Genomic DNA, 54838 nt, shown 5'->3' on the forward strand with positions numbered 1-54838 from the left:
GCCGATGATCTCCATGGGGGCGGTGTCGAGACCCGGGTGCACGGTCCGCCACTGGCGGACCACGGCGGCCACCGTGTCCTGTCGCGTCCCGGTCGGCCCGCCGTTCGTCGCCGTCATGGCCGTACGCCCTCCGTCGTGTCGCTGTGCGTGCGCTGGTCCTGGTGCGGGTCCTCGCGGTGTCCCGTCCCGGCGAGCGTACGGGGTGCCTCGCGCGCGCCCCGCACGACCCGCTCGCCGGCGCGGTCCGGGACGGCCAGGGCGGCGAGGAGTCCGACGAGCGCGCCGACGAGCGTGTCGAGCACCCGCTCGCCGATCAGGCGTCCCGGGTCCTGGAGTCCGGCGAACTCGGTGATGAGCAGGGCCATCGGCGTCACACAGACACTGCCGAGCCAGTAGTTGCGGCCGATCAGGGCCTCGGCGCCGAAGTTCAGGGCGACACAGCACAGGACGAGCGCGAGGCCGCCGGTGTGCGCGAGCGGGACGAGGGCGGCGAAGAGGAGGACGCCGAGGAGGTTGCCGACGACGCGCTGGACGCCCCGGCCCCAGGTGAGCGTGAGGCTGGCCTGGTAGAGCGAGGCCGCGGTGACCAGTGCCCAGTACGGGCGGCCGACCCCCAGGGCGAGGGAGGCGTACCCGGCGAACGCGCAGCCCAGGGCGGTGCGTACGCCGATCCGGCCGAGCGGGCGGACCCGGGCCCACAGCGGGTCCCGCACGACGGGTTCGCCCCGGAGGAGCGTGCGGTCGTCGACCAGCGGCACGGCCCGGGTGCCGCGCACCTGGCGGGCCCAGTCGCGCAGCAGGTCCGGGTCGGCGTCGGCGGGGGCCGCGAGGGCGATCTCGGCGCGGTCCACGAGGCGGCTCAGGGCACGCCGGGCGTCGGTGACACGACCCGTGCCGGCCAGGGCGTGCCGGGCGGCGGTCAGGGCGGTCCTGGCGTGGGCCCGGTCGTGGTCGTCACGGGACTCCGCGTACGTGGCGGCCGCCCGCAGCGCCGCCGCCGCGGCCCGGCGTTCCGGACCGTGCGGACGGAACAGGCCGGGGGCCATGCCGACCAGCCAGGACCAGGCGCCGGCCGCGGCCCCCAGGGCGAGGTGCCCGGGGATCTCGCCCAGGGTCTGCGGCACGAACAGGGCGGCGGAGCTGACGAAGGTGAGGATGACGTGGCCGGGCGGGCCGATCCTGGTCGCGTCGCACAGCACCTTCTGGACCGCGGCCAGCGCCGCACCGACGGCGACGAGCACGACGGCGCTGCCGGTCAGCGAGGACGCGACCAGGGCGGCGGCGAGGCCGGAGAGCATGCCGAGCAGCACCCATGCCAGGGCGCGGGCCCGGGCGGCGTAGGGGCGGTTGTGGGCGTAGAGCGCGCACAGGGATCCGGCCATCGTGTACACCGCCAGGTCGAGCCGGTCCAGCGCCACCAGGGTGAGGTTGGGCGGGGCGACGGCGGCGACCACGCTCAGGGCGGGCTTGAACCAGATCTCGGGGGGCCGGCCGAGACGCAGCGCTTCGGCGACCGAAAGCGGAATTCGACTACTCACTTCATCACTTTAGCGAGTGTTTTACTGGTAAATCAAGTAGGGGTGCTCCGCCGAACGCTCCCCGTGTACACCTCTGCGCCCGCGTGGCCGCCGTCCCGCCCGGGCATCGACGCACTGTCCGGACCGTCGAGCGGGGAGGTGCGCGTGCACGGACCGGCTTCGCCCGGCTGGCTGCTGGTCGCGCTGTGTGCGATCACCGGCGCCTACTGTCTGCTGCGGATGCGCAGCCACGTCGAGGAGCAGCGCCGGGCCGCGGGCGGCGAGGCGCTGATGGGGTTCGGGATGGCCGCGATGGCGGTGCCGGCCGCGGTCTTCACTCCGCCCGGCTGGGCCTGGCCCGTGTACGCGGCCGTGTTCGGCGCCGCGGCCCTGCACGCGCTGTGGTCGGCGCGGGCCGGCGGACACCATCTGCACCACCTGGTGGGGGCGGTGGCCATGGTCTACATGTCCCTGGTGATGGCCGCCGCACCGGGGGGTGGGCACGGCGGGCACGGCGACGCGGGCGTCCCGCCGCTGACGGGAGCGCTGCTCGCCTACTTCACCGGCTATGTGCTGCTGTCGGGTGTCCGGCTGGTGCCGGTCACGGCGGGCGGGCCGGGCGTCGGCTGGGGCGACCGCCCCGAACTGGCGCGCGCCTGCCGGCTCTCCATGGGCATCGCCATGGTCGCAATGCTGCTGACCCTCTGAACGCCCGCCCTGACGCCGGGGACGGCACGCACGGATACGCCGGGCCGCCCTGGGTATGCGGGGATCACGGTGTCCATCCCGGGGCGGCCGGGATCGCCCGCGGCGCGTGCCGTGGACGCCACCCCGGATGCTGGAATCCGCCCCACGAGTCGGCGAGGATCCCCGCATGCCCACCCCGTCCGTCGAGTCCCCGCCCCGCCCGAGTGCCGAGCGCGCGGTGTCCGGCTGGGCGGGCGCGCTCGCCCTCGCCTCGGCGCTGCTGCTGGCCATGGTCGCTTTCCGCTGGCACCCGCTGATGAGCCTGGACGGCACGGTCGCGGACACCACACACCGCTGGGCCGTCGGCGACCCCGGGCTGACGCATGTCTTCCGCATCCTGACGGACTGGGTGTGGGACCCGTGGACCATGCGGTTCGTGACCTTCGCGGCCGCGATCTGGCTGGTGTGGCGCCGCGCGGCCCGCTGGACGGCCGTGTGGCTGGTGGTCACATGTGCGGTGGCCACACTGGTCCAGCAGACACTGAAGGCCGCCGTCGACCGGTCCCGCCCCACCTGGCCCGACCCCGTGGACTCCGCCCGCTTCGCCGCCTACCCGTCCGGGCACGCGATGACGGCGACGGTGGTGTGCGGCCTCCTGCTGTGGCTCCTGCACCGGCACGGGACCACCGGCCCCGTGTGGCGCACGGCGGTCGCCGTGGCGGCCGTGTCCGTGATCGGCGTGGGACTGACCCGGGTCTGGCTGGGCGTCCACTGGGCCTCGGACGTGGTCGGGGGCTGGCTGCTGGGCGCCCTGGTGGTGGCGCTGGCGGTGGGAGTGGATCTACGCCGGTCCCGAGACCGTGCGGAGCGGCCCGGCGAGGCGCTCTCCTGACGCGGGGCGGCGTGGACGCCGCACCCGAAGCTGCCGAGCCCGCCCTGGACGATCCCCCGCGTCGCCCAGGGCGGACGACATGGCCCGGTCCGGCACGGCGGTGCCGGACGGGACGTGCTGAGTATAGTTGGCTGGCAGCCAGTCAACGCAGGAGTTACAGGATGTCCCCGCGCAGCGCCTCGGTCAATGAAGAGTTGCGGCGGCGTTCCCGGGAGCGGCTTCTGCAGGCGGCGGTGGAGCTGGTCGGTGAACGCGGCTTCGACGCGACCACCTTGGGCGACATCGCGGACCGGGCCGGATCGGCGCGCGGACTGGTGTCGTACTACTTCCCGGGCAAGCGCCAGCTGGTGCAGTCGGCCGTGCACCGGCTGATGCACCGGACGTTGGAGGAGGCGCTGGAACGCGAGCCCCGCACCGAGGACGGCCGGGAGCGGCTGGCCCGTGCCGTCGACGCCGTCCTGGGCCTGGCGCGCGACCGGCCGGTGCTGATGCGCCAGCACATGGCGGGCATCCTGCAGGCGGAGGGCTTCGTGCAGTGCCCGGAGCAGCGGCGGCTGGCCGAGCTGCTGCGGGAGACCTGTGAGCGGTACGGCTCGCGGGACGTCGACACGGACTATCCGATGCTCCGCGCCCTGCTGATGGGCGCGGTCTTCGCGGCCCTGGTGCCCGGCGTGCCGATGCCGGTGCCGGTGCTGCGCGCGGAGCTGTTCAAGCGCTACCGGCTGGACTGGGAGATGGGTGTCCCGCCGGACGCGGGAGCCGCTTCCGGCGGGACGTGCGAGCAGGATCTGTCGCGGTTCTTCGCGACCGGGGGCGAGCCCGGCCGCCCGGAGAGTCAGTCGAAGTAGTCGGGCTGGGTCTGGACGTTGAGTTCACGCAGGTGGACGCGGCGCGCCGGGTCGGTGCGGCGGTCGTCGAGCTTCAGGACGTCGAGTCCGCGCTCGATCTCGTTGGAGTAGATGTAGCCGTTGTAGTAGTACGCCGACCACGAGCCCGCGATCTGCAGGGTGTCCGTGGTCAGGGGGCCGCGGTCGAAGTAGGCGATCTCCTTCGGGCGCTCTGAGTCCGTGAAGTCCCAGACCGAGAGGCCGCCCTGGTACCAGGCCTGAACCATGAGGTCCTTGCCCTTCACGGGGATCAGGGAGCCGTTGTGCGCCACGCAGTTCTCGGTGCCGGCCTGATGCCGGGGGATCTTGAAGTAGCTGCGGAAGACCAGCTTGCGCTTGTCGCCCTTGCCGACGATGTCGTAGATGCCGTCGGCCCCGCGGTTCGGCCCGATCTCCGCGTTGCAGGTGGCCGCGCCGCCACCGCCGAGCTCGTCGGTGAAGACGACCTTGTTCGCCTTCTGGTTGAAGGTCGCCGAGTGCCAGAACGCGAAGTTCACGTCGTCCCGGACCTGGTCGATGACCTTCGGGCGCTCCGGGTTCTTGATCGACATCAGGATGCCGTCGCCCATGCAGGCGCCGGCCGCCAGGTCCTTGGACGGCAGGACCGTGAGGTCGTGGCAGCCCGTGGTCTTGCTGACGCGGCCGGGCGTGCCGGGGTTGCCGCCGCCGTCCGGGCCCTCACCGGGGAAGAGCACCGGGAAGTCGATGACGGCCGCCTTCTGCGGTGCGTGGCGCGGCACCTTGATCACGGAGATGCCGTCGTGCGGCGGCCGGCAGTCCGGGTAGGAGGCGTCGGGCGAGTACGAGGAGACGTAGATGTAGACGTTCTTGCGCTCGGGCACGAGCGTGTGGGTGTGCGAGCCGCACGCGGTCTCGACGGCGGCGACGTACTTCGGGTTGCGCTTGTCCCTGATGTCGAAGACCTTCATACCCTCCCACGAGGACTTCTCGGTGGCGGGCTGGGTGGTGCTGTTGCAACTGCTGTCGCTGCGCGAGGAGTCGGTGGACAGGAAGAGCAGGTCGCCGGAGACGGAGATGTCGTTCTGCGAGCCGGGGCACAGGACCTGCGCGACGGTCTTCGGCGCCTTCGGGTTGCTGATGTCGAAGATGCGGAAGCCGTCGTAGTTGCCCGCGAAGGCGTACTTGCCCTGGAAGGCGAGGTCGGAGTTGAGGCCCTTGAGGCTGTCCTTGGGGACGTTCGCCAGGTGCCGGATGTTGGCAGAGTGGACGATCTCGTTCTGTCCGGGTATTCCGCCGTCCTTCAGCGCCTTGCGCACCTCGGCCCGGGTGTTCTCCGAGACCTTCTGTCCCTGGGCGGGGCCGTCCCCGGGGTCGGGGGTCGCGGTCGCCGGCTGCGCGGTGAGCAGGGCGCCCAGGAGTCCGGCGGCGACGGCCACGACTCCCAGGTGTCTGCGGCGGGTTCGGGGATTTCTGAACAGGATCACTGTTTTCCTCCCTCGTGCCGTTCGCACTGGAACGGTTCACGCACGCCCGAGTATCGTCTCAGTCATGCCCATATCAAAAGGGGACCAGGCACATGTGACGCCGACTTCATCGCGCCGGGGCCGTGCCGTCCTGGCCGCGGCCGCCCTCGTGCTCGCGCTCGCGCTCGCCGGCTGCGACTCCGGCAGCGACGCCAAGTCGCCCGACCGGAGCGGGCCTTCGGTGATCGTGCCCGGCGAACCGGGCGAACCCAACAAGGTGCTGTCCGCCGAGGAGGCCGCTCGGCAGCGCTCCGAGGACGACTCCCCCAACTCGGCCGACGTCGACTACGCGCGCATGATGATCCAGCACCATGAGCAGGCACTGGTGATGACCGGACTCGTGCCCGAGCGCGCCGAGTCGGCGAAGGTGAAGAAGCTCGCCGCGCGGATCGCCGCCGCGCAGGGCCCCGAGATCGACGCGATGAAGGGCTGGCTGAAGACCCACGGCAAGGACACGCGGACCGAGGGCCACGAGCACGCGCACACGCCGATGCCCGGTATGGCGACGGACTCCCAGCTCGCGAAGTTGCGCGCCGCGCGCGGGAAGGCGTTCGACGAGCTGTTCCTCACGCTGATGATCACCCATCACGACGGGGCGATCACCATGGCCACGGACGTGAAGGCCCAGGGCAACAACATCCAGGTCGAGGAGATGGCGGACGACGTCGTCGCGCAGCAGACGACCGAGATCTCCCGGATGCGGGACCTGCTCTGACGCGGCCGGCCGCCGCGGGCCCGGCGGGCGTCAGCGGCGCGCGCGGCGCGGTGGCAGGAACCCCGCGTCGCGTGCCTGCCCGATGAGCCGCAGCGACCGGCGCCGGCTGTGCCCGGTCGCGCCCATCACCGCGAGAACGGGGTCGGCGCCCCGTTCCTGGGCGTGGCGGTACTCCCGCGCGACCAGCCACTGCCCCTCGACGCCGAGCGGCCACTCCGGGCGCGCCCGGCTCGCGGAGCCGTCGGCGCCCCGGCCCGTGACGCCGCACGCCTCGGAGAGCGGATCCTCGATCCAGTCGGCGAGCGCCGCGAGGTCGTCCAGCGAGAGCGCCGGTACGGCCCGGACGTCCTCCAGGTAGACGCCGCCGTCGCCGACCACGGCGACGGCGTCCACGTGTGCGCCGTCACCGAACTCCAACCGGACACCCAGCCACGAGGTGGCTCCGGCGCCGTCCCGCACTTCCCACGCGGGCCACACGGACACGGTGCCGTCTGTCGCACAACGATCGGAAAGATTAAGAAAGGATGCTTCCAGCACACACGCAACGTAACCGCATGATCACATTCCATAACGAACGAACACGCTCCCCGCGCGCGGGACAGCACCCTGTCAGCGGAGCGGCGGCGGTGCGATGCTGGAGTCCAGAGCGACTCCCGACCTTCCATGACCGAGGAGTTCCGCCGTGCTCAGGATCGCCGTCGTCGGTTCCGGCCCCAGCGGGTGCTACACCGCCCAGGGGCTCGTCCAGCAGCACCCCGGCGCGCTCGTCGACGTCCTGGACCGCCTGCCGTGCCCGTACGGTCTGGTGCGGTACGGGGTGGCCCCGGACCACGAGAAGATCAAGTCCCTGCAGAACACCCTGCGCTCGGTGCTGGAGCACGAGCGGGTGCGGTTCCTCGGCGGGGTCCCGGTCGGCCCGGAGGGCGTGCCGGCCGCGCGGCTGCGGGAGCTGTACCACGCGGTGGTGTACTGCGTGGGCGCCGCCACCGACCGGCACCTCGGGATCGCGGGCGAGGACCTGCCGGGCAGCTGGTCGGCGACCGAGTTCGTGTCCTGGTACAGCGCACATCCCGACGCCGCCGCCGAGGGGTTCCTGACCGGGGCGCGCTCGGCGGTGGTCATCGGCGTCGGCAATGTCGCGGTCGACGTGACCCGCATGCTGGCGCGCGGCGCCGCCGAACTGAGCCCCACCGACATCCCGCACGCCGCGCTCACCGCCCTCGCGGCGAGCAGGGTCTGCGAGATCAGCATGGTGGGCCGGCGGGGCCCGTCGCAGGCCCGTTTCACCACCAAGGAACTGCGCGAACTGGGCACGCTGCCGGACACCGAGGTCACCGTGGACCCGCGGGAGCTGGCGATGGACGCGGCCTGCGCCGAACCCGGCTCGCTGCCCGCGCCGCAGCGCCGCAACGTGGAGGCGCTGCGCGACTGGGCCGGGACCCCGGCGCGGACGGCCCGCCACCGCATCCGGCTGCGTTTCTTCCTGCGCCCCGTCGAACTCCTCGCCCGTGAGGGCCGGGTGGGCGCGGTGCGCTTCGAGCGGACGGCGCCCGACGGGGCGGGCGGCGTGCGGGGCACCGGCCGGTTCGAGGACGTGGAGGCGCAGTTGGTGCTGCGGTCGGTGGGCTATCGCGGAGTGCCGCTGGAGGGGCTGCCGTTCGACCCGGCGACCGGCACGGTCCCGCATCGTGCCGGCCGGGTGCTGCGCGACGGGGCGGTGGCGCCGGGCGAATATGTGGCCGGCTGGATCAAGCGCGGGCCGACGGGTGTCATCGGCACCAACCGGCCGTGCGCGAAGGAGACGGTCGCCTCGCTGCTGGCGGACGCCGCCGCGCTGGAGCGCCGACCGGTGCCGGACGAGCCGGTCACGGCCCTGCGGGCGGCCGGGATCGACCCGGTGCGGTGGGAGGGCTGGCGCGCGATCGAGCGGGCGGAGGCCGAGCTGGGCGCGTCGCTCGGCCGGGGCACGGTCAAGCTGCCCGACTGGCAGTCACTCATGGACGCGGCGCAGAGGTTCTAAAGACCGCTCTCGCCGAGCCGCGCGGCCTGGCGGCCGGCCGCGTCCAGGAGCGCGTCGAGCAGTCCGGGGAACAGGCCGTCAAGGTCGTCCGTACGCAGGCCGTTCATCTTGGCCGTGCCCCGGTAGATCTGCCGGATCACACCGCTCTCGCGCAGCACCCGGAAGTGGTGCGTGGTCGTGGACTTGGTGACGGGCAGGTCGAAGTGCGAACACGAGAGCTCCTGCCCGACGGTCGCGAGCTCGCGCACGATCCGCAGCCGCATCGGGTCGGACAGGGCGTGCAGCACGCCCTCGAGGCGGATCTCCTCGCGCGCCGGGTGCGGCAGGTCTCGGCTGCTGACGGCGGGGCTGGTCACGGCGGCTCCAGTTCGTCGGGTCCCCTGACGCGGTTTCCCTCACTCGGTTCCGGGCCATTGTACGAGAACCCTCGTAGTTTGACATCCACCGTACTACGATGCCTATCGTACGAGTCGACCACCGGCCCCGTGACGAATGGAGTCCCGCCGTGAGCGCGCTCTTCGAGCCCTACGCCCTGCGCGACCTGACGATCCCCAACCGCGTGTGGATGGCACCGATGTGCCAGTACTCGGCCGCGCCGGAGGGCCCCGACAAGGGCGCCGCCGGGGACTGGCACTTCGCGCACTACGCCGCCCGCGCGACCGGCGGCACGGGCCTGATCCTCGTCGAGGCCACCGCCGTCCACCCCGACGGCCGGATCACCCCGTACGACCTCGGCATCTGGAACGACCGCCAGGTCGCGGCGCTGCGCCGGATCACGGACTTCCTGCGCACGCAGGGCACCGTGCCGGGCATCCAGCTCGCCCACGCCGGGCGCAAGGCGTCGACGGGACGCCCCTGGGAGGGCGGCAGGGCGGTGGGACCGGACGCGCACGGCTGGCAGCCGGTGGCGCCCAGCGCGATCGCCTTCGCCGAGGAGTCCCCGGTGCCGAGCGAGCTGACCGTCGCCGAGATCCAGGACGTCGTACGGCACTTCGAGGAGGCCGCCCGCCGGGCCCTGGCGGCCGGCTTCGACGTCGCCGAGATCCACGGCGCGCACGGCTACCTGCTCAACGAGTTCCTCTCCCCGCACTCCAACCGCCGCACCGACGCGTACGGCGGCTCCTACGAGAACCGCACCCGGCTCGCCCTGCAGGTGGTGGACGCCGTACGCGCCGTGTGGCCGGACGACAGGCCGCTGTTCTTCCGCATCTCGGCGACCGACTGGCTGGGCGAGGACGGCTGGACCGACGACGACACCGTGCGCTTCGCCGCCGATCTGCACGCGCACGGCGTCGACCTGCTCGACGTCTCCACCGGCGGCAACGCACCGGACGTCCGCATCCCCCTCGGTCCTGGCTACCAGGTGCCGTTCGCCGCACGCGTCAAGGCCGAGACGCCCCTGCCGGTCGCGGCCGTGGGCCTGATCACCGACGCCGAGCAGGCCGAGAAGATCCTCGCGAACGGCGAGGCGGACGCCGTCCTCCTCGGCCGCGAGCTGCTGCGCAACCCGTCCTGGGCACGCCACGCGGCCCGCGAGCTGGGCGGCGCCGTGCACGTGCCCGACCAGTACCACCGGTCGGTCTGACCGGCCCCGGGCGGGGCGGCCCGTGGCCGCTGCACGGCGGCCCGCCTAGTCTGCGCCGCCGGCGTTCTCCTCGGTACGCGCGCGTGACGCCTCGCGGAGGCGCCCGTCGCCCCGCGCGCGTGCCTCGCCGGCCACTTCCCGCCGGTACCGCGCGTACGCCGCCCGCAGCTCCCCACCCGGCCAGCCCTCCGGGAGGAGCCCCGGCGGCAGCACCGGGTCCGCCAGCAGATGCCGTACGACCGCCGCGAAGGCGGTGAAGCGCGCGGAGGGATCGTCCGCGCGGGAGACGTGATCGAGCAGGGCGTGGCCCGTGGCCGCCCAGGCGTCCAGGTCCCACAGGCGGGCGGCCAGGTCGCGGGGGGCGGTCTCGGGCCGGGAACGGTAGCGCTGGGCGACGTCGTCGAGGGCGGTGGGCAGGGGGCGGCGCAGATTGGCCGGGCGCAGCCAGACGCCCTCCCGCAGTTCGCCGAGACGGAGCCGGGTCAGCTCGGCGCGCAGTTCCGCGCGGTCGGCCGGGTCGCGCCCGGTCGCCGTGATCACGACCATCTCCCAGTCGCCGTCCCAGGTCAGGGTCTCCGGGTGGACGGCGTCGTCCTGCCGGCGCTGCCGTTCGAGGAGCCGGTCACTGAGGGCGTGGACGGAGTCCGCCCGGCGCAGGTCGCCCGCGGCCACCATGCGGCTGAGCGCGGCCCGCAGCGTGGTGCCCGCGATCCCGAACGGCTCGACGGCGCGCACCAGTTCCCGGACGGGCAGCTCCGGTGGGTGCAGGCCCAGCAGGAGGCTCAGGACGACCGACCGGGCGGACAGCGGGCGCAGTGCCAGGCCCTCGTCCCGCCGTGCCGCGTTCTCACCCATGGCCAGGTACCTTACGTGCCGGCGCTTCTTATTGCAGTATTGCTGCGACCGTAGAAATGCTGCAACACTGGCGCCATGGTCTCGACACCCGCGCAGGAGCAGCCCGTGGACCCGCAGGACCGGTCCGGGCCGTACGCCACCCACGACGTGTCCAACCAGCCCCCTCCCCTGGCCCCGTACGACGCCTCGCTGGACACCGCGCTGCTGGAGGGCCTGCGGCGCGAGGGCGCCGGCTGGGCGGAGGCGGACATCCGGCGGCTCGGCCTGCGGGCCGGGAGCGCCGAGGGGCAGGAGTGGGGCGAGCTGGCCAACCGCCACGAGCCCGAGCTGCGCACCCATGACCGGTACGGCCACCGCGTCGACGAGGTGGAGTTCCACCCGAGCTGGCACCACCTGATGCGGGTCGCGGTCGGCGAGGGACTGGCGGGGGCGCCCTGGGCGGACGACCGGCCCGGCGCGCACGTCGCCCGGACCGCGGGCGGACTGGTGTGGGGGCAGACGGAGGCGGGCCACGGCTGTCCGACGTCGATGACGTACGCGGCCGTCCCCGTGCTCCGCCGCCAGCCGGAGCTGGCCAAGGTCTACGAGCCGCTGCTGACCAGCCGGGAGTACGACCCCGGCCTGCGCGTGCCGACGGAGAAGCGGGGACTGCTCGCCGGCATGGGGATGACGGAGAAGCAGGGCGGCTCCGACGTCCGCACGAACACGACGACGGCGTGGCCGTCCGCCGAGCCGGGCGTGTACACGCTGCGCGGCCACAAGTGGTTCACCTCAGCCCCGATGTGCGACGTCTTCCTGGTGCTCGCGCAGGCTCCCGGCGGCCTGTCCTGCTTCCTGGTGCCGCGGGTCCTGCCGGACGGCACCCGCAACACCTTCCGTATCCAGCGCCTGAAGGACAAGCTCGGCAACCGCTCGAACGCGTCCTCCGAGCCGGAGTTCGACGGAACGGTGGCGTGGCTCGTCGGACCCGAGGGGCGGGGCGTCAAGACCATCATCGAGATGGTCAACTGCACCCGGCTGGACTGCGTGATGTCCTCGGCGACGCTGATGCGCAAGACGCTCGTCGAGGCCGGCCACCACGTGCGCCACCGCAGCGCGTTCGGGGCGCGGCTGATCGACCAGCCGCTGATGCGCAACGTCCTGGCCGACCTGGCGCTGGAGTCGGAGGCCGCGACGACACTGACGCTGCGGCTCGCGGGTGCCGCCGACCGGTCGGTGCGCGGCGACGCCCTCGACGGCACGGCCGGCAGCGAGACGGCGTTCCGCCGGATCGCCACCGCCGTCGGCAAGTACTGGGTGACGAAGCGGGGACCGGCGTTCACCGCGGAGGCCCTGGAGTGCCTGGGCGGCAACGGCTACGTCGAGGAGTCGGGCATGCCCCGCCACTACCGCGAGGCGCCGCTGCTGTCGATCTGGGAGGGCTCCGGGAACGTCAACGCCCTCGACGTGCTGCGGGCGTTGAGCCGCGAGCCGGAGACCGCCGACGCGCTCTTCGGTGAACTCGCCCTGGCGCACGGCGCGGACGCCCGGCTGGACGCCTCCGTCAGCCGTCTCAAGGCCGAGCTGGCCGCGGGGTCCGAGGCCGGCGCCCGGCGTCTGGTCGAGCGGATGGCCCTGACCCTCCAGGCCGCGCTGCTGGTCCGGCACGCCCCGGCGGCGGTCGCCGACGCGTTCTGCGCGACCCGGCTCGGCGGCGACTGGGGGCACGCCTTCGGGACGCTCCCCGACGGCGCGGACGTCGACGCGATCCTGGCGCGGGCCCTGCCGGACGGCGCCTGAGGGCCCTGCCCCTCGTCGGTAGGGCCGTGCCCGTCGTCGGTCGGGCCCGTTCCTCGACGGCCCCACGGGCGGCCGTCACCAGGTGGCGCGCCCGCCCCAGTACGGGCCGAAGCGGGCCCACTCCCGACCCCACCACTCGATACGGCGGCTCTCCAGACGGGTGCGCAGGGCGCGGCCCGCGGCGAACGGGACGGCGGCCGCGCACAGCCCCGCGACGCCGCCCACGAGCGTGGCCCGCGTGTGGGCCTCGGCGGGGGTGGATGGGCGGCCGACCAGGTGGCCGTCCGGGTCCGTCCACACGGTGACCCGGGTGCCGGCCGGGCTGCCGGGGCGGACGCGGACCTGACCGGTCCGCGGGGAGCCGTCCCGCGCGCTCCAGCGGACCTCGGCCCAGACCCGCTCGCCTCCGGAGGCACCCGTCCGCGGCCGCGCCCGGCCCGGCGCGTCCTCGCCGAGCAGGGCCACGACCGGCCGCCACTCGGCCCGTTCGCGGGCCATGCCCCGTTCCACACCGTCCACGGTCGTCAGGGCCGTGCCGACGCCGGTCAGGACCATGCCCGCCCACACGGCGAGCAGGACCCAGGACTCGACGGCGTCGGCGCGGCGCTTGAGCGGATTGCGCCGCCACCGCCACAGCCACACCCTGCGACCACGGAACGCCATCGGCGGCTTCCTCCTCACGAGCGCACGGACGCGGCACGGCGTGCCGGGCCGCTCCCACCCATACGGTTCCGGGCGCCCCGATGCTCACGTCCCCGGGGCCGGACTCGGGCGTGGGACGCGTCGTGCCGAGCGCGTCATCGCCGCTCCGACCTGCGGTGTCGCCCTGCTCGGGGGTGACTGTCAGTGGTGGGGTGCAGACTGACGGGTGTCTGGGACAAAGGCGTCGCGGAGGTGATCGGCATGACCGAGGTACTGCTCGCAGTAGGCACACGCAAGGGCCTGTTCATCGGCCGGAGGCGAGGGGGGACCTGGGAGTTCGACGAGAGTCCGTATTTCAACGCGCAGGCCGTGTACTCGGTCGCCGTCGACACCCGGGGCGAGCGCACCCGGCTGCTCGTCGGCGGTGACAGCTCGCACTGGGGTCCGTCCGTGTTCCACTCGGACGACCTGGGCCGCACCTGGACCGAGCCGGCCCGGCCGGCGGTGAGGTTCCCCAAGGACACGGGGGCGTCGCTGGAGCGGGTGTGGCAGCTGCATCCGGCCGTCGCGGAGCCGGACGTCGTGTACGCGGGCACCGAGCCGGCCGCGCTGTACCGCTCGGAGGACCGGGGCGAGACCTTCGACCTCGTCCGGCCGCTGTGGGAGCACCCGACCCGCTCCAAGTGGGTGCCGGGCGGCGGGGGCGAGGGGCTGCACACGGTGGTCACGGACCGGCGCGACCCGAAGACCGTGACGGTCGCCGTCTCCACGGCGGGCGTCTTCCGCACCACCGACGGCGGCGCGAGCTGGACCCCGTCCAACTCCGGTGTCTCGGCGGTGTTCCTGCCCGACCCGAATCCGGAGTTCGGCCAGTGCGTCCACAAGGTCGCGCAGGACGCGGAGGACGCCGACTGCCTGTATCTCCAGAACCACTGGGGTGTGTACCGCAGCGACGACTCCGGCGGGCACTGGACGGACATCGGCGAGGGCCTGCCGTCCACGTTCGGCTTCGCGGTCGCGGCCCACCCCCGGCGCGGTGGGACGGCGTACGTGTACCCGATCCAGGCCGACTCCGACCGGGTCCCGGCGGACCGCCGCTGCCGAGTCTTCCGTACGGCGGACGCGGGCGGGACGTGGGAGGCGCTGACGGCGGGTCTGCCGCAGGAGGACCACTACGGCACGGTCCTGCGGGACGCGCTGTGCACCGACGACGCCGACCCGGCGGGCGTGTACTTCGGCAACCGCAACGGCGAGGTGTTCGCGTCGGCCGACGACGGCGACTCCTGGCGCCAGCTGGCGTCGCACCTGCCGGACGTCCTCTGTGTCAGGGCGGCGGTGATCGGATGAGCCCGCGAGGCTTACCGGTCACCTCGGGCCACCGCTTGATCGGCGCCGCCCGTACGGCAGTAGGGTGACGCCCGTGGCTCCACGACCCTTGCATGAAATCGTCGAACCGGGCTGGGCGAAGGCCCTCGAACCTGTCGCCGACCGGATCGCCTCGATGGGCGACTTCCTGCGCGCGGAGATCGCCGCGGGACGGACCTATCTGCCGGCCGGACCGAACGTCCTGCGGGCCTTCCAGCAGCCGTTCGACGAGGTGCGTGTCCTGATCGTCGGCCAGGACCCCTACCCGACCCCGGGGCACGCGGTCGGCCTGTCCTTCTCGGTGGCCCCCGAGGTGCGTCCGCTGCCGGGCAGTCTCATCAACATCTACCGGGAGCTGGGTTCCGACCTGGGGCTGCCGCAGCCGTCCGACGGCGATCTGACGCCGTGGACCCGGCAAGGCGTGCTGTTGCTCAACAGGGCGCTCACCACGGCTCCGCGCAAGCCGGGCGCGCATCGCGGCAAGGGCTGGGAGGAGGTCACCGAGCAGGCGATCCGCGCGCTCGCCGCGCGCGGCAAGCCTCTGGTGTCGATCCTGTGGGGCCGCGACGCCCGCAACTGCCGTCCGCTGCTGGGGACTCTGCCGTCGGTGGAGTCGGCCCACCCGTCGCCGATGTCGGCCGACCGCGGTTTCTTCGGCTCGCGCCCCTTCAGCCGGGCCAACGACCTGCTGATCCAGCAGGGCGGCCAGCCGGTGGACTGGCGCCTGCCGTGACCGGCGCCGGGGGCGGTCCGGCGGGCTTCCTCGCGGTCGACTCCGGCGGTTCCGGACTGCGGGTCGTCGTCGGCGAGGCCGGACGCGGTGTGCTCGCCCGGCGGGAGTCGCGCGAGCCCCTGCGGACCGGTGACCGCGGGCTCGACCCGGACCATCTCATGGGTCAACTGGTGCCCATGGTGCGGGCCTTGACCGTCGAGGCCGGGGTGGGCCGGCTCGGCGCGGCCGCCGTCGGGGCGGCGGGGCTCGCCTCCCTGGGGGACGCGCTGCGGGCGGAGCTGCCGGCCGCGCTGGAGCGGGAGTTCGGCATCGGGCGGGTCGCGCTGGCCGCCGACGCGGTCACCGCCTATGCGGGCGCCCTCGGGTCCCGGCCCGGAGCCGTCGTCGCCGCCGGGACGGGCCTGATCGCCGTCGGCACGGATCTGACGGCCTGGCACCGCGCCGACGGCTGGGGGTATCTGCTCGGCGACTGCGGGAGCGGCGCCTGGATCGGGCGGGCCGCCCTGGAGGCGGCGCTGCGCGCGCACGACGGGCGCTCCGGCGGTTCCGCCGCTCTGCTGGCAGCCGCCGAGGAGCAGTTCGGGCCGGCGCGGCAGCTCCCGGGCGCCCTGTATCCGCGTCCGGACCGGGCCGCCGTCCTCGCCTCCTTCGCCCCTCGGGTGGCGGCCTGCGCGGCTGGCGGCGACCCGGTGGCCGTGGAGGTGCTGAGGGCCGCCGCGGGCCATGTGGCGGACTCGGCGGCGGCCGTCTGCCCGCCCTCCGGGACACCCCGGCTCGCGCTCACCGGTGGCCTGTTGAACCTGGGGGCCCCACTGCTCACGCCGCTGGACGAGGAGTTGGCGCGGCGGCTGCCGCACGCGCGGCGCGTGCCGGCCGCCGGGGACCCGTTGCGGGGGTCTGTGTGTCTCGCGACCGACCTGCTCGAAGGGCGGCTCACGCTGCCCGGAGACAGGGCGATGCTCACCGTGACCTGGGGCCCGGCCGTGACAGAGGGCGACGAGGAGTGATCTTCAAGCGCCGCCCCACCCCTCTCTCCACATCACTCAATCCGACAAAAGCGGACGGATACCGCTCACCTGCACCCTCCCCGAACAGGGGAGCCCAGGAAACCAGTAACATGCGGCGCCATGAGCTCCCCCACTGGACCCGCGTCCGGCCTGCCAGTACGAATGCCGCGACCCCGCCAGCCCGGGCGGCACCGCCGACCCGAGCCCCTGGCGGCTCCTGAAGGCGCGCCCGCGCTCGTCCTCGCGGTGCCCGGCACACCGAGTGCCGCCACCCGCGGCCTCGCCGAGGAGGTCGTGAGCATCGCCCGCTCCGAGCTTCCCGGCCTCGACGCCCGCATCGGGTACGTCGACGGTGACGACGGGGAGTTCCCCACGCTCCAGTCCGTGCTCACGAAGGCCGCCGAGGAGCGCACCGCCCGCTACGAGCAGGCCCTCGCCGCGGGTGTCGAGGTCAAGGAGCCGGAGGGCCCGGTCGCGGTGGTCGTGCCGCTGCTCGCCGGTCCGGACAGCGCCCTGCTGCGGGTGATCCGCCAGGCCGTCATGGACAGCCGTGTCGCGGCCGACCTGACCGATGTGCTCGGCCCGCACCCGCTGCTCGCCGAGGCCCTGCACGTGCGCCTGTCGGAGGCCGGTCTGGCCCGCGCCGACCGCGCGCGCCTGTTCACCGTGGCCACGGCCGCGGACGGCATCATCCTGGCCTCCGTCGGCGGTGAGGAGGCCGTGCAGGCGGCCGGCATCACCGGCATGCTGCTCGCCGCGCGGCTCGCCGTGCCGGTGATGGCGGCGGCCCTGGACCAGGAGGGCTCGATCTCGGCGGTCGCCGAGCAGCTGCGGTCCTCCGGTTCGCAGCAGCTGGCCCTGGCCCCCTACCTGATCGGCCCGGAGATCGATGCGGCCCTGATCGAGGAGGCCGCGCGGGAGGTGGGCTGCTCCGCCGCCGAGGCGCTCGGCGCCTACCCGGCGATCGGCAAGCTGGCCCTGTCGCAGTACACGACGGCGCTGGGCATCGCCCCCCAGCAGGCGCAGGGCACTCCGGTGCGCTGACCGCCCCTCGAGGCACTCACGCGGAAGGGCCCGCTCCCCACACCGGGGGCGGGCCCTTCTGCGTACGGTCACACCGTGCCGGGAGCCTCGCCGACGACCACGCAGGACGCTGCGGGCACCGCGACGGACCCCTCATGGCGCGGGAGCCCGGAGTCCGGGTCAACGGAGAACCAGGCGACGTCCCCGGACCGCTCGTTCGCGACGTACAGGACGCCGCCGGACTCGGTGAGCGCGCGTGGCCAGTGACCGGCGCACGGGACGGTGCCGATCAGCCGCAGCTCCTCGCCCTCCACGGCGAAGGCCGACAGCACGTCCTCGCCGCGGGTGGCGACCCAGACGAAGCGTCCGTCGGGCGAGACGGCGATCCCCGACGGGTACGCGTCGCCGGTCGGGGCGTCCACCAGCACGTCGTGCTCCGTGAGCGGCTTCAGGGTGCCGTCGTCGCCGTCCCAGTGGCAGACCGTGACGGTCGGCCGCAGTTCGTTGACGACGTAGGCGTACGGGCGCAGCGGGTGGAAGGCCAGGTGGCGGGGGCCGGAGCCGGGCCGCAGGGCGATCTCGCGGTGCAGGGCGAGGTCGCCGTCGGTAAGGGTGCACACCCGCACCGAGTCGGTGCCGAGGTCGACGCTGACGATCCAGCGGCCGCTCGGGTCCGGCTGGATCTGGTGGGCGTGCGGGCCCTGCTGGCGCGGCGTGTACGGGCCCGAGCCGGTGTGCCGCAGCACGGCGAGCGGGCCATCCGCGAGGGAGCCGTCGGAGCGGACGGGGACGGCGGTGACGCTGCCGGAACCGTAGTTGGCGGTCACGACGTGCCCGTCGTGGAGGGCGAGGTAGGTGGGGCCGTTGGCGTCCAGGGCCACCGGGGTGCCGATCCGTTCCGGGCCGTCGCCGGTCACCCGGTAGGCGGCCACGGCGCCCTCGGCCGTCTCGCTGACGGCGTAGAGGGTGTCCCCGCCGGGCGCGAGGGCGAGGTACGAGGGGTCGGGCACGTCCCGTACGCCGTTCAGCACGGTCAGCGCGCCGCTGTCGGCGGCCACGGCCGCCGTGCTGATGCCCGCGCCTCCGGCGGCCGTGAACGACCCGATGTAGGCCCGTCTCCCCCGCTTGCCGGCGTCTGCCACCGCTGTCCCCTTCCGGTCGGGTGCCGTCCGGCCGACGGTAGCAGTGGATCACTCCGCTCCGGCCGACGCGCGGGTGCGGCGGTCGGGGGAGCCGTTACGCCGCCGCCGCGAGCCGCCGCTCGGATGCGGTCCGCAGGGGGTGCGCGAGCTCGGCGAGGGCGCGCTCCAGGCCGTGCAGGTGGGCCAGGGCGGGGTCGGCCGCCGTCGGCCGGTCGGTGGGGGCGGTGACGTCGGTGCCGCCGGTCAGCGCCTCCACGGCGGCCTCGACGCGCCAGCAGGCGGCGGCGAGGCGTGCGTCGTGCGAGGCCTCGGGGTCGGCGGCGACCGCGGCGAGGCCGCGCACCTCGCAGGCGCAGTCGTCGAGCAGGTCCAGGACGTGGCGGGCGCGCCGCTTGCGGGCCGGCAGGGGGTTCAGCGGGTGCACGAGCGGGGCGACCGAGAGCCGTACGCGGGCGAGGAGCTGTTCCAGCTCGGTGACCCGCCGGGCGGGGTCGGCGCCGTCGTCGCCGGCGAGGCGGGCGGCGGCCTCGGCGGTGGCCGTGTGCACGCAGCGCAGGGCCCGCTGGATCCAGGCGTCCGTGATGGTGTGGGTGGTGACGGGCAGGACGAGGAGCACCGCGAGCACGGCGCCGGCGGCTCCGACGGCCGTCTCGGCGAGGCGCACCGCCAGCAGGGCGGGTTCGAGGACGCCGAGGAGGCCGTAGAGGAGCTCGGCGAGCACCGTGACGCAGAGCATCATCCAGGTGTAAGAGACGGCGGCCGAGTAGAAGATGCCGAAGACGCACACGGCGAGCAGGGCGGCCGTGGGCAGGTGCGCCCCCTCCAGCGGGACGGCGACGAGGAACCCGAGGCCGATGCCGAGGACGGTGCCGAGGACCCGGCGGAAGCCCCGGACCAGGGTCTCGCCGCGCGAGGTGGTGTTGACGAAGACCCACCAGGTGGCGCCGACGGCCCAGTACCAGCGTTCCCCGGACACCAGCTGCCCCACGACCAGGGCGAAGCCGGCGCCGGCGGTGGCCTGGACGGCCTGGCGGGTGGTCACGCGGGCGAGTCCGCGGCCGCCCGGCGGCGCCGGGACGGCGGCCGGGGGCATCCGGCGTTCGTAGCACCACATCCCGAAGCGCACGGCGGCCGCGCTCAGCACCGACAGCAGGACGGCGGCGTACAGCTCGGGCAGCCGGTCCGGGGTCGCGTGCAGGAACTGCGCCACGAAGTAGGTCATGAAGGCGAAGACGCCCAGGCTGTGGCCGCGCGGCCCCCAGCGGCGGGCGTACACGCCGGCGCCGACGACCGCGAGGAAGACGAGGTCGCGGGCGAAGGGCTGGTCGTGCAGTTCGGCCGCCGCCGCGAGGACGGGCAGACCGGCCAGGGGCAGCAGCGCGGTGGTGACGGCCTGCCCGCGCACCGTGGCGTCGGTGACCGTGAACAGGGCGAGCAGCGCGGCGATGCCGCCGGTGACCATGCCGACGAGAGTGTGTCCGGCGAGCCCGCTCACGAGGACCGCGAGCGCGATGCCGAGGACGCCCCGGGCGGCGAAGCGCAGCCGCACCCGTCCCGGGTCCGGCGCGACGAACACCCTCTTCAGCAATGTGAACCCCCTTGTGGCCCGTGTGGCCCTCGTGGTCGGTGGTAGCCCTGTGGCCCCTGGTGGACGGCATGCAAAAGGCGCCGCGGGGACCCGCAGCGCCATCGACCGTCCCATTGCAGCATCACCGGGGCGACTGGCTCAAGCGACCTCCCCTACGCTGGGCCATTGGCACAGACATTTCGGTCCTGACCCGTCCATCGGCGGGCCAACGGACCAGACGACGAGAAAGGCACGCGCCCATGCCCGTGGACGAGCTCGACACCCGCATCCTGCGGCTGCTGCTGGAACAGCCGCGCACCAGCGTGCGCGAGTACGCCCGCATCCTCGGGGTCGCGCGGGGCACGCTCCAGGCCCGCCTCGACCGGCTGGAGCGGGACGGGGTGATCACCGGTACGGCACCGACGCTGTCACCGGCCGCCCTGGGCCACCCGGTGCTGGCGTTCGTGCACATCGAGGTCACCCAGGGGCACCTCGACGACGTGGGCGCCGAGCTGGCCGCGGTGCCGGAGATCGTGGAGGCGTTCTCGATCACGGGCGGCGGCGATCTGCTGACCCGGGTCGTGGCCCGTGACAACGCGCATCTGGAGGACGTGATCCAGAAGCTGATCAGCCTGCCGGGCGTGGTCCGCACGCGGACGGAGGTGGCGCTGCGCGAGCGTGTCCCGCACCGACTTCTGCCCCTGCTGGAGTCGGTCGGGCGGGCGTCGGCCCGTGGATGACCTTTGACATCCTGGGCCCATGAGCGATCTCGGCGGCACTTCGGTCATCTTCGATCTCGACGGAACACTCGTGGACAGCGAGCCCCTCTACTTCGAGGCGGGCCGGCGGCTCCTCGCCGAGCACGGGGTCACGGAGTTCACCTGGGCCGATCACGAGAAGTACGTCGGCATCAGCACGCTGGAGACCGTGACGCTCTGGAAGGACGCCTACGGTCTGCGGGCCGGCGTCGGCGAACTGCTCGCCGCGAAGAACCGCCACTACCTGGACCTCGCCGCCACCGGCATCCGCGTCTACCCGGAGATGCGCGCGTTCGTGGAGCTGCTGGCAGCCGACGGCGTCCCCATGGCCGTCGCCTCGGGTTCGTCCCGCGAGGCCATCACCGCGATCCTGTCCGGCACCAGTCTGGACGGCCGTCTGCGCACCGTCGTCTCGGCCGACGAGGTGAACCGGGGCAAGCCCGCCCCGGACGTCTTCCTGGAGGCGGCCCGGCGCCTGGGCGTGGACCCGGCGGCCTGCGTGGTCCTGGAGGACGCGGCACCCGGTGTGGTGGCCGCACACGCGGCCGGGATGCGGTGTATTGCCGTGCCCTATGTGGCCACCGAGGCCGACACCCCGCAGTTCGCGACGGCGGAGCTGCTGGTGCGCGGCGGTCAGGAGGAGTTCACGGCCCGCTCGGCCTACGCCTGGCTGCGCGGGGCGGCGTAGCTCAGGACCGGCGCCGCGGCTTGCCCCCGCGGCGGTCCCCGCCCTTGCCGCCCTTGGCCCCGCCCGCGGTGCCGCGACGTCCGGCGCCGCCGCCGGCCCTGCCCCGGGCGGCGCCGCCCCCGGACTCGGGGCGCTTGCGCCGGGGCTGCTCCTTGGCCTCCGGGGCCTGCGAGGTCGTACGGCCCCGGGTGCTGTTGACCGTGCGGCCGCGCACCACGCCGATGAAGTCCTCGACCAGGTCGGTGGTCGCCTCCTGCGGCCAGGACAGGGCGACGCTCGACTGCGGGGCGTCGGCCAGGGTGCGGTAGGTGAGGTCCTTGCGGTGGTGGAGGCGGGCCAGCGACTGGGGTACGACGAGCAGGCCGACGTTGGCCGCGACCAGCTCCACGGCGTCCGCGGTGGTCGCGGGCCGTTCGAATCCCGGCCGGCCGGGCGGTCGCTCCCAGCCGAGGACGTCGTCCAGGGGGTGGAAGACCACCTCGTCCGCCAGGTCGTCCATGGTCACCTCGTCGACGGCGGAGATGACGTGGTCCTTGGGGACGACGACCACCGTGGCCTCGGTGTAGAGCGGGATCGCGCTGAAGAACTCCCGGTCGACCGGGAGGCGGACGAAACCGGCGTCGGCGCCGCCGTCCCGCAGCAGCTCGGGCGCCTCGGCGGCGGTCGCCGCGTGGAGGGTGAGGGGGACGTCGGGGAAGCGTTCGTTCCAGATCCGCACCCATTTCGCGGGTGTCACTCCCGGGACGTACGCGAGCCGGAACGAGGAGGGTGCCGCCGAGCCTGTCACCTGGCCAGGTTACCGGCCGTGGTCGGGGGAGGTTCACCCGGTGGATACCCTGGACCCCATGACGTCGCACCACACCACTCAGTCCATGAAGCCCGCCACCGCGGCGAAGAAGCTGGGTGTGTACCTCGAGGCCACCCCCGCCGAGTTCCGGGAGGGCGTGGTCACGCGCGCGGAGCTGAACACGCTCCAGGCCGACCCGCCGCAGTGGCTGCGCGACCTGCGCCGCGACGGCCCGCACCCGCGCCCGGTCGTCGCGCAGAAGCTCGGCGTGTCCATCGCGGGGCTCGCCCGCGGCGGTCTCACCGAGGCGCTGACCACCGAGCAGATCGAGGCCCTGAAGCAGGAGCAGCCCGAGTGGCTGGTCAAGGAACGGGCCACCCAGGCCGAGGTGCGCAAGGAGGTGGCCCGGCTGCGGGAGCGGGACGCCGAGCGGGCCGCGAAGGACGCCTGATCCAGACCTGAACGCGCCCCGGTGACCGCGCGGAGGCGGTCACCGGGGCGCGTCGGCGTTCGTCAGCTGTCGTAGTCCACGGTCAGCGACTCGGAGGCCGGGTACGACTGGCAGGTCAGTACGTATCCGGCGTCGACCTCGGCCGTCTCCAGCGCGAAGTTGCGCCGCATGTCGGCCTTGCCGTCGGTGACGAGGGCCCGGCAGGTGCCGCAGACGCCTCCCTTGCAGGCGAACGGCAGATCGGGCCGGGTGAGCTGGGCGCCGTCGAGCAGGGTCCGGTCCCGGGACAGGGCCGCCGTGGTGGAGCGCCCGTCGAGGGTGATGGTGACCTGGCTGACGGGCCCCTCCGGCCCGGCGTCCACGTGCCGCGCCTCGCGCACGGGCTCGTCGTCGGCGTAGAACAGCTCCTGGTGGACCCGGTCGTCCGGGACGCCGAGGCCGGCCAGGACCCGCTGGGCGTCCCGCACCATGCCGTGCGGTCCGCACAGCCACCAGTGGTCGGCGCTCTTCACGTCGACCAGCGCCTCGACGAGCGTGCCGAGCCGTTCGGCGTCGATACGGCCGGACAGCACCTCGGCCTCGCGGGGCTCGCGGGAGAGCACGTGGGCGAGCTGGAACCGCGCCGGGTACAGGTCCTTCAGGTCGGCGAGCTCGTCGGCGAACATCACCGTGTCGGTGCGGCGGTTGCCGTAGAAGAGGGTGACCGTCGAGCGGTCGTCGGCGGCCAGGACGGACTCGGCGATGGACACCATCGGGGTGATGCCGGAGCCCGCAGCGATCAGCACGTGGTGGCCGGGGGTGCCGAGTTCGGGGGTGAAGGCGCCGGTGGGGGCCATCACCTCCATGACGTCGCCGGGCCGCACGTCGTGGACCAGCCAGGACGAGAACAGCCCGCCGGGCACGACCCGGACGCCGATGCGCGGCCGCGCGCCGACGGGCGAGCAGATCGAGTACGACCGCCGCTCGTCGCGCCCCTCGATCTCGCGCCGCAGCGTCAGCGACTGCCCGGGGGCGAAGGCGAACTCCTCGGCCAGCTCGTCCGGGATGTCGAAGCCGACGGCGACCGCGTCCGAGCACAGCGGCTGCACGGCCGCGACCCGCAGCCGGTGGAAGGCCGGACGGCGGCGGACGCGCGGGCGGGGCGCGGCGGCCGTCTGTGCTTCCGTGAGGCCTTCCATCAGATCTCCTTGACGTACTCGAACGGCTCTGCGCAGGCGCGGCAGCGCCACAGTGCCTTGCAGGACGTGGCGGCGAACCGGGAGGTCTCCTCGGTGTCCGCCGAGCCGCAGCGCGGGCAGGCCACGGTGTGCCGGGTCGGTGACAGCACGAGCGGGACGGGGCCGCCGCGCGGCGCGGGGCCGGGCGGGGCGATGCCGTGCTCGGCGAGCTTGGCGCGGCCGGCCTGGGTGATCCAGTCGCTGCTCCACGGCGGGTCGAGCACGGTGCGGATCTCCACGCGTGGGTATCCCGCCGCGCGCAGCCGCGCCGCCACGTCCGCCCGCATCTCGGCCATCGCCGGGCAGCCGGAGTAGGTCGGGGTCAGGCTGGCGACGACCGTGCCGTCCTCGGTCGTCTCGACGTCCCGCAGGACGCCCAGGTCGGCGAGGGTGAGCATGGGCAGCTCGGGGTCCGGCACCTGGGCGGCGATGTGCCGGGCGCGCCGGGCGTCGAGGAGGGTCGTCACCATGTCGCCTCCGGGTGCGCGCGGGCGATGCCCTGCAGCTCGGCGAGGAGCGGGGCGAGGTGCTCGGTGTGCTCGCCCTCGCGTCCGCAACCGGGCAGCGGGCGGTACACGGGCATGGGCAGACCGGCCGCGTCGGTGACCTGCTTGAGGTCGGCGACGACCTCCCGCCGCACGTCGAACGCGGTGAACAGCTCGCCCAGGTAGGGCGCCACCTGTTCCTGCGCGCGACGCATACGGCGGTGGGACTCGTCGGTGCCGTCGCCGAGGCGGACCGCCCACTCGGCGGCGTACTGCCGGTGGTAGCGCAGCTCCTTGGCGCCCTTCGCGGCGATCGCCGCGAGCACCGGGTCGGGGTGGGACGCCAGCCGCTCGAAGTGCGCGAGCCTCCAGCTGGACAGCACCAGCAGCCGGACGATCGTGAACGCGAAGTCGCCGTTGGGCAGTTCGGCGAGGCGGACGTTGCGGAAGTCGGCGGCGTCGCGGAAGTAGGCGTACGCGTCCTCGTCGCGTCCGGTTCCGTCGGTCTGGCCGGCGCGGGAGTAGAGCAGCCGGGCCTGGCCGAGCAGGTCGAGGCCGATGTTGGCGAGCGCGACCTCCTCCTCCAGCTCGGGGGCGCGGGTGACCCACTCCCCCAGGCGCTGTGCCGAGACGAGCGCGTCGTCGCCCAGCGCGACGCACAGGGCGGCCAGCGCGGCGGCGTCGACGTCGTCCGGGACGGTCGTGTCCACGCCGTGCAGCGGGTCCTCGAAGCCGGTGCCGTAGGCCCAGCGGGTGTCGTCCTCGTGTCCCTCGGCGAGGGTCAGGTAGACGTGGTCGTCACTCATGCCCTCTCCTTCAGATGTGGGGGACGTCGTCGGGGATGTCGTAGAAGGTGGGGTGGCGGTACACCTTGTCGGCGCTGGGCTCGAAGAACGGGTCCTTCTCGTCGCGGGTGGAGGCGGCGATGTGCTCGGAGCGCACGACCCAGATGCTGACGCCCTCGTTGCGCCGGGTGTACAGGTCGCGGGCGTGGGTCAGCGCCATCCGGTCGTCGGCGGCGTGCAGCGAGCCGACGTGGACGTGGTTCAGTCCGCGCTTGCCCCGGACGAACACCTCGTACAGCGGCCAGTCCTGCTTTCCGGTGCTCATGCCACCGCTCCCTTCTCCGCGCGGGCGGCCTGTTTGGCCGCGTGGGCGGTGGCCGCCTCCCGCACCCAGGCGCCCTCTTCGTGGGCGCTCCTGCGTCGTTCCATCCGCTGCTCGTTGCACGGGCCGTCACCCTTGATGACCCGCATCAGCTCGTCCCAGTCGGGGGTGCCGAAGTCGTGGTGGCCGCGCTCGGCGTTCCAGCGCAGCTCCGGGTCGGGCAGGGTGACGCCGAGCTTCTCGGCCTGCGGGACCGTCATGTCGACGAAGCGCCGGCGCAGCTCGTCGTTGCTGTGCCGTTTGATCTTCCAGGCCATCGAGCGGGCCGAGTTGGGCGAGGAGTCGTCGGGTGGGCCGAACATCATCAGGGAGGGCCACCACCAGCGGTTCACCGCGTCCTGGACCATCTCCCGCTGGGCCTCGGTGCCGCGCATCATCGTCATCAGCAGCTCGTAGCCCTGCCGCTGGTGGAAGGACTCCTCCTTGCAGATCCGCACCATCGCGCGCGCGTACGGCCCGTAGGAGCTGCGGCACAGCGGCACCTGGTTGCAGATCGCGGCGCCGTCCACGAACCAGCCGATCACGCCGACGTCGGCGAAGCTCATCGTGGGGTAGTTGAAGATCGAGGAGTACTTCTGGCGGCCCTCGATGAGCCGGTCGGTCAGGTCGGCGCGGTCGGCGCCCAGGGTCTCGGCGGCCGAGTACAGGTACAGACCGTGACCGGCCTCGTCCTGCACCTTGGCGAAGAGGATCGCCTTGCGGCGCAGCGAGGGCGCCTTGGTGATCCACTCGCCCTCCGGCTGCATGCCGATGATCTCCGAGTGGGCGTGCTGCGCGATCTGCCGGATCAACGTGTTGCGGTAGCCGTCCGGCATCCAGTCCCGCGGCTCGATGCGCTGGTCGCGCGCGATCGTCGCGTCGAAGTGCTCCTCAAGCGGCCCTTGTGGGGGCGCCTCGGTGGAGTGTGAGGTCGTCATCGCTCCCGCTTCCCAACCGACCATTCGTTCGGTACCAGTGTGACGTGTTTCGCTGAGCGGAGCAAGACCCTCGCGGGCGGCTCGCGCGGCTACGCTGCGTCATCGCGCGGGCGCACCCTGCCGCAATGCGACCCGACTGGCGCCACCAGCGTCGAAGGTCACAAAAACGTATCGGACATTTCACACGTCAATCTTCACTGCAGGCACACAAGTTGGCTAAGTTACTGGCTCAGGACGCGCGTTGAACTCCGGCGAACCCCGCCGGGACGAGCGGCCTCCGCCGAGTCGGCGTGCCCTGCGGGGCCGCGGAGCCGGGGACCCAACCGAACCATGGGGTGAATCGACCCGAGGCCGTGACGGGCCGGGTCGTAGGGCACACCTTCCGACGCGAACGCCCGAACCCGTCAGCTAACTCGGTAGGCGGAGTACGGAAGGAGCACGTCGCCCATGGCGCCGGAACGCACCGGTATGCGCAACTCCGCGCTCGCCTCGGCAGCAGCCCTCACCTCGGTGGCCCTGCTCGGCCAGTCGGCGGGTGCCGCCCAGGCCGACGAGGGACCGAGCCGCGAGGAGGTCAGCCGGCGGGTCAGCTCGCTCTACGACCGGGCCGAGACCGACACCGGGACCTTCAACGCCACCCGCGCCTCCTCGACGGGCCCGCGCAACCGCGCGGGCGCCCCGCCGGCCTCCGGCCGTGACGGTGACGGCGGCCGGGGCTCGGCCGCGCTCGACGAGGTGGCCCGGCAGTGGTTCGACGTCGCCCGGTCCAAGCTGGGCCCGACGGTTCCGGCCGTGCTCCCGAAGGACCGGACGCCGGAGCGGTCCGCCCCGGCCCGGTCCGCACGCCCGTCGGGCGGCGACGGCGCACGGGAGATATCCGGTCGCACCGCCCTGGAACTGCCCGCCGGATCGGGCGCGCCGGTCGCCGAGTTGACGGCCGGCACGGCCCGTCCCGCGTCCATGGGTGAGCTCACCGCGGGTCCCGTCGCGGCACTGCCCGCGGCGGCCACGCCGGCCCGCGAATCCGGTGCCGCACTCGCCCTGCCCGCCCCGGCCGCCGCACAGCCGGAGACGGACCAGCGGTCACCGCTGCGCGCGAGCAAGGAGCGCAGCCAGCGCAAGTTGGCGCAGGCGCGCGAATTGCTGTCGGCTCGCGCCGGCCGCACCACCCCGGCACTGGAGGCCCCCGCTGCCGCCCCGGCGCCGTTCCCGCCCGCGGCGCAGACCCGGTGGGATGCCCTGGAGGCACAGAGCCCCGCCGATCTGACGACGGTCCCGCCGGGGACGACGGCTCCCGCGGACACCTCGTTCGGGTCGGGCGCGGAGTCGAGTGCACCTCAGTCCTTCGCCGCCCCGGACACCGGATTCGCCGGGGCCGGCCAGACGGGGAGCTTCCCGGCGGTCGGGCAGACGGGGAGCTATCCGGCGGTCGGACAGACCGGAAGCTATCCCGCGGTCGGACAGACCGGGAGCTTCCCCATGGTCGACCAGACGGGGAGTTTCCCCGCCGTGGCGCAGACCGGGAGCTTCCCGGCGGTGGACCAGACGGGTGGGTTCCCGGCCGTCACGCAGACCGGTGGGTTCCCGGCCGTCACGCAGGCCGAGGGCTTCCCTACGGCCCCGCAGAGTGGGAGTTACCCGACGATCGGGCAGACCGGGAGCTTCCCGGCGGCCGCCCAGACCGGCGCCTACGCCGCCGTCGACCAGACCGGCGGCATCCCGACGGTCGCCCAGACGGGCGGCTACCCGATGGCCGCTCAGACCGGCAGCTTCCCGATGGTCGACCAGACTGGTGGGTTCCCGATGGTCGACCAGACCGGCAGCTACCCGGTGGTCGACCAGACCGGTGGGTTCCCGGTGGTCGACCAGACCGGTGGCTACCAGACCGGCAACTTCCCTGCGGGTGCGCAGACCGGGAGTTACCCCGCAGCCGCTCCGGCCCCGGCGGCCCCCGCCGCCCCCGCGGCGGCGTCGCGGGACAGCAGGGCGGTGCGGGCCCTGGAGTTCGCCCGGGCGCAGGTCGGCAAGCCCTGCGTCTGGGGTACGACCGGACCGAACACCTTCGACGGCCCCGGACTCACCCAGGCCGCCTGGAAGGCCGCCGGCATCGCCCTCCCCCGTACCGCCCAGGAACAGGCCACCGCAGGTCAGGGCGTCGCCCTGACCCACCTGGAGCCCGGCGACCTTGTCCTGTTCCACGCCGGCCACGTCGGCGTCTACTCCGGGAACGGAATGATGATCCACGCCCCGGGCCCCGGCACCGTCATCCGCGAGGAATCCATCCAGTACGCCGGCGAGGCCGCGATCCACAGCGCGATCCGGCCCGCCTGAGACGACGTCACCCCGCAGCGCCGTGCGACGACGACCGCCCCGCCTCCACCGGGTGGGGCGGAGCGGGGCGGATCCGTCGGGAGCCTTCGGCGGTCGTGGTCCGGGTCAGTGGCGGCCTTCCGGACCACGCCGGTCCGGCCGGCGCTGGAGGGCCAGCCAGTCGGCGACCGCGGCGGCGATCGGCTGCCCGGTCTCCAGCTCGACGAAGCCGAACTGACCCCCCTGGTTGCACTCCAGGAACCACCAGATCCCCTCCTCGTCCTCCGCGAAGTCGAAGGCGGCGTACGCCAGTCCCGCCATGGTGACGTACTCGTGCACCGACTTGCCGATGCGGTCCGGCACCGGGACCGGCTCCCAGGGGTGCCCGGTGTCGCCGTACCGTCCGTCGATCTGGTCGGGCTCCGCGGTCTTGCGCGCGGCGAACAGTCTGGTGCCGACGCAGGTCAGCCGGATGTCCGCCTGTTTGGGGACGTACCGCTGGAGCAGGGCCGGCCCGGCCGCGACGGCGGAGAAGTCCGCGTCGGGGCCGATCAGGGTGGTGGGCAGCGCCAGGGGCGGCTCACCGGGCGGTGGTCCGGACGCGGACTTCACCACGACCTCCTTGTGCTGCTCGACGAACGCGCGCGCGAGTCGCGGGGCCGTCGTGAACACCGTGGGCGGCACGGCGAATCCGCTGAGGTGACCGAGTCTCAGCTGCCAGGGCTTGAGCCGGGCCTGGTCGGCGTTGCGGGGATGGTTCATCCACCGGGCGGCGGCCGAGTGCAGCATGCCGTACAGGGCCTGCCGGGTCTCGGCGGTCAGCCAGGGCGACGGTTCCGGCGCGTCGGCGGCCGGCTCTCCCGGCCTGCGCACCCAGATGGAGCGCAGCCCTCCCATCGACAGCACGTGCCCGTTGACCGACAGATGCCCGTCGAAGTCACCGTGGGCGTAGTCCGCGGACAGCACGGCCTTGCCGGGCAGGTCGGCGGGGTCCAGCCGCAGCACGGGCGTCCCCGTCGCGTGCAGTTCGTTCACCACCATGTCGGCGGTCACGTCCTCCTCGGACGTGAGGATCAGTACCGTCATGCGCCGGCCGGTTCGTCAGTCGTCGAAGTGGGTGGCGGACCCGGCCGTGGACGTCGTCGTGCCGGCGGCGAGCAGGAGGTCCGGGTCGCTGACGGCCGGGCGCCCGTCGGGCAGCATGTTCAACTGCCGGGCCGGGTCGAAGTGGTACGGCGTCACCGCCTGGGCGGCGCCTCTGGGGAACGCGTAGTTCAGGGTGAAAGGTCGCATCGAAACCTCCGCGGTCGCGTGATGCCTGCGCTACCGTCCCTTACGCGCCTGTTGTGTAATGCATTCACTACGTGCTGCCACATGGGCGTGAACGTCGTCACACCCGACGCAGCGGCGCGGAGGCTCTGTTGAGGACCTCCGCGTGACGGTCTATGCCGCGGGCACGCCGCCGCCCTGGAGGCGTTCGAGGTCCGAGGGGCGCACCTGGATCACGATCAGGGCGATGACCGCGGCGATCGCGGTGAAGATCGCCGCCGTGACGAAGGCGGCGGAGACACCCGCGGTGAGGATCTCGTCGGCGAACGGCGGCGGGAGCTGCCCGGTGCGTTCGAAGCGCAGCCGTTCCAGTGGGGTGGCCTGGGACAGGAAGGCCGGGATCTGTTTGTCGGCCTCGTTGGTGCTGGCCGTCCCGTACATGGTGACCAGGATGGACAGGCCCAGCGAGCCGCCGACCTGCTGGGTGGCGTTGAGGAGCCCGGACGCGGCACCGGTCTCCGCGGGCGTCACGTTGGACAGCGCCATCAGCGTCAGCGACACGAACTCCATGCCCATGCCGAGGCTGAACACGAGCATGGGCCCGAGGATGCTGCCCAGATAGGTCGAGTTCACGTCGGTCAGGGTCAGCCAGGCCAGCCCGGCGGCGGCGAGGATCGCCCCGGTCACCATGAACGGTTTGGGACCGTACTTGGGCAGGAGCTGGGAGGCGAGCCCGGCGCCGATCGCGATGACGGCGCTCACCGGGAGGAAGGCCAACCCCGCCTGGAGCGGGCTGAAGTCCAGCACGTTCTGCACGAACAGCGTCAGGAAGAAGAACATCCCGAAGATCGCGGCGGCGAGGCTCAGCATGATGCCGTAGGTCCCCGCGCGGTTGCGGTCGGCGAACATGTGCAGCGGTGTGATCGGCTGTCTGGAGCGCTGCTCCACCAGGACGAACAGCAGCAGGAAGACGACGGCCGCACCGAACGCACCGAGTGTCAGCGCGTCCCGCCAGCCGTCCTGCGCGGCGCGGATGAAGCCGTACACGAGCAGCACCATGCCGATGGTGGACGTCATCGCGCCCAGGATGTCGAAGTGCCCGGCGTGCCGCTCGGACTCCCGGATCCAGCGGGGCGTGGCGAGCACGATGAGCAGGCCGATGGGCACGTTGACGAACAGCACCCAGCGCCAGTTGAGCCACTCCACGAGCATGCCGCCGGCCAGCAGCCCGATGGCGCCGCCGCCCGCCGAGACGGCCGCGAAGACACCGAACGCCCGGTTGCGCTGCGGCCCCTCGGGGAAGGTCGTGCTGATCAGTGCCAGGGAGGTCGGGGAGGCGATGGCGCCGCCGACGCCCTGGAGGGCGCGGGCGCTGAGGAGTTGCCACTCGTTCTGGGACAGCCCGCCGAGCAGCGAGGCCAGGACGAACAGCAGCACGCCGAAGACGAACACCCGCCGCCGGCCCAGGATGTCGCCCATCCTGCCCCCGAGGAGCAGGAGTCCACCGAAGGTGAGCGTGTAGGCGTTCACCACCCAGGACAAGCTCGTCGTCGAGAAGTCCAGCGAGCGCTGGATGTCCGGGAGGGCGATGTTCACGATGGTGATGTCGAGCACCACCATCAGCTGACAGGAGGCGATCACGAACAGTGCCATGGCGTTGCCACGGCCCTTGTTCCCCTCCGTGTCGTGTGGGGCGGTCCGTGCTTGGGGTGTCGGCTCCGAATGGCTCATCGCATCGCCGTGGGCGGGGGTTCGGGGGCCGGGTCTGATTCGGTCTGGCTGCCCGCCACCATTCGACCGTACGCCGGTGCCGTACGGCCCTCCAGTCGATCACGGGCCGGGCGGATCAGGCCTGTTCGGCGCGGTGCGGGCAGCGCTCGGGCGGGGTCAGGCGGTCGCCGGAGGGATGTTCTGGTTGTTGTGGAAGAAGTTGTCCGGGTCGTACGTGCGCTTGACGGCGGTGAGCCGGTCGTAGTGCCCGCGGTAGGTCGTCCGGACGCGATCGGTGCCCTCGCCCTCGCCGATGAAGTTGATGTACGAACCGCCCATCGAGTACGGGTGCAGATCGCTCTGGTAGGCGACCGCCCAGTCGCGGATGGCCCCGGCGTTGGCGGGGTCGGGGTCGATGCCCGCGATCACCGCGGACCACACGGCGTCCCGGTACGCCCAGGCCGTGTCGTCGGCACCGAGCTGATGGGCGGCGGCGTCCACGGGATACAGGTGCATCAGGGACAGCTCGGTGGGGAGGTTCTCCCCGTACTTGTGGTGCACGTCGATGGAGGAGTCGCTGATCTCGTCGAAGAAGTCGCCGCGCCAGTACCACTGGTAGCCCTTCGGGATCAGCTCGTCGAACATGCTTTGGAGGGCCGGGTAGGGCAGGGGCGCGCTGAAGTGGAAGGCGGGCGGGGCGGGGTCGTTCACCGGGGCCAGCATCCGCTCCAGCCGGTCGCCCTCGGGATCGCCGGTGTGGCACCAGACGACGCCGCACATCTTCTGGCCGTGGATCGTCTCGGGGAACGGAGGGGCGGGCGGGATGCTGAACAGCGTGAAGAACCCGTTCAGGTCCGCCGGCGCGGCGGGCAGGAAGTCCCGGTACCAGCGCAGCACTTCGGGTGTCCGGTCGACGGGCCACACCGTCACCCCGACACCGACGGTGCCCACCGGGTGCAGGCGGAAGGTGAACGACGTCACCACACCGAAGTTCCCGCCTCCGCCGCGCAGCGCCCAGAACAGGTCGGGGTGCTCCTTCTCGGACGCGGTGACGAAGGTGCCGTCGGCGAGCACGACGTCGGCGGACGTCAGACTGTCGATCGTCAGGCCGTACTTGCGCGTCAGGTGCCCGTGCCCGCCGCCCAGCGTCAGGCCGCCCACGCCGGTCATCGAGACGATGCCGGTCGGCACGCCGAGGCCGAACGTGTGGGCCGCGTGATCGAGGTCCCCGATCTGCGCCCCGCCGGACACCTGCGCGGTCATCGATCCGGGGTCGACGCGCACCCCACGCATCGTCGACAGGTCGAGGACGAGCGCGTCGTCCACCAGGCACAGGCCGGGTCCGCTGTGCCCGGCGCCGCGCACCGCGAGTTCCACTCCGTTGTCCCTCGCGACGCCGATCGCCGTGCGCACGTCGGCGACGTCCACGCACTGCGCGAACGCGGCCGGGCGCCGGTCGATCATGGCGTTGTAGATGCTGCGGGTCTCGTCGTACCCCGCGTCCTCGGGGGTGATGACGGGTCCCCGCATTCCCGCGCGCAGTTCCTCGAGTGCCGTTGCGTTGATGGCGCCCATGGCCGGACCCTTCGCTCGAAGTCGGTGAGCGACGACGGATGGGCGACACCCGGCGTCGGGGCGGGAGCAGGGGCGCACGGTGCGCTGATCCTTTCGCACCTCGAGCAGCTGTCGGCAGGAGCCTCCGCCCCGCCGTTTCCCAGTGTTCTCCGGTCCTCGGACGACCGCACGTCGATCGAGGACCGGGCCGGGGGTGGTGGGGCGGAGAGCCTTTCAGCCGACGTTGCTGCCGGGTATGGCCTCGGCCTGTGGTTCGGCCTCGGCTTGTGATTCCGCTTCCGCGAGGAGAGCGGCGAGCGTGGCGCGGGCGCGGGCCACGCGGGAACGGACCGTCCCCACCGGGCAGTCGCTCCGTTCGGCGGCCTCCGCGTAGGGCAGTCCGGCCAGCTGGGTCAGCACGAACGCCTCACGCCGCTCCGCGGGGAGCGTGTCCAGCAGGTCGAGCAGCGCGACCCCTTCGTCGAAGCCGGGCAGGCCGGCGGGCTGGGCGCGTTCGGCGGCGCGCGTCCAGTCGTCCGTGTCGTGCAGCCGTGGGCGGGCGGCCGCGTACCGGTGGCTGTCGATCACCGCGCGCCGCGCGATGGCCAGCAGCCAGGTGCGCGCCGATGAGCGGCCCTCGAACCGGTGCAGGCTGCCGAGCGCCCGCAGGAACGTGTCCTGAGCCAGGTCGTCGGCGGCCTGCGGGTCGGCCGAGAGGTGGGCCACGAACCGCACGACGTCCCGGTGCAGGGAGCGGACGAAGCGGTCGGTGGCGTCCGGGTCGCCGCTTCGGGCCGCCAGCGCCCACGCGGTCGTCGGCTCGTCCTGGGGCTCGTCCTGGGGCTCGCTGACGGCGGGCAGGGCAGGAGTGATCACCTGAGTCCTTCTCGGGTCGTCCGGACTCCGGCACGGCGAGGTACGCCACGTCACGGGAGGCGCGGCACGCCTGTGGAGCGTGCGACACATCCGTAAGGCGGCTGACACGCCTGTGAGGCGGCTGACACCCCTGTGAGGCGGCAGGCGAACGGCACACGCGCGGTACGGCACCGGCGGTGTCCGGGGATGCGGGGCACGGCCGTACGGAGGTACGGCCGTGGGCCCGAGGCGCGGACCGTGATCCAGGGCGATCGGACGGGGCGGCCTCGGGGAACCGGCTGTCTCAGACGACAGCGGGCCCCGCGGGCGGCCCCCGAGAGGTGAGGGAATGGACGAGCGGCAGCAGCCGCGGCGCCCGGTCGGAGCGCGCCCGGCGCGGCCGGGGACGTGGACGGACCGGCGGGGCGGGCAGGAGGAGCACCACCCGCAGCGGTGCGGCCAGCCAGCCGGCGACGGCCCGCAGGATACGGAAGGCGGCGCGCTCGCCGTGTCCGAGCCAGAGGCCGCACAGCAGGGCGGCGAGGGTGTGGGCGGCGAGCATGCCGAGCGGCGCGCCATCGCCCATGACGTGCGGCACGTCGTGACCCATCTCGTGGGCGATGGACATGGGGTGGTGCATGTCTGTGTGGGCCGCGTCCATGTAGTCGGAGGACATGTGGTTCAGCGACATGTGGCCCGAGGGAATGTGGCCCGGAGCCATGTGGCTCCCAGCCGTGTGATCCCCGGCCATGGGGTCCCCCGCCATGGGGTCCCCCACCACATGGCCACGCCCCGCGAGCTCGAACACGGCGTGCAGCCCGCCCTGGGCGACGACCACGACCGACACGACGAGCGGCAGTCCCCGCTCCCGTCCGGCCAGGCACCAGCCCGCGCCCCCGGTCGCCAGCGCACCGGCGACGAGCGTCCACCACGGCACGGCGGCACCGGCCATCAGCGTGTGCCCGAGGGCGGCGAGCAGCACGCAGACGGACCCGAACACCCCGGCCCGTAACGTGCGCACGCCCCACCCAGCAGTCATGACGGCCCTCATCCTCGCATCCGGGGCCCGCTCGTCACGGGTGGATACGTGGGAGACCCCCGTCCCGCACTCAGGCCGCGGCGGGTGAGGCGGGACACATCACTGGGTGGCGGTACGACGGTGCCGATGCCACAGGCACGACGCGACGACGACGAACGGCCACACGGACTGAATGGCCGTCACCAGGCGTTCGGCCACCCCGGCCGCACCGTCGTGCTCCATCTCGATCATGAACCAGGCGGCACTGCCCAGCATCAGGATGGTCACCGTGAACGAGGGGACGAGGCGCAGGCCCCAAGGGGCCGTCGCCCTCCGGTCGGCGGCCAGCACCGGCCACACCGCGAGGAAGGCGAACCCCACCCCGGCGACCGTTCCATGGCTGAGGGAGCCGCCGCTCTCCGGCGGCGGCAGCAGCGCCACCACGATCGCCGTGACGCCGCCGGCGCCGAGGGCGAGCCGGCCGGGGAGAGCGGCGGGGCGCAGTCCCAGGGCCGTGCAGAGATGGCAGACACCGAGCGCGGCGAGCGCCGAGGTCATCACCCAGAATCCTCGGGTTCCGTAGGCGGCGAGGACGCTGATGGTCTGGGTGACCGGGTCGTATGCGGGCCCTTCGAGGTGCGCCGCGATCAGCCAGCCGCCGATCAGCACGACCGGCGCGGATCCCGACGACAGCAGAGCCCACCTAGGCACAAGTCGCATCAAACTACCGTAGAACGACTTATGTGTCTGATTCGCGACGTACACGCGGAGGGCCGGTCGCCCGTGCGCGCGGGAGGCGGCTCCGTCGCCCTTCGGACCCTTCGGTCCCCTTCGGTCGTCGTTCAGTCGTCGTTCAGTCGTCCTTGACGGGAGGGACGACGCTGACGTGCCCTGCGGCACCGCCGTCCCACTCCCACAGGTTCACCGGGCCGGGAAGCCCTCGGGGGACGACGACGGCGGGGATCGGTTCGACGGTCGCGAAGGACCGTTCGGACCCCTTGTCCGGTTCGGGGGCGGCGGCCGGGCCACGCCAGCGGCCGGCCGCCCAGGAGGTGACGGCGGCCCCGAGGCCGGTGGCGGCGGAGTCCCGCCGTGTGTCCAGGCGCTGGGGGACCGCTCGGCCGTTGGCCCGCCACTCCGCCACCAGGGCGGCGTAGATGGAGGGGCGGCCACCGGTGGTGCCGCTGGGCGGTACGACGTACGACAGGGGCGCGGAATCGTTGCCCAGGACACGCCGCGCCGTGTCTCTGTTGTCCATGCCAGAGCAAACGCTTCGGCGTACGCCGGTGGTACGCGGAATGCCACCGCGGCCACCCGGTCGGGTGAGTCCGTCGCCCGTATGGCCCACAGGGATCGAGCCATGAAGGTGCGCGGGCCGGTGCGGCGCCGGGCGCGCACGGCCCGGCCGGGGGCGCGCGTCCCCCCTTCCGCCTGTTTGGCGCGCGGGCGCTCGCCCCATACGGGGAATTGCGCTCCGCCGTATGGCCGCGGCACCCGTCACCCGGTCCACTGAGGCCTTCACCGGTCACATCGGGAGGCTTGTTTCATGGCACTGACGGAGTGGACGAGGTCGATGGAGTGGCTGGCCGCGGCGTCGGAGGATCCCGGCGCGTGCAAGCACGAGTGGCAGAACGGCACCACCGGCGTCACCCTCCTCGCGGCCGGGCGCTTCTGGGACGTGCTGATCGTGCCGGAGGAGCTGGGGCTGCGCGTGGCGGACCTGCTGGACGAGCTGCCACTGCTCGAGCGCGGCCCGTGCCTGCTGGACACGCGCCGCCGCCGGGTGGGCTTCCTGCTGCCGCCGGAGCCGCGGACGGTGTGGGTCGGCACCGGCGTGCGCCTGCTCGGTGCGGGCACGTGGCTCGCCGCTCCCGCCCCGCACTGCCGCTGGGGTGCCCTTCGCTGGCTGATCCCGCCGGACGGCACCGGCACGCTGAACATCCCGGAGGTCATGGAGGTCGCCCTGGAACGCTGCGCGGGCGAGCTGTCCCGGCTCCAGGGCCGTGGCGTGCCGGCCCCGCGCGACGGGCGCACGGCCCTGCTGTGACCGGCGGCGGTTCCGTGCTCAGCCCAGGAAGCTCAGCCGGACCTGCCGGTTCGGGTTGTCGCGGTTGGTGTCCACCAGGCACACCGACTGCCAGGTGCCGAGTTCGAGCCGTCCGCCGACGACCGGCAGCGTCGCGTGGGGCGGCACGATCGCGGGGAGGACGTGGTCGCGCCCGTGGCCGGGGCTGCCGTGCCGGTGCTGCCAGCGGTCGTCGGCGGGCAGCAGGGAGTGCAGGGCGGCGAGGAGGTCGTCGTCGCTGCCGGCGCCGGTCTCGATGATCGCGATGCCGGCCGTCGCGTGCGGCACGAAGACGTTCAGCAGGCCGTCGCGGCTTCCGGCCGCCTCCCGCAGGAAGGACTCGCAGTCGCGGGTGAGGTCCACGACCCGCTCCGAGGAACCGGAGGCGACGTTCAGGACTCGGGTGGTGAAGGCGTCTGACATGCCGTCCATCCTCGCGCATCGCACGGGAAGATCCGCGCCCGTCGGGCCGTTGGTCGAGGTGTGAACAGCATCGAGGCGGTCGAGACGGTCGACGTGGTGGTCATCGGCGCGGGTCAGGCGGGCCTGTCGAGCGCGTACCACCTGCGGCGCACGGGGTTCGAGCCCGGGCGTGACTTCGTGGTGCTCGACCACTCCCCCGGCCCCGGCGGCGCCTGGCAGTTCCGGTGGCCGTCGCTGACGTACGGCAAGGTGCACGGGATGCACGCACTGCCGGGCATGGAACTGACCGGCGCCGATCCCGGACGGCCGTCGTCCGAGGTGATCGCGGAGTACTTCGCGGAGTACGAGCGGACGTTCGATCTGCGGGTCCGGCGTCCGGTGGAGGTGCGGGCCGTGCGTGAGGGCCCGGACGGCCGGCTGCTCGTGGAGAGCTCGGCGGGCACCTGGGCGACGCGGGCGCTGATCAACGCGACCGGCACCTGGGACCGTCCGTTCTGGCCGCGCTACCCCGGCCAGGAGACCTTCCGGGGGCGGCAGTTGCACACCGCCCAGTACCCGGGGCCGGAGGCGTTCGCGGGGCTGCGGGTCGTGGTGGTCGGCGGCGGCGCGTCGGGGACCCAGCACCTGATGGAGCTCGCGCCCTACGCGGCGGCCACGACGTGGGTGACCAGGCGTCCGCCGGTGTTCCGCGAGGGGCCCTTCACCGAGGACCTGGGCCGGGCGGCCGTCGCGCTCGTCGAGGAACGGGTCCGGCAGGGGCTGCCGCCCAAGAGCGTGGTCTCCGTGACCGGGCTGCCGCTGACCGAGCCGGTGCGGCAGGCGATCGCCGACGGCGTCCTGGACCGGCAGCCGATGTTCGACCGGATCGTCCAGGACGGCGTGGAGTGGCAGGACGGGCGGCACGTCGACGCCGACGTCATCCTGTGGGCGACCGGGTTCCGGGCCGCCATTGACCACCTGGCGCCGCTGCGGCTGCGTGAGCCCGGCGGCGGCATCCGGGTCGAGGGGACGCGCGCGGTCGCCGACCCCCGTGTCCATCTCGTCGGTTACGGGCCGTCCGCCAGCACCATCGGCGCCAACCGCGCGGGCCGTGCGGCGGTCCGGGACATCAGGCGGCTGCTGTCCGAGGAGCCGGTCGCGGCGTGACCCGCCGCGCTACCGGCCACGTGACCCGCCACGTGTCCGGCCGCATGGCCGGTCAGCGGGCCGCCGAAGGGCCGGCGGAGCCCGCCTTGCGCAGCGCGTCGGCCTCGGCCACGTTGCGCTGGTGCTCGGCGTAGTCGGCCGTGAAGCGGGTGTCGCCGGGTTTGACGGTGACGAAGTACAGCCAGTCGCCGGCGGCCGGGTTGACGGCGGCGCGCATGGCGTCGGCCCCCGGGCCGGCGATCGGCGTCGGCGGCAGTCCCATGCGCTGGTACGAGTTGTAGGGGCTCTCGATCCGGGTGTCCGCCTGGCTGGGGGTGCCGGAGGAACGGTTCAGCGCGTAGTTGACCGTCGAGTCCATCTGGAGCGGCATGCCGCGCTCCAGCCGGTTGAAGACGACCCGGGCCACCTTGGCCATGTCCGCCTTGGTGGCGGCCTCGGCCTGGACGAGGCTGGCGATGGTCACCGCCTGGTAGACGTTCATGGCGTTGCGCTGGGCTCCGGCGGCGATCGGGGCTCGGCTGAACTTCTGGTCGGCCTTGGCGACCATGTCGGCCAGGAGTGCCTCCGGGGTGACCCGGGTGCCGTCGCGCTCCAGCGGGTACTTCGCCGGGAAGAGGTAGCCCTCGGGATTGCCGTCGGCCTCGTTGGGCAGTTTGAGCTTCGCGCCGGCCAGGGACTTCTTGGTGCTGCCGGGCGGCAGGGCGAGAGCCTTGTCGACCGCCGCGTAGACCTGGCTCGCGCGCCAGCCCTCCGGGATCACGAGGGAGGCGGGCAGGGCCGGTTCCTCCTCGCCCGTGATCAGCAGCGGCACCGCCACGGCGGTGCCGGCCACGACGGCGCCTGCGGCGATGAGGGCGACACGGCCCCGGCGCGTGAGTCGGATGGTGTTCCGTGACGGAGTGTTCAGGTACATGCGGGAACGGTAACCCGCACAACGTCACAAAAGCGGCATATCGTCACCCCGTCGGCTCCAGTTGTGCGTCCCTGCGGACCAGCGCCGCATAGCGGCCGTCGCGCGCCAACAGCTCCCCGTGCGTGCCGCGTTCGGCGACGTGCCCCGCGTCGAGGACCACGATCTGGTCGGCGCCCCGAATGGTCGACAGCCGGTGGGCGATGGTGATCGTGGTGCGGTTGGCCGACAGAGCGTCGATGGCCTGCTGGACGGCGTGCTCGGTACGGGTGTCCAGCGCGCTGGTCGCCTCGTCGAGGATCAGCACGGGCGGGTCCCGCAGGATGGTGCGGGCGATGGCGAGGCGCTGTTTCTCGCCGCCGGAGAAGCGGTGGCCGCGTTCGCCGACGACCGTGTCGTAGCCGTCGGGCAGTGCGGCGATGTGGTCGTGGATCTGGGCCGCCTCGGCCGCCGCGTGCAGTTCCTCGTCGGTGGCGTCGGGTTTGGCGAAGCGCAGGTTGTCGGCGACGGAGGCGTGGAAGAGGTACGTCTCCTGCGAGACGACGCCCACGGCCCGGGCGAGGGTGTCGAAGTCCAGGTCGCGCACGTCGACCCCGTCGAGGGTGACGCGGCCGCCCGTCACGTCGTACAGGCGTGGCACGAGGTGGCCCAGGGTCGACTTGCCGGCGCCGGTGGGGCCGACGACCGCGAGGCTGCTGCCGGCCGGGACGGTGACGTCGATGCCGTCGAGGATAGGGGCGCCCTTGCCGTCGTAGCGGAACTCGACGTCCTCGAAGCGGACTTCGCCCTTGACGCGGTCCAGGTGGACGGGCTCCTCGCGCTCGGTGATGTCGATGGGGAGGTCCAGGTACTCGAAGATGCGCTGGAAGAGCGCGAGCGAGGTCTGGATCTGCACACCGGTGGACAGCAGGCTCACGGCGGGCCGGAACAGGCCCTGCTGGAGCGAGACGAACGCGACGATCGTGCCGATGGAGACCTGCGGGCCGCCGACCTGGAGCGCCAGTCCTGCGGTCCAGTAGATGAAGGCGGGCATGGCCGCCATGACGATGGTGATGACCGCCATGCGCCAGCGGCCGGCCATGCTGGAGCGCACCTCGAGGTCGACCAGTTGCTCGGACTCGTCGGAGAACGCCTTGGTCAGCGAGTCGGACCGGCCCATGGTGCGCCCGAGCAGGATGCCGCTGACGGAGAGCGACTCGGTGACGGTGGCCGCCATCGCGGCCATCTGCTTCTGGCGCTGCGTGGTGATCTTCTTGCGTTCGTTGCCGACGCGGCGGCTGATCCAGACGAAGACGGGCAGCAGGAGCAGCGAGACCACGGTGAGCCGCCAGTCGAGCGCGATCATCGCGACGATCGTGGCGACCACGCTGGTCAGGTTGGAGACCAGGGAGGTCGCGGTGGAGGTGACGGTCGCCTGCATACCGCCGATGTCGTTGGCGATGCGGGACTGGACCTCGCCGGTGCGAGTGCGCGTGAAGAAGGCGAGCGACATGCGCTGGAGGCGGCCGTAGACGGCGGTGCGCAGGTCGTGCATGACGCGCTGGCCGACCGTGGTGGAGATCAGGGTCTGCAGCACGCCGAAGACGCTGGTGAGGACGGCGCTGAGGATCATGCCGAGCGCGAGCAGGCTGAGCAGCCCGGTGCGGCCCTGCGGGATCGCTACGTCGAGGATCTCCTTGAGCAGGAACGGTGTGGCGACGCCGACCAGCGACGAGGCGCCGACGAGTACGCCGACGACCCCGAGGCGGCCTCGGTACGGGCGGAAGAGCCGCAGGATGCGGCGGACCTGCCGCGGCTGCTCGGCTGCGGCGGCGGGAGGCGTCCAGGCGGGTTCGCGGTCGGGATGCATGGGCTCCTACGGAGGTGGGCGGGCGGAGACCTTGGGTGGTCGGAGACAGCGGGTGGGCTTCGGTCAGGCTGACACCGCGGCCACGCTGAGACTGGGGGCAGGCTGAGACCGAGGGCAGGCTGGGACTGACGGAGCTTAGCTCATTGTTACCTATGTTCACAATGAACGGCGTCCTGATATTGTTCCCGCATGACCATGCCCGATGCCGACGGCCCGCTCGCCGAGCAGTTGCTGCGCCTCACCCGCCGGGTGCACCGGATCCAGAAGCGGCACCTGATGGAGTGCGGCGTCGGGATCACTCCGGCGCAGTCCCGTCTGCTGCGAACCCTCGCGCACTACGACGCGCCCCCGCGGATGGCCGACCTCGCCGAACGGCTGGAGGTCGTGCCGCGCGCCGTGACGACCCTGGTCGACGGGCTGGAGGCGCACGGGAAGGTACGCCGGGTCCCCGATCCGACCAACCGGCGGGTCATCCGGATCGAACTGACCGACGACGGGCGCGGCGCCCTGCGCGAGCTGCACCGGGCGCGCCGGTCGGCGGCGGAGGAGATCCTCGCGCCGCTGACGGAGGAACAGCGGTCCGTCCTGGGCGTCCTCCTCGACACCCTGGTGGACGGAGGGACCGGCGGCCACGGGTGCTGAGTGCGGCGCTGGGGTGGACCCGTCGTTCCGGGCCCGCCCGAGTCAGTACGAGCGACGCAGGTCCGCCTTGTCCCCCATCACCACCACGGGATGCCGAGCCGGGTCGAGCGTCCGGAGCAGATACCGCATCCCCGATTCGGACAGACTGACACAGGCCGACGTACCACTGCCGTGGTCCATGTGCAGCCAGATGCTCCCACCCTTTTGCCGGCCCTCGGGACGGGTGGGGTCGTTGGGGGACGTGCCCTTGATCCGGTTGTAGTCGATGGCGATGACGTAGTCGAAGTCGTGCCAGTACGACTCGGCCCACCAGCGCGGTGCCGCGAACCCCGGCGAACGCGTGTACGGCAACTTGGCGCCGGGGTCCGCCCGTACGCCGCCCGCGTCGCTCAGCGTGAAGACACCGACCGGGCTGCGGTTGTCGCCCTCATGGTGGTCGGTGGTCCAGCCCCTCTTGCCGTTGTGCGCGGGCCAACTGCGCGCCCGTTCCCAGGTGGAGCCCCGCTTCTCGTAGAACACGACCGTGGCGTCGGGTGAGTCCTTGCCGTCTCCGTAGACCGCCACGACCTGCTCGGACCTCGCGGGGATGCGGGTGTGCCAGCGGTCACCGACGCCCGGCACGCGCGTCGCCTCCGCCGCGCCGGCCGAGGGGGTACGGGTCGCTCTGCCGGGTTCCGCGCCCGCGCCCGCGCTGGGCCGCGCGCCGTCGCACGCGGTGAGGACCATCAGGAGGAAGGCGGCGGCAGCCGTCGCGGCCGCCGCCCGTCGAGTACCGCTGAAGCGCATCGCTCCATGGTCGCACCGCGGCCCTGCCCGGGCCGGGACGCGACCCGGACCGGATCCGTGCGGCGCAGCGGAAAACCGTTTGCGCGCTGCCACTCCCCGACGTCAACCTGTCACGGTTTGCTGCCGCCGTGCGGGGTCGCTCTCCCCGTACCGGCACCCTCCTCTCCCTCTCCCTGTCACGAGCCACTGGGACGTCATGCAGATTCAAGACCTTCCGTACCCCGACCCGGGTGCGCCCGACGCCCGCTCCGGTCCCCGCTTCCTGTGGTGGCTCTTCAGGAACCAGCTGGACGGCCAGTTCAAGGCGCTCGCCTGGGGACTGCTCCACTTCCTGTCGGTGTCCGCGCTGCCGTTCTGTGTGGGCGTCGCCGTTCAGGCCGTCGTCGACCGGTCCGGAAGCCGGCTCGCCCTGGCGGGCGGGCTGCTGGCCCTGTGCTGCGCGGGCAGCGCGCTCGGCGACACCTTCCTGCACCGTGCCGCGGTCACCAACTGGATCACCGCGGCCGCCCGCGTCCAGCAGGTGCTGGCCCGCAAGGCCGCCCATCTGGGTTCGGCGCTCACCCGGCGGGTCGCGGCCGGCGAGGTCGTGGCCGTCTCGACGGGCGACGTCGAGAAGATCGGCTGGTTCGTCGAGGCCCTGTCGCGCTTCACGGCGGCCGCGGTCACCATCGTCGTCGTCTGCGTCGGCCTCGTCGTCTACCAGCCCGCGCTCGGCGTGGTCGTCGCGGTGGGCCTGCCCGTGCTGGCCCTCGCCGTCCTGCCGCTGCTCCCCCGCGCGACCCGGCGGGCCGACGTCCAGCGCGAGAAGGCGGGCCGCGCCACGGAACTGGCCTCCGACACCGTCGCCGGACTGCGCGTCCTGCGGGGCATCGGCGGCGAGGAACTCTTCCTCGACCGCTACCGCGCGGCCTCCCAGGAGGTGCGCCACGCGGCGGTGCGCAGCGCCCGCATGTGGTCCCTGATCTCCGCCATCCAGGTCCTCCTGCCGGGCCTGCTGCTGATCACCGTGGTCTGGTACGGCGTCCGCCTCGCCGGTGCGGGTCGCGTCGACGTCGGCGAACTCGTCGCCGTCTACAGCTCGGTCATGATCCTCACCTATCCGCTGCGGCACTTCGAGGAGATCGCGATGGCGTACTCCTTCTCGCGGCCGTCGGCCCGGCGGGCCGCGAAGGTGCTGTCGCTGGAGCGGGCCACCGACACCGGCGGCGCACGTACCGGGACGGAGCCGCCGTCCGGCGACCTGTACGACCCGGCGACCGGGCTGCTCGCCCCGGCCGGCCGACTCACGGCCGTCGTGTGCGGAGACCCGGACGCGGCCGGACGGCTGGCCGAACGGCTCGGCGGACACCCCTCGGAGAAGGGCGAGTCGGTCCTGCTGGGGGGCGTGCCGCTGGACGAGGTGCCGCTCGACACCGCCCGCACCGCCGTCCTCGTGCAGGACAAGGACCCGGTGCTGCTCTCCGGCACGTTGCGCGACCTCTTCGACGTGCCCAGGTCGGGGGACGTCGACCCCGAACCGGCCCTCGTCGCCGCCCAGTGCCAGGACGTCCTGGCCGCGCTGGTCCAGGGGTCCGTCGGCGCCGCCGACCCGATGGACTCCCGGATCACCGAACGCGGGCGGTCCCTGTCCGGCGGCCAGCGCCAGCGGCTCGCGCTCGCCCGGTCACTGGTCACGGACCCGGAGGTCCTGGTCCTCGACGAGCCGACCTCGGCCGTGGACTCCCACACGGAGGCAAGGATCGCGCAGGGCGTACGGGAGTTGCGCGCGGGGCGCACCACCGTGGTGTTCACCTCCTCCCCCCTTCTCCTGGACCGCGCCGACCGAGTCGTCCTCGTCCACGAAGGTGAGGTCGTCGCCGTCGGCGTCCACCGCGAACTGCTGCACGCCGAGCCCCGGTACCGGGCCGTGGTGACCCGGGAACCGGACGCGGACCGTGACGGGAGCGAGGACGGGGCCCGGCAGTCGCCGACACCGGGCGGGCCCGGTCTCCCGGCCGGAGCGGATGCCGGGTCCGGCCTGGAGGACGTGTTGAAGGAACTGGAAGAGATCGAGGAGTCGGCATGATCGGCGTTGCGCCCCCGGCCTACGACCCGGCGGCCCCGACGACCGCGAACACGCTGCCGGTCGGCGCCCCGGCGACCGTCCGCGCGTACGTGGCCGAATTGTTCCGCCGGCACCGCCGTGCGTTCCTGCTTCTCGTCCTCGTGAACACGGTCGCGGTGGTCGCCTCCATGACGGGGCCCTGGCTGCTGGGCGGACTGGTGGAACGGGTCTCCGACGGCGTCGCCGAGCGCGACCTCCATCTGGAGCTCACCGTCGGGCTGTTCGTGGCCGCGCTCGCCGTCCAGGCCGTGTTCGTCCGGCAGGTGCGGCTGCGCGGCGCCATGCTCGGCGAGCGGATGCTGGCCGATCTGCGCGAGGACTTCCTCGTGCGGTCGGTCGGGCTGCCGCCCGGCGTGCTCGAACGGGCCGGTACGGGCGACCTGCTCTCCCGGATCACCACCGACATCGACCGCCTCGGCAACGCGATGCGCGAGGCGGTGCCGCAGCTCGCGATCGGCGTGGTGTGGGCGGTCCTGCTGCTGGGCGGGCTCGTCGTGACGGCGCCGCCGCTCGCCGCGGCCGTGCTCGTCGCGGTGCCGCTGCTGGTGGCCGGCTGCCGCTGGTACTTCCGGCGGGCGCCGGCCGCATACCGCTCGGAGGCCGCCGGGTACGCCGCCGTGGCCGCCGCGCTGACCGAGACCGTGGACGCCGGGCGCACGGTGGAGGCCCATCGGCTCGGCGAGCGCCGGATCGAACAGTCCGACCTGCGCATCAAGCAGTGGACCGCGTGGGAGCGCTACACGCTGTGGCTGCGGTCGGTGCTGTTCCCGGTCATCAACGTCACCCATGTGACCGTCCTCTCCTCCGTGCTGCTCATCGGCGGGGTGTTCGTCCTCCAGGGCTGGATCGGGGTCGGCCAGCTGACCACCGGCGCGCTGATCGCCCAGATGCTGGTGGACCCGGTCGGGCTCATCCTGCGCTGGTACGACGAGCTCCAGGTGGCGCAGGTGTCCCTGGCCCGTCTGGTCGGCGTCCGCGACATCGAACCGGACGCCGGCGATGCCCGGCTGGCGCCGGACGGGCGGGACGTGCACGCGGACCGGGTCCACTTCGGCTACCTGGACGGCGTCGACGTGCTGCGCAAGGTCTCCCTGCAGGTCGCGCCCGGCACCCGGCTCGCCCTGGTCGGCCCCTCGGGCGCCGGCAAGTCCACCCTGGGCAGGCTGCTCGCCGGCATCTACGCGCCCCGGGACGGCCGCGTCACCCTCGGCGGCGCGGAACTGTCCCGGATGCCCGCCGAACGCGTCCGCGCCCATGTGGCCCTCGTCAACCAGGAACACCACGTCTTCGTGGGCTCTCTGCGCGACAACCTGCTGCTGGCCCGCACCGGCGCGACCGACAGCGAGTTGTGGGAGGCGCTCCGCGCGGTCGACGCGGACAGTTGGGCCCGTGCGCTGGACGACGGCCTCGGCACCGAGGTCGGCTCCGGCGGGTTCGCACTCACACCGGCCCAGGCCCAGCAGATCGCGCTGGCCCGTCTGGTGCTGGCCGACCCGCACACCCTGGTCCTGGACGAGGCGACCTCGCTCCTCGATCCCCGGGCCGCCCGCCACCTGGAGCGCTCGCTGGCCCGGGTCCTCGACGGCCGCACGGTCGTCGCCATCGCCCACCGCCTGCACACGGCCCACGACGCGGACCTCATCGCCGTCGTGGAGGACGGCCGCATCAGCGAGCTCGGCAGCCATGCGGAACTGGTGGAGGCGGACGGTGCTTATGCGGCGCTGTGGCGGTCGTGGCATCAGTGAGGGGGTGCCGGTGGACGGGGCGGTCCTGATGGCCCCGGTAGTCCCGGTGGCCCCGGTGGCTGCGGCTGCGGTGGCTGCGGTGCCCCCGGTGGCCGGGTTTCCAGCGCCTCGGGTGACCCGGCGTTGCGGGGTCCGGTTCCGGCCCGGGTGGATCGGCCTCAACGGGGTCGGCTCGACGGGCCCGGCGCCGGGGTCGCCACCCACGGCCCGTGCCCGGAACACGACGGCCCGGGGCCGTGCCGTTGCGCGGGGGTGAAAAGGGGTGGAAGGCTGGATATCGGCACCGGTTCGGGGAGCACCCGGGAACCTCGCGGTTCGCGCCGGGTGCGGCCTGTGCCCCGCGTCGCGGCGCCATGCCGTCGACAGCGGTGACCTCGGGCCCTTCCCCACCACCTGGAGGTACCCGTGAACAGCGCCGACGGATGGGGTGACGACGTCTACCAGCCCGACAGCGACGAGCAGCGTGAGGACACGGGGCTCCTCGACGCCGAGGACACGCTGGAGGAGGACGGCGTCGACGATCCCCTGGACCGCGGCTGGTCCCCTCCGGAACGTCCCTGGGCGGTGGAGCACGACGGCGTCACCGCCGCCGAGCGCCATCGGGGCGAGACCCTCGACCAGAGGCTCGCCGAGGAGCTGCCCGACCTCGCCGCGCCGGACGGCGACGGCATGGGGGACGCCGAGGACACCGACGGGGAACTGCTCGACGAAGAGGTCGGGGGCGCGCGCTCCGGACGCCTCGTGGCGCCGGACGAGGGTGCCCACGAGGACGAGGAGAGCGCGCTCGTCGCCACCGACGTCGGCATCGACGGAGCGGCCGCGTCCGCGGAGGAGGCCGCCATGCACATCGTCGACGAGGACGCCCTGTCCGGCTGACGCCCCGCCCGAGCCCGGTCCGTACAGGCCACTCACGCGCGGTTCCCGTCCCCCGGTGCCCTCACGGGAAACCCGGCACCCCAGCCCCTCCGTCTTGCCCTCCCGCCCGAAGCCGTCACACGAGGAGTACGCATGCAGCAGGACAAGCAGCCCGACTACCACCCGGTCGTGTTCCGTGACCGCGCCGCCGGCTACGCCTTCCTCACCCGGTCCACCGCGACCAGCGAGCAGACCATCGAGTGGGACGACGGCGAGACCTACCCGGTCGTGGACGTCGAGATCTCCTCGGAGAGCCACCCCTTCTACACGGGCAAGGCCCGCACGGTGGACACCGAGGGCCGCGTCGCCGCCTTCGAGCGGCGCTATGGCAGCGGCGGAGCCGGTCAGGGCGGCTGAACCGGCACCCCGACGACGGGGTCCACGGCCGGGTGAGCGGGGCCGTGGCCCTGTCAGATCACGTTCAGTGCCGCCGCGCCGCCCACGCCGCCCAGGATCATGAACGCCGGCATCAGCACCCTGAGCTCCACCCAGCTGCCGGCCCGGAAGCGCATGAACTTCGGCGGGCCCAGCGGGTACCAGCGCTTGCGGCCGACCGGGATGGGCCACAGGATCGGGCACCCGGACACCGTGAGCGCGTCCCCGATGTCGTGCACCAGGGCACCCAGCACGACGGGCAGGCCCAGCCACAGGTACTCCTGGCCCGGCGCCGTGAACAGCCAGTTCGAGCCGTGCCCCGGCTGGTCCAGGACACCCGCGAGGATCCACGAGCTGGTGGCGGCGAGCAGCCACACCAGCACATCGGCGCTCGCCCCTCGCGTCGCGCGCCAGAGCAGACCCTCGATCGCCAGCACCAGGTGGACGAAGAGGATCGCCAGCACCGCCCAGCGGTCCCCCGCCAGCGCCAGGGCCGAGGTGCCGCCGCCGATGAGGGCCGCCCACAGCCAGGTGTGGGTCAGCGTGCGGTGGCCGCCCGAGCGCCGGGGGTCGCCCGGCTTCCTCGTGCCCTTGTAGACGGCGTACGACAGCTTGTCGACGATCTCGCAGATCCAGCGCGACAGCGGTCCGAAGGCGCGCGAGATGGTGGCCGCCTTGTGGTCGAGGTCCGGTGCCAGGGCTGCTCCGGCGCAGATGAGGGCACCGGTGAGGAGCACCGGCCACGGCATCCCGTATCCCGTCGCGGCGGCGGCCGCTCCGACACCGAGCCAGGCGGCGGCCCCCGACAGTGAGTGTGCTGGTCCCATCATCGCCGTCGCCCGCCCCATTCCTCTTGTACCGCTGTCCAGTTGACCGGGTCCGCTGACCTGCGGTCGGCGACACAGCGTAGCGTTCGCGATCTTCCTCTCCGTAGCCGATTCCCCTGTGCGGGCACCGGGCAGGCAAGATGGGTGGGTGACCCTCATCGATCAGCTGCCGCAGACCGCCGACCCCGACGCCCTCTACGAGGCCTTCGAGTCGTGGGCCGGGGAGCGTGGTCTCACGCTCTACCCCCATCAGGAGGAGGCGCTGATCGAGGCGGTCTCCGGCGCGAACGTGATCGTCTCGACGCCCACCGGGTCGGGCAAGAGCATGATCGCGGCGGGCGCGCACTTCGCGGCGCTGGCCCGTGACGAGGTCACCTTCTACACCGCGCCGATCAAGGCGCTGGTCTCGGAGAAGTTCTTCGAGCTGTGCAAGCTCTTCGGCACGGAGAACGTGGGGATGCTGACCGGCGACGCGTCCGTCAACGCCGACGCCCCCGTCATCTGCTGCACCGCGGAGGTGCTCGCGTCGATCGCGCTGCGCGACGGCAAGCACGCCGACGTCGGTCAGGTCGTGATGGACGAGTTCCATTTCTACGCCGAGGGCGACCGGGGCTGGGCCTGGCAGATCCCCATCCTGGAACTGCCGCAGGCGCAGTTCATCCTGATGTCGGCGACCCTCGGCGACGTCTCGATGTTCGAGGAGGACCTGACCCGGCGCACGGGCCGGCCGACCGCCGTGGTCCGCTCGGCGACCCGGCCGGTACCGCTCTCGTACGAGTACCGCCTCACGCCGCTCACCGAGACGCTGACTGAGCTGCTGGAGACCAAGCAGGCGCCGGTGTACATCGTGCACTTCACGCAGGCGCAGGCCGTGGAGCGGGCGCAGGCGCTGATGAGCATCAACATGTGCACGCGCGAGGAGAAGGACCAGATCGCCGAGCTGATCGGCAACTTCCGGTTCACCACCAAGTTCGGGCGGAACCTGTCCCGGTACGTCCGGCACGGCATCGGCGTCCATCACGCCGGCATGCTGCCGAAGTACCGGCGTCTGGTGGAGAAGCTGGCGCAGGCCGGGCTGCTGAAGGTCATCTGCGGCACCGACACGCTCGGCGTCGGCGTCAACGTGCCGATCCGTACGGTGCTGTTCACGGCCCTGACCAAGTACGACGGCAGCCGGGTCCGCACGCTGCGCGCCCGGGAGTTCCACCAGATCGCGGGCCGCGCCGGGCGGGCCGGCTTCGACACGGCGGGCTTCGTCGTGGCGCAGGCGCCCGAGCACGTCATCGAGAACGAGAAGGCGCTCGCCAAGGCCGGTGACGATCCGAAGAAGCGCCGAAAGGTCGTCCGCAAGAAGGCTCCGGAGGGGTTCGTCGGCTGGACGGAGAACACCTTCGAGAAGCTGATCGCCTCGGAACCGGAGCCGCTGACGTCGCGTTTCCGGGTCACGCACACCATGCTGCTGTCGGTGATCGCCCGTCCCGGCAACGCCTTCGAGGCGATGCGGCACCTGCTGGAGGACAACCACGAGCCCCGCAAGCAGCAGCTGCGGCACATCCGGCGCGCGATCGCGATCTACCGGTCGCTGCTGGACGGCGGCATCGTCGAGAAGCTCGACGAGCCGGACGCCACCGGCCGCATCGTCCGGCTCACGGTCGACCTGCAGCAGGACTTCGCGCTCAACCAGCCGCTGTCGACGTTCGCACTGGCCGCTTTCGAGCTGCTGGACCCCGATTCGCCGTCCTACGCCCTGGACATGGTGTCGGTCGTGGAGTCCACCCTGGACGACCCGCGGCAGATCCTCGTCGCCCAGCTGAACAAGGCGAAGGGCGAGGCCGTCGCCGCGATGAAGGCGGACGGCGTGGAGTACGAGGAGCGCATGGAGCGCCTCCAGGACGTCTCGTACCCCAAGCCCCTGGAGGAGCTGCTCTTCCACGCGTACAACACGTACCGCAAGAGCCACCCGTGGGTCGGCGACCACCCGCTGTCGCCGAAGTCCGTCGTACGGGACATGTACGAACGGGCCATGTCCTTCACCGAGTTGGTGTCCTTCTACGAGCTGGCCCGCACCGAGGGCATCGTGCTGCGCTACCTCGCCAGCGCCTTCAAGGCCCTCGACCACAACATCCCCGACGATCTGAAGTCCGAGGACCTGCAGGACCTGATCGAGTGGCTGGGTGAGATGGTGCGGCAGGTCGACTCCAGCCTGCTCGACGAGTGGGAGCAGCTCGCCAACCCCGAGGTGATGACCGCCGAGGAGGCCCAGGAGAAGGCCGACGAGGTGAAGCCGGTCACCACCAACGCGCGTGCCTTTCGGGTCCTTGTCCGCAACGCCATGTTCCGGCGCGTGGAGCTCGCGGCGCTCGACCAGGTGGAGGAACTGGGCGAGATGGACGCGGAATCGGGCTGGGACGCCGACGCGTGGGGCGAGGCGATGGACAAGTACTGGGACGAGTACGACGATCTCGGCACCGGTCCGGACGCTCGTGGTCCGAAGCTCCTGGTGATCGAGGAGGAGCCGGCGAACCGGCTGTGGCGGGTGCGTCAGATCTTCGACGACCCCAACGACGATCACGACTGGGGTATCAGCGCGGAGGTCGACCTCACGGCATCCGACGCGGAGGGCCGCGCGGTCGTCCGTGTCACCGACGTCGGCCAGCTGTGACCTCTGGAGAGACCAACCCATGACGGACAACCCTGCCGAGAGGCTCGTCGACCTGCTCGACCTGGAGCAGATCGAGGTCAACATCTTCCGCGGCCGCAGCCCGCAGGAGGCCTTGCAGCGGGTCTTCGGCGGCCAGGTGGCCGGCCAGGCCCTGGTCGCCGCCGGACGCACCACCGAGGGCGACCGCCCCGTGCACTCGCTGCACGCGTACTTCCTGCGCCCGGGGCGGCCCGGGGTGCCGATCGTGTACCAGGTCGAACGGGTCCGGGACGGCAGGTCGTTCACGACCCGCCGGGTCACCGCCGTGCAGCAGGGCCGCACGATCTTCAATCTCACCGCCTCCTTCCACGAGCCCGAAGAGGGAGGCTTCGAGCATCAGTTGCCGCCGGCCCGTGAGGTCCCGGCGCCCGAGTCGCTGCCGACGGTCGCCGAAGAGATCCGTGAGCATCTCGGCGCCCTGCCGGAGCAGTTGGAGCGAATGGCCCGGCGCCAGCCCTTCGACATCCGCTATGTCGACCGGCTGCGCTGGACCGAGGCCGAGGTCAAGGGCGCCGATCCGCGCAGCGCGGTGTGGATGCGCGCGGTCGGGCCGCTGGGCGACGACCCGCTCGTGCACACGTGCGCGCTGACGTACGCGAGCGACATGACGCTTCTGGACGCCGTGCGTATCCCGGTCGAGCCCCTGTGGGGACAGCGGGGCTTCGACATGGCGTCGCTGGACCACGCCATGTGGTTCCACCGGCCCTTCCGCGCGGACGAGTGGTTCCTCTACGACCAGGAGTCGCCGATCGCGACCGGCGGGCGGGGACTCGCCCGGGGCCGGATCTACGACCGGGAGGGTCATCTGCTGGTGTCGGTCGTCCAGGAAGGCCTGTTCAGGGCGCTGTAGCCACGGCGGGACGCCGGCGGAGCCGTCCCAGCAGCCCGCGCGGTGCCTTCGGTCCCCTCGGCGGGGGTGCCAGGGGTCGCGGCGCGACGGGGGCCCGTCGGGGCGCGGGGCGGGGTGCGGGCCGTTCTTCCCGCGCCTCCCGTACGAGCGCGGTCAGTTCGGTCCGCAGCAGGGCGACCTCGTCCGCGTCGTCCGCGGTCATGAGTTGCTCGGCGATGTGCGCGGCGGGCGATCCCGGGGCGCTGGTCAGCGGAGGTCCCGGCCGGAAGCGGTTCAGATGGGACCGCTCGTAGGGGTCGGGGACGGCCTCCGCGATCTCGGCCGGGTCGAGGAACGCGGCGAACGCTCCGGCCTTCTCCCACGGCCCGCCGGCCTGGCGCAGCAGGAATCCGCGGTGCCGCCCCCGCCAGTTGCGCGGCCGCAGGTCCACTCCCGCGTCCAGCAGGGCCCGCGGCCCCTCCGGCATGCGGCGGGCCTTGAGAAGCGAGACGCTCTCCTCGTCGGCGGCGAACCGGCTCAGTTCTTCTGCGAGGTACAGCCAGACGACCGCGCGGTAGCGGTTGAGGTACCACTTGGTGGGGACGACCAGGCCCAGGCGGGCGAGGCGGGTGAACCGGCCGGCGGGGACGTCCAGGAGGCGTGCGGCCTCGGCCGTGCCCACGACCTCGACGCGGGCCAGCAGGGAGTCCGGGAATCCCTCCGCCGAGCGCACCCGGTCGAGCTCGGACCGGGTGACGCGGCGGCCGCCGCCCCCTCCCTCGTCGGGAACGGTCCGGATCAGACCGAGGTGCACGGCGAGGTCGAGATCGCTTCGCCGGAGCCCGAGGTCCCGTGCCGCGCGGCTCGGCGTGACGGGACGCTCGTGCGGTGTCGTGATCGTGTCGCCAGACATGCTGTGTCTCCCCCGTGGAGTCGATCGGTCACGCTCGATGCGTGTGCCGTGACAGAAATGTAGTCCGGCCGCCGCACCTCGTGGCGAGCCTGTGGATAACTCCGAGGGAGGTGACGAATCAGCAGCTCAGAGGTCTGTGAACGGGGCTGTGCCGGGCAGCCGCGCGTCCACGTCGAGGTGTTCCCCCACCCGGTTGACGAGCAGGGTCATCTCGTAGGCGATCTGCCCAATGTCACCCTCGGCGCCGCTGAGCACACACAGGCAGCTGCCCGAACCGGCGGCGGTCACGAACAGGACTGCGTCGTCGAACTCGATCATCGTCTGGCGGACGCTCCCGGCGCCGAAGTGCCGTCCCGAGCCCTTGGCCAGGCTGTGCAGTCCGGACGAGACGGCGGCGAGGTGCTCGGCGTCCTCCTGCCTCAGCCCCTTGCTCGCCCCGGTCACCAGCCCGTCGTTCGACAGCACCAGCGCGTGCCGCACATGGTCGACGCGTTGTGTCAGGTCGTCCAGCAGCCAGCCGAGCTTCTGGTTCTGCGCCATGGTCCGGTCTCCCCGTGTAGATGAGCCCTCCGGCACCGGAGGAACTCTTCGACACCATTCCGGACCATCCGGCCCTCGGGCAAGGAGGATGGGAGGCATGGCGAAGAAGATGACCGAGGACGAATGGCGGGCGTTCGTCTCGCAGGGCACCCGCACCGGAAAGCTCTCCACGGTGCGGGCCGACGGCAGCCCGCACGTGACGCCGATCTGGTTCGTGCTGGACGGCGACGACCTGGTGTTCAACACCGCGGCGTCCAGCGTGAAGGGCCGCAACGTGGTCCGTGACGGCCGGGTCGCGCTGTGCGTGGACGACGACCGTCCGCCGTACGCGTTCGTGGTGATCCAGGGACGCGCGCGCGTGTCGGAGGATCTGGACGAGCTGAGGCACTGGGCCGGGCGGATCGGGGCGCGCTACATGGGCGAGGAGCGCGCCGAGGAGTTCGGGGCCCGCAACGGCGTGCCCGGCGAACTCCTCGTCCGCGTCTCGATCGACAAGGTGCTGGCGGAGCGCGACGTCGCCGACTGATCCGGCGTCACGCAGACGGGAAGGGAGGGCGGTTCAGCCGACAGAGTCGAGCAGCCGGGCGGTGTGCATCCGCCCGGCGTACTCGACGAGGCGGATCAGCACCTCCTTGCCCGAGTCACGGTCCCGGGCGTCGCAGATCACCACCGGTGTCCCCTGGTCCAGGTCCAGGGCGCGGGCGACGTCCTCGGCGCCGTACGCCCGGGCGCCGGGGAAGCAGTTCACGGCCACGACGAACGGGATGTGCCGGTGCTCGAAGAAGTCGACGGCGGGGAAGCAGTCCTCGAGCCGGCGGGTGTCCGCGAGGACCACGGCTCCCAGGGCGCCCTGGGACAGTTCGTCCCACAGGAACCAGAAGCGGTCCTGGCCAGGGGTGCCGAAGAGGTACAGGGACAGGCCGGACCGTATGGTGATGCGCCCGAAGTCCATGGCGACCGTCGTCGTGACCTTGTGGTCCAC

56 protein-coding genes and 1 riboswitch (2 of these 57 running past the window's edge) are annotated in these 54838 nt (G+C 72.9%); of the genes, 25 read left to right on the forward strand and 31 right to left on the reverse strand.

The annotated features are described in order from the left end of the window. Together ADL34_RS03070 and ADL34_RS03075 are read right to left on the reverse strand one after the other, a co-directional pair. Positions 1 to 117, reverse strand: the 5' end (the start) of a protein-coding gene (locus ADL34_RS03070; protein WP_062667913.1) for a MarR family winged helix-turn-helix transcriptional regulator. Its footprint begins 420 nt before the window's first position; the window shows 117 of its 537 coding nt (coding positions 1-117); it begins with the start codon at positions 115 to 117; the stop codon falls past the left edge of the window. Next, positions 114 to 1538 carry an FUSC family protein gene (locus ADL34_RS03075; protein WP_079034133.1) on the reverse strand — a complete coding sequence of 475 codons (1425 nt, stop codon included), beginning with the start codon at positions 1536 to 1538 and terminating at the stop codon, positions 114 to 116. The genes ADL34_RS03070 and ADL34_RS03075 overlap by 4 nt, the downstream gene beginning before the upstream one ends. Before the next feature lie 144 nt (positions 1539 to 1682). Here ADL34_RS03075 and ADL34_RS03080 point away from each other — a divergent pair, with 144 nt between their 5' ends. The 3 genes from ADL34_RS03080 (at position 1683) to ADL34_RS03090 (ending at position 3944) form a co-directional block, all read left to right on the forward strand. Then, on the forward strand, positions 1683 to 2225 hold the full coding sequence (locus ADL34_RS03080; RefSeq protein WP_062667915.1) for a DUF5134 domain-containing protein: 543 nt from the start codon (positions 1683 to 1685) through the stop codon (positions 2223 to 2225). A gap of 166 nt (positions 2226 to 2391) precedes the next feature. Then, positions 2392 to 3096, forward strand: a complete 705-nt coding sequence (locus ADL34_RS03085) for a phosphatase PAP2 family protein (protein ID WP_062667917.1) — start codon at positions 2392 to 2394, stop codon at positions 3094 to 3096. A gap of 161 nt (positions 3097 to 3257) precedes the next feature. Then, positions 3258 to 3944 carry a TetR/AcrR family transcriptional regulator gene (locus ADL34_RS03090; protein WP_062667919.1) on the forward strand — a complete coding sequence of 229 codons (687 nt, stop codon included), beginning with the start codon at positions 3258 to 3260 and terminating at the stop codon, positions 3942 to 3944. Here the strand turns inward: ADL34_RS03090 and ADL34_RS03095 are convergent. Next, the gene (locus ADL34_RS03095; protein ID WP_062667921.1) at positions 3932 to 5428 is read right to left on the reverse strand and encodes an LVIVD repeat-containing protein; all 1497 of its coding nucleotides are present in this window, start codon (positions 5426 to 5428) and stop codon (positions 3932 to 3934) included. The two genes, ADL34_RS03090 and ADL34_RS03095, sit on opposite strands and share 13 nt — an antisense overlap. Before the next feature lie 64 nt (positions 5429 to 5492). Between ADL34_RS03095 and ADL34_RS03100 the strand changes: the two genes are divergently transcribed. After that, complete coding sequence (locus tag ADL34_RS03100; RefSeq protein WP_079034134.1) at positions 5493 to 6182, forward strand: DUF305 domain-containing protein; 690 nt, start codon at positions 5493 to 5495, stop codon at positions 6180 to 6182. Between the two features lie 30 nt (positions 6183 to 6212). Here ADL34_RS03100 and ADL34_RS03105 read toward each other — a convergent pair whose 3' ends face one another. Beyond that, positions 6213 to 6665: a DUF6214 family protein gene (locus tag ADL34_RS03105; protein ID WP_062667925.1), complete on the reverse strand. Its 453-nt coding sequence runs from the start codon at positions 6663 to 6665 to the stop codon at positions 6213 to 6215. 199 nt (positions 6666 to 6864) lie between these two features. Here ADL34_RS03105 and ADL34_RS03110 point away from each other — a divergent pair, with 199 nt between their 5' ends. Next, positions 6865 to 8202 carry an NADP oxidoreductase gene (locus tag ADL34_RS03110; RefSeq protein ID WP_062667927.1) on the forward strand — a complete coding sequence of 446 codons (1338 nt, stop codon included), beginning with the start codon at positions 6865 to 6867 and terminating at the stop codon, positions 8200 to 8202. Here the strand turns inward: ADL34_RS03110 and ADL34_RS03115 are convergent. Further along, positions 8199 to 8558, reverse strand: coding sequence for an ArsR/SmtB family transcription factor (locus ADL34_RS03115; RefSeq protein ID WP_062667929.1), 360 nt, complete (start codon positions 8556 to 8558; stop codon positions 8199 to 8201). The two genes, ADL34_RS03110 and ADL34_RS03115, sit on opposite strands and share 4 nt — an antisense overlap. Positions 8559 to 8707: 149 nt before the next feature. Here ADL34_RS03115 and ADL34_RS03120 point away from each other — a divergent pair, with 149 nt between their 5' ends. Next, positions 8708 to 9787 carry an NADH:flavin oxidoreductase/NADH oxidase gene (locus ADL34_RS03120; RefSeq protein ID WP_062667931.1) on the forward strand — a complete coding sequence of 360 codons (1080 nt, stop codon included), beginning with the start codon at positions 8708 to 8710 and terminating at the stop codon, positions 9785 to 9787. A gap of 45 nt (positions 9788 to 9832) precedes the next feature. On the opposite strand, the gene ADL34_RS03125 is transcribed toward ADL34_RS03120, so the two are convergent. After that, the gene (locus ADL34_RS03125; RefSeq protein WP_079034135.1) at positions 9833 to 10642 is read right to left on the reverse strand and encodes a PaaX family transcriptional regulator C-terminal domain-containing protein; all 810 of its coding nucleotides are present in this window, start codon (positions 10640 to 10642) and stop codon (positions 9833 to 9835) included. Between the two features lie 75 nt (positions 10643 to 10717). Between ADL34_RS03125 and ADL34_RS03130 the strand changes: the two genes are divergently transcribed. Then, entirely contained in the window at positions 10718 to 12421 is a 1704-nt protein-coding gene (locus ADL34_RS03130; protein ID WP_062667933.1) for a DNA alkylation response protein, read from the forward strand. Positions 12422 to 12496: 75 nt separating this feature from the next. On the opposite strand, the gene ADL34_RS03135 is transcribed toward ADL34_RS03130, so the two are convergent. Continuing rightward, complete coding sequence (locus ADL34_RS03135; protein ID WP_062667934.1) at positions 12497 to 13084, reverse strand: hypothetical protein; 588 nt, start codon at positions 13082 to 13084, stop codon at positions 12497 to 12499. Between the two features lie 183 nt (positions 13085 to 13267). Here ADL34_RS03135 and ADL34_RS03140 point away from each other — a divergent pair, with 183 nt between their 5' ends. The 4 genes from ADL34_RS03140 to ADL34_RS03155 all read left to right on the forward strand — a co-directional run bounded on the left by ADL34_RS03140 (position 13268) and on the right by ADL34_RS03155 (position 17212). Next, positions 13268 to 14410: a WD40/YVTN/BNR-like repeat-containing protein gene (locus ADL34_RS03140; protein ID WP_062667935.1), complete on the forward strand. Its 1143-nt coding sequence runs from the start codon at positions 13268 to 13270 to the stop codon at positions 14408 to 14410. Positions 14411 to 14483: 73 nt separating this feature from the next. After that, positions 14484 to 15161, forward strand: a complete 678-nt coding sequence (locus ADL34_RS03145) for a uracil-DNA glycosylase (RefSeq protein ID WP_062667937.1) — start codon at positions 14484 to 14486, stop codon at positions 15159 to 15161. Continuing rightward, the gene (locus ADL34_RS03150; RefSeq protein ID WP_062667939.1) at positions 15158 to 16168 is read left to right on the forward strand and encodes an N-acetylglucosamine kinase; all 1011 of its coding nucleotides are present in this window, start codon (positions 15158 to 15160) and stop codon (positions 16166 to 16168) included. The genes ADL34_RS03145 and ADL34_RS03150 overlap by 4 nt, the downstream gene beginning before the upstream one ends. 120 nt (positions 16169 to 16288) lie before the next feature. Then, positions 16289 to 17212, forward strand: coding sequence for a sirohydrochlorin chelatase (locus ADL34_RS03155; RefSeq protein ID WP_086867996.1), 924 nt, complete (start codon positions 16289 to 16291; stop codon positions 17210 to 17212). Positions 17213 to 17280: 68 nt separating this feature from the next. On the opposite strand, the gene ADL34_RS03160 is transcribed toward ADL34_RS03155, so the two are convergent. Both ADL34_RS03160 and ADL34_RS03165 read right to left on the reverse strand, forming a co-directional pair. Then, positions 17281 to 18333, reverse strand: coding sequence for a lactonase family protein (locus tag ADL34_RS03160; RefSeq protein WP_062667942.1), 1053 nt, complete (start codon positions 18331 to 18333; stop codon positions 17281 to 17283). Positions 18334 to 18427: 94 nt separating this feature from the next. Next, on the reverse strand, positions 18428 to 19921 hold the full coding sequence (locus ADL34_RS03165) for an FUSC family protein (protein ID WP_062667943.1): 1494 nt from the start codon (positions 19919 to 19921) through the stop codon (positions 18428 to 18430). Positions 19922 to 20160: 239 nt separating this feature from the next. Between ADL34_RS03165 and ADL34_RS03170 the strand changes: the two genes are divergently transcribed. Beyond that, a complete protein-coding gene (locus tag ADL34_RS03170; RefSeq protein WP_062667946.1) occupies positions 20161 to 20640 on the forward strand; it encodes an Lrp/AsnC family transcriptional regulator in 480 nt (159 codons plus the stop codon). 19 nt (positions 20641 to 20659) lie between these two features. Then, positions 20660 to 21346, forward strand: coding sequence for an HAD family hydrolase (locus ADL34_RS03175; protein WP_062667948.1), 687 nt, complete (start codon positions 20660 to 20662; stop codon positions 21344 to 21346). Between the two features lies 1 nt (position 21347). Here the strand turns inward: ADL34_RS03175 and ADL34_RS03180 are convergent, their stop codons facing one another. Then, complete coding sequence (locus tag ADL34_RS03180) at positions 21348 to 22133, reverse strand: LysR family substrate-binding domain-containing protein (RefSeq protein ID WP_062667950.1); 786 nt, start codon at positions 22131 to 22133, stop codon at positions 21348 to 21350. Between the two features lie 58 nt (positions 22134 to 22191). Here ADL34_RS03180 and ADL34_RS03185 point away from each other — a divergent pair, with 58 nt between their 5' ends. Further along, positions 22192 to 22584: a DUF5997 family protein gene (locus tag ADL34_RS03185; RefSeq protein WP_062667951.1), complete on the forward strand. Its 393-nt coding sequence runs from the start codon at positions 22192 to 22194 to the stop codon at positions 22582 to 22584. A 62-nt stretch (positions 22585 to 22646) separates the two neighbouring features. Here the strand turns inward: ADL34_RS03185 and paaE are convergent, their stop codons facing one another. The 5 genes from paaE to paaA are packed head-to-tail and all read right to left on the reverse strand — an operon-like array spanning position 22647 to position 26370. After that, the gene (gene paaE / locus ADL34_RS03190; RefSeq protein ID WP_062667953.1) at positions 22647 to 23762 is read right to left on the reverse strand and encodes a 1,2-phenylacetyl-CoA epoxidase subunit PaaE; all 1116 of its coding nucleotides are present in this window, start codon (positions 23760 to 23762) and stop codon (positions 22647 to 22649) included. Further along, positions 23762 to 24271, reverse strand: coding sequence for a 1,2-phenylacetyl-CoA epoxidase subunit PaaD (paaD, locus tag ADL34_RS03195; protein ID WP_062667955.1), 510 nt, complete (start codon positions 24269 to 24271; stop codon positions 23762 to 23764). The genes paaE and paaD overlap by 1 nt, the downstream gene beginning before the upstream one ends. Next, positions 24265 to 25092 carry a 1,2-phenylacetyl-CoA epoxidase subunit PaaC gene (paaC, locus tag ADL34_RS03200; RefSeq protein WP_062667962.1) on the reverse strand — a complete coding sequence of 276 codons (828 nt, stop codon included), beginning with the start codon at positions 25090 to 25092 and terminating at the stop codon, positions 24265 to 24267. The genes paaD and paaC overlap by 7 nt, the downstream gene beginning before the upstream one ends. Positions 25093 to 25102: 10 nt before the next feature. Continuing rightward, positions 25103 to 25396, reverse strand: coding sequence for a 1,2-phenylacetyl-CoA epoxidase subunit PaaB (paaB, locus tag ADL34_RS03205; RefSeq protein WP_055622255.1), 294 nt, complete (start codon positions 25394 to 25396; stop codon positions 25103 to 25105). Then, positions 25393 to 26370 carry a 1,2-phenylacetyl-CoA epoxidase subunit PaaA gene (gene paaA, locus ADL34_RS03210; protein ID WP_062667964.1) on the reverse strand — a complete coding sequence of 326 codons (978 nt, stop codon included), beginning with the start codon at positions 26368 to 26370 and terminating at the stop codon, positions 25393 to 25395. The genes paaB and paaA overlap by 4 nt, the downstream gene beginning before the upstream one ends. A gap of 268 nt (positions 26371 to 26638) precedes the next feature. Continuing rightward, positions 26639 to 26809: riboswitch (cyclic di-AMP (ydaO/yuaA leader) on the forward strand. 8 nt (positions 26810 to 26817) lie between these two features. Here paaA and ADL34_RS36515 point away from each other — a divergent pair. Continuing rightward, positions 26818 to 28701 carry a C40 family peptidase gene (locus ADL34_RS36515; RefSeq protein ID WP_062667966.1) on the forward strand — a complete coding sequence of 628 codons (1884 nt, stop codon included), beginning with the start codon at positions 26818 to 26820 and terminating at the stop codon, positions 28699 to 28701. 105 nt (positions 28702 to 28806) lie between these two features. On the opposite strand, the gene tgmB is transcribed toward ADL34_RS36515, so the two are convergent. The 8 genes from tgmB to ADL34_RS03255 all read right to left on the reverse strand — a co-directional run bounded on the left by tgmB (position 28807) and on the right by ADL34_RS03255 (position 36344). Next, on the reverse strand, positions 28807 to 29766 hold the full coding sequence (gene tgmB / locus ADL34_RS03220; RefSeq protein WP_062667968.1) for an ATP-grasp ribosomal peptide maturase: 960 nt from the start codon (positions 29764 to 29766) through the stop codon (positions 28807 to 28809). Positions 29767 to 29781: 15 nt separating this feature from the next. After that, positions 29782 to 29973, reverse strand: coding sequence for a putative ATP-grasp-modified RiPP (tgmA, locus tag ADL34_RS03225; protein WP_062667970.1), 192 nt, complete (start codon positions 29971 to 29973; stop codon positions 29782 to 29784). A 150-nt stretch (positions 29974 to 30123) separates the two neighbouring features. Beyond that, a complete protein-coding gene (locus ADL34_RS03230) occupies positions 30124 to 31602 on the reverse strand; it encodes an MFS transporter (protein ID WP_062667972.1) in 1479 nt (492 codons plus the stop codon). A gap of 234 nt (positions 31603 to 31836) precedes the next feature. Next, on the reverse strand, positions 31837 to 33234 hold the full coding sequence (locus ADL34_RS03235; protein ID WP_179199366.1) for an FAD-binding oxidoreductase: 1398 nt from the start codon (positions 33232 to 33234) through the stop codon (positions 31837 to 31839). Between the two features lie 213 nt (positions 33235 to 33447). After that, the gene (locus ADL34_RS03240; RefSeq protein ID WP_062667975.1) at positions 33448 to 34089 is read right to left on the reverse strand and encodes a sigma-70 family RNA polymerase sigma factor; all 642 of its coding nucleotides are present in this window, start codon (positions 34087 to 34089) and stop codon (positions 33448 to 33450) included. Positions 34090 to 34372: 283 nt separating this feature from the next. Further along, positions 34373 to 35107 (reverse strand): hypothetical protein, encoded by a 735-nt coding sequence (locus tag ADL34_RS03245; protein WP_062668182.1) that lies wholly within the window; start codon positions 35105 to 35107, stop codon positions 34373 to 34375. A 99-nt stretch (positions 35108 to 35206) separates the two neighbouring features. Then, the gene (locus ADL34_RS03250) at positions 35207 to 35806 is read right to left on the reverse strand and encodes a DUF998 domain-containing protein (protein ID WP_062667977.1); all 600 of its coding nucleotides are present in this window, start codon (positions 35804 to 35806) and stop codon (positions 35207 to 35209) included. 133 nt (positions 35807 to 35939) lie between these two features. Then, complete coding sequence (locus ADL34_RS03255) at positions 35940 to 36344, reverse strand: hypothetical protein (protein ID WP_062667979.1); 405 nt, start codon at positions 36342 to 36344, stop codon at positions 35940 to 35942. Between the two features lie 288 nt (positions 36345 to 36632). Between ADL34_RS03255 and ADL34_RS03260 the strand changes: the two genes are divergently transcribed. Next, positions 36633 to 37133: a hypothetical protein gene (locus ADL34_RS03260; protein WP_062667981.1), complete on the forward strand. Its 501-nt coding sequence runs from the start codon at positions 36633 to 36635 to the stop codon at positions 37131 to 37133. Positions 37134 to 37151: 18 nt separating this feature from the next. On the opposite strand, the gene ADL34_RS03265 is transcribed toward ADL34_RS03260, so the two are convergent. Continuing rightward, on the reverse strand, positions 37152 to 37574 hold the full coding sequence (locus ADL34_RS03265; protein ID WP_062668183.1) for a secondary thiamine-phosphate synthase enzyme YjbQ: 423 nt from the start codon (positions 37572 to 37574) through the stop codon (positions 37152 to 37154). 60 nt (positions 37575 to 37634) lie between these two features. Between ADL34_RS03265 and ADL34_RS03270 the strand changes: the two genes are divergently transcribed. Then, a complete protein-coding gene (locus ADL34_RS03270; RefSeq protein ID WP_199835516.1) occupies positions 37635 to 38720 on the forward strand; it encodes an NAD(P)-binding domain-containing protein in 1086 nt (361 codons plus the stop codon). Between the two features lie 52 nt (positions 38721 to 38772). On the opposite strand, the gene mltG is transcribed toward ADL34_RS03270, so the two are convergent. Both mltG and ADL34_RS03280 read right to left on the reverse strand, forming a co-directional pair. After that, the gene (mltG, locus tag ADL34_RS03275) at positions 38773 to 39633 is read right to left on the reverse strand and encodes an endolytic transglycosylase MltG (RefSeq protein ID WP_062667982.1); all 861 of its coding nucleotides are present in this window, start codon (positions 39631 to 39633) and stop codon (positions 38773 to 38775) included. Between the two features lie 43 nt (positions 39634 to 39676). Next, positions 39677 to 41479: an ABC transporter ATP-binding protein gene (locus ADL34_RS03280; RefSeq protein WP_062667984.1), complete on the reverse strand. Its 1803-nt coding sequence runs from the start codon at positions 41477 to 41479 to the stop codon at positions 39677 to 39679. 189 nt (positions 41480 to 41668) lie between these two features. Here ADL34_RS03280 and ADL34_RS03285 point away from each other — a divergent pair, with 189 nt between their 5' ends. Then, positions 41669 to 42121, forward strand: coding sequence for a MarR family winged helix-turn-helix transcriptional regulator (locus tag ADL34_RS03285; protein WP_062667986.1), 453 nt, complete (start codon positions 41669 to 41671; stop codon positions 42119 to 42121). Positions 42122 to 42163: 42 nt separating this feature from the next. On the opposite strand, the gene ADL34_RS03290 is transcribed toward ADL34_RS03285, so the two are convergent. Further along, positions 42164 to 42907: a L,D-transpeptidase family protein gene (locus ADL34_RS03290; protein ID WP_062667988.1), complete on the reverse strand. Its 744-nt coding sequence runs from the start codon at positions 42905 to 42907 to the stop codon at positions 42164 to 42166. A gap of 196 nt (positions 42908 to 43103) precedes the next feature. Between ADL34_RS03290 and ADL34_RS03295 the strand changes: the two genes are divergently transcribed. The 4 genes from ADL34_RS03295 to ADL34_RS03310 all read left to right on the forward strand — a co-directional run bounded on the left by ADL34_RS03295 (position 43104) and on the right by ADL34_RS03310 (position 48028). Next, positions 43104 to 44972, forward strand: coding sequence for an ABC transporter transmembrane domain-containing protein (locus ADL34_RS03295; protein WP_062667991.1), 1869 nt, complete (start codon positions 43104 to 43106; stop codon positions 44970 to 44972). Further along, entirely contained in the window at positions 44969 to 46756 is a 1788-nt protein-coding gene (locus ADL34_RS03300; RefSeq protein WP_062667992.1) for an ABC transporter ATP-binding protein, read from the forward strand. The genes ADL34_RS03295 and ADL34_RS03300 overlap by 4 nt, the downstream gene beginning before the upstream one ends. 405 nt (positions 46757 to 47161) lie before the next feature. Beyond that, positions 47162 to 47632: a DUF5709 domain-containing protein gene (locus ADL34_RS03305; protein ID WP_062667994.1), complete on the forward strand. Its 471-nt coding sequence runs from the start codon at positions 47162 to 47164 to the stop codon at positions 47630 to 47632. Between the two features lie 132 nt (positions 47633 to 47764). Then, on the forward strand, positions 47765 to 48028 hold the full coding sequence (locus ADL34_RS03310) for a type B 50S ribosomal protein L31 (RefSeq protein ID WP_062667996.1): 264 nt from the start codon (positions 47765 to 47767) through the stop codon (positions 48026 to 48028). Between the two features lie 53 nt (positions 48029 to 48081). On the opposite strand, the gene ADL34_RS03315 is transcribed toward ADL34_RS03310, so the two are convergent. Then, positions 48082 to 48876, reverse strand: coding sequence for a metal-dependent hydrolase (locus ADL34_RS03315; protein ID WP_062667998.1), 795 nt, complete (start codon positions 48874 to 48876; stop codon positions 48082 to 48084). A 145-nt stretch (positions 48877 to 49021) separates the two neighbouring features. On the opposite strand from ADL34_RS03315, the gene ADL34_RS03320 reads away from it, so the two are divergent. Next, a complete protein-coding gene (locus ADL34_RS03320) occupies positions 49022 to 51535 on the forward strand; it encodes a DEAD/DEAH box helicase (protein WP_062668000.1) in 2514 nt (837 codons plus the stop codon). Positions 51536 to 51554: 19 nt separating this feature from the next. Then, entirely contained in the window at positions 51555 to 52424 is an 870-nt protein-coding gene (locus ADL34_RS03325) for an acyl-CoA thioesterase (RefSeq protein WP_062668002.1), read from the forward strand. Here ADL34_RS03325 and ADL34_RS03330 read toward each other — a convergent pair. Both ADL34_RS03330 and ADL34_RS03335 read right to left on the reverse strand, forming a co-directional pair. Then, a complete protein-coding gene (locus ADL34_RS03330) occupies positions 52411 to 53316 on the reverse strand; it encodes a DUF6397 family protein (protein ID WP_062668004.1) in 906 nt (301 codons plus the stop codon). The genes ADL34_RS03325 and ADL34_RS03330 overlap by 14 nt on opposite strands. A gap of 126 nt (positions 53317 to 53442) precedes the next feature. Next, the gene (locus ADL34_RS03335) at positions 53443 to 53856 is read right to left on the reverse strand and encodes a roadblock/LC7 domain-containing protein (RefSeq protein ID WP_062668006.1); all 414 of its coding nucleotides are present in this window, start codon (positions 53854 to 53856) and stop codon (positions 53443 to 53445) included. 97 nt (positions 53857 to 53953) lie between these two features. Here ADL34_RS03335 and ADL34_RS03340 point away from each other — a divergent pair, with 97 nt between their 5' ends. Then, positions 53954 to 54382 carry a PPOX class F420-dependent oxidoreductase gene (locus tag ADL34_RS03340; RefSeq protein ID WP_062668008.1) on the forward strand — a complete coding sequence of 143 codons (429 nt, stop codon included), beginning with the start codon at positions 53954 to 53956 and terminating at the stop codon, positions 54380 to 54382. Positions 54383 to 54415: 33 nt separating this feature from the next. Here ADL34_RS03340 and ADL34_RS03345 read toward each other — a convergent pair whose 3' ends face one another. After that, positions 54416 to 54838, reverse strand: the 3' portion of a protein-coding gene (locus ADL34_RS03345) for a GTP-binding protein (RefSeq protein ID WP_062668009.1). 183 nt of this gene lie beyond the right edge of the window; the window shows 423 of its 606 coding nt (coding positions 184-606); the start codon falls outside the window, past its right edge — the gene reads right to left on this strand; the stop codon is at positions 54416 to 54418.

This window comes from Streptomyces sp. NRRL WC-3605 (assembly GCF_001509795.1).
Lineage (GTDB): Bacteria > Actinomycetota > Actinomycetes > Streptomycetales > Streptomycetaceae > Streptomyces > Streptomyces viridochromogenes.

Coding starts and splice junctions, on each gene's coding strand:
- ADL34_RS03085 (WP_062667917.1), top strand. CDS start 2,392: ATGCCCACCCCGTCCGTCGAGTCCCCGCCCCGCCCGAGTGCCGAGCGC.
- ADL34_RS03260 (WP_062667981.1), top strand. CDS start 36,633: ATGGCACTGACGGAGTGGACGAGGTCGATGGAGTGGCTGGCCGCGGCG.
- ADL34_RS03125 (WP_079034135.1), bottom strand. CDS start 10,642: ATGGGTGAGAACGCGGCACGGCGGGACGAGGGCCTGGCACTGCGCCCG.
- ADL34_RS03265 (WP_062668183.1), bottom strand. CDS start 37,574: ATGTCAGACGCCTTCACCACCCGAGTCCTGAACGTCGCCTCCGGTTCC.
- tgmA (WP_062667970.1), bottom strand. CDS start 29,973: ATGCGACCTTTCACCCTGAACTACGCGTTCCCCAGAGGCGCCGCCCAG.
- ADL34_RS03295 (WP_062667991.1), top strand. CDS start 43,104: ATGCAGATTCAAGACCTTCCGTACCCCGACCCGGGTGCGCCCGACGCC.
- mltG (WP_062667982.1), bottom strand. CDS start 39,633: ATGTACCTGAACACTCCGTCACGGAACACCATCCGACTCACGCGCCGG.
- tgmB (WP_062667968.1), bottom strand. CDS start 29,766: ATGACGGTACTGATCCTCACGTCCGAGGAGGACGTGACCGCCGACATG.
- ADL34_RS03090 (WP_062667919.1), top strand. CDS start 3,258: ATGTCCCCGCGCAGCGCCTCGGTCAATGAAGAGTTGCGGCGGCGTTCC.
- ADL34_RS03135 (WP_062667934.1), bottom strand. CDS start 13,084: ATGGCGTTCCGTGGTCGCAGGGTGTGGCTGTGGCGGTGGCGGCGCAAT.
- ADL34_RS03280 (WP_062667984.1), bottom strand. CDS start 41,479: ATGCATCCCGACCGCGAACCCGCCTGGACGCCTCCCGCCGCCGCAGCC.
- ADL34_RS03235 (WP_179199366.1), bottom strand. CDS start 33,234: ATGGGCGCCATCAACGCAACGGCACTCGAGGAACTGCGCGCGGGAATG.
- ADL34_RS03290 (WP_062667988.1), bottom strand. CDS start 42,907: ATGCGCTTCAGCGGTACTCGACGGGCGGCGGCCGCGACGGCTGCCGCC.
- paaB (WP_055622255.1), bottom strand. CDS start 25,396: ATGAGCACCGGAAAGCAGGACTGGCCGCTGTACGAGGTGTTCGTCCGG.
- paaD (WP_062667955.1), bottom strand. CDS start 24,271: ATGGTGACGACCCTCCTCGACGCCCGGCGCGCCCGGCACATCGCCGCC.
- ADL34_RS03255 (WP_062667979.1), bottom strand. CDS start 36,344: ATGGACAACAGAGACACGGCGCGGCGTGTCCTGGGCAACGATTCCGCG.
- ADL34_RS03285 (WP_062667986.1), top strand. CDS start 41,669: ATGACCATGCCCGATGCCGACGGCCCGCTCGCCGAGCAGTTGCTGCGC.
- ADL34_RS03175 (WP_062667948.1), top strand. CDS start 20,660: ATGAGCGATCTCGGCGGCACTTCGGTCATCTTCGATCTCGACGGAACA.
- ADL34_RS03155 (WP_086867996.1), top strand. CDS start 16,289: ATGAGCTCCCCCACTGGACCCGCGTCCGGCCTGCCAGTACGAATGCCG.
- ADL34_RS03335 (WP_062668006.1), bottom strand. CDS start 53,856: ATGGCGCAGAACCAGAAGCTCGGCTGGCTGCTGGACGACCTGACACAA.
- paaC (WP_062667962.1), bottom strand. CDS start 25,092: ATGAGTGACGACCACGTCTACCTGACCCTCGCCGAGGGACACGAGGAC.
- ADL34_RS03330 (WP_062668004.1), bottom strand. CDS start 53,316: ATGTCTGGCGACACGATCACGACACCGCACGAGCGTCCCGTCACGCCG.
- ADL34_RS36515 (WP_062667966.1), top strand. CDS start 26,818: ATGGCGCCGGAACGCACCGGTATGCGCAACTCCGCGCTCGCCTCGGCA.
- paaE (WP_062667953.1), bottom strand. CDS start 23,762: ATGGAAGGCCTCACGGAAGCACAGACGGCCGCCGCGCCCCGCCCGCGC.
- ADL34_RS03185 (WP_062667951.1), top strand. CDS start 22,192: ATGACGTCGCACCACACCACTCAGTCCATGAAGCCCGCCACCGCGGCG.
- ADL34_RS03250 (WP_062667977.1), bottom strand. CDS start 35,806: ATGCGACTTGTGCCTAGGTGGGCTCTGCTGTCGTCGGGATCCGCGCCG.
- ADL34_RS03340 (WP_062668008.1), top strand. CDS start 53,954: ATGGCGAAGAAGATGACCGAGGACGAATGGCGGGCGTTCGTCTCGCAG.
- ADL34_RS03245 (WP_062668182.1), bottom strand. CDS start 35,107: ATGACTGCTGGGTGGGGCGTGCGCACGTTACGGGCCGGGGTGTTCGGG.
- ADL34_RS03310 (WP_062667996.1), top strand. CDS start 47,765: ATGCAGCAGGACAAGCAGCCCGACTACCACCCGGTCGTGTTCCGTGAC.
- ADL34_RS03130 (WP_062667933.1), top strand. CDS start 10,718: ATGGTCTCGACACCCGCGCAGGAGCAGCCCGTGGACCCGCAGGACCGG.
- paaA (WP_062667964.1), bottom strand. CDS start 26,370: ATGACGACCTCACACTCCACCGAGGCGCCCCCACAAGGGCCGCTTGAG.
- ADL34_RS03170 (WP_062667946.1), top strand. CDS start 20,161: ATGCCCGTGGACGAGCTCGACACCCGCATCCTGCGGCTGCTGCTGGAA.
- ADL34_RS03100 (WP_079034134.1), top strand. CDS start 5,493: ATGCCCATATCAAAAGGGGACCAGGCACATGTGACGCCGACTTCATCG.
- ADL34_RS03315 (WP_062667998.1), bottom strand. CDS start 48,876: ATGATGGGACCAGCACACTCACTGTCGGGGGCCGCCGCCTGGCTCGGT.
- ADL34_RS03325 (WP_062668002.1), top strand. CDS start 51,555: ATGACGGACAACCCTGCCGAGAGGCTCGTCGACCTGCTCGACCTGGAG.
- ADL34_RS03230 (WP_062667972.1), bottom strand. CDS start 31,602: ATGGCACTGTTCGTGATCGCCTCCTGTCAGCTGATGGTGGTGCTCGAC.
- ADL34_RS03300 (WP_062667992.1), top strand. CDS start 44,969: ATGATCGGCGTTGCGCCCCCGGCCTACGACCCGGCGGCCCCGACGACC.